Source organism: Allomuricauda sp. NFXS6, assembly GCF_040148835.1.
In the GTDB taxonomy this organism is placed as follows: domain Bacteria; phylum Bacteroidota; class Bacteroidia; order Flavobacteriales; family Flavobacteriaceae; genus Flagellimonas.
In genome coordinates this window covers 1-57,671 of sequence record NZ_JAGEMG010000017.1, presented here as the reverse complement: position 1 = coordinate 57,671, position 57,671 = coordinate 1, and the positions used below count along the sequence as shown (strand labels likewise).

The 57,671-nt window shown below is 40.4% G+C and carries 49 protein-coding genes and 1 tRNA gene; 23 read left to right on the top strand and 27 right to left on the bottom strand.

Features of this window, described 5'->3' with window-relative positions:
• The first annotated feature begins 9 nt into the window (after positions 1 to 9).
• Positions 10 to 897, top strand: coding sequence for a dienelactone hydrolase family protein (locus J4E06_RS17990; protein WP_349525376.1), 888 nt, complete (start codon positions 10 to 12; stop codon positions 895 to 897).
• Here the strand turns inward: J4E06_RS17990 and J4E06_RS17985 are convergent.
• The 5 genes from J4E06_RS17985 to tgt all read right to left on the bottom strand — a co-directional run bounded on the left by J4E06_RS17985 (position 894) and on the right by tgt (position 7,177).
• A complete protein-coding gene (locus tag J4E06_RS17985; protein WP_349525375.1) occupies positions 894 to 2,168 on the bottom strand; it encodes an asparagine synthetase B in 1,275 nt (424 codons plus the stop codon). The two genes, J4E06_RS17990 and J4E06_RS17985, sit on opposite strands and share 4 nt — an antisense overlap.
• A gap of 13 nt (positions 2,169 to 2,181) precedes the next feature.
• Entirely contained in the window at positions 2,182 to 3,729 is a 1,548-nt protein-coding gene (gene dnaB / locus J4E06_RS17980) for a replicative DNA helicase (RefSeq protein ID WP_349525374.1), read from the bottom strand.
• A 167-nt stretch (positions 3,730 to 3,896) separates the two neighbouring features.
• Entirely contained in the window at positions 3,897 to 4,850 is a 954-nt protein-coding gene (locus tag J4E06_RS17975) for an acetyl-CoA carboxylase carboxyltransferase subunit alpha (protein WP_349525373.1), read from the bottom strand.
• Between the two features lie 114 nt (positions 4,851 to 4,964).
• Positions 4,965 to 6,047, bottom strand: coding sequence for an LptF/LptG family permease (locus J4E06_RS17970; protein WP_349525371.1), 1,083 nt, complete (start codon positions 6,045 to 6,047; stop codon positions 4,965 to 4,967).
• The gene (gene tgt, locus J4E06_RS17965) at positions 6,047 to 7,177 is read right to left on the bottom strand and encodes a tRNA guanosine(34) transglycosylase Tgt (protein WP_349525370.1); all 1,131 of its coding nucleotides are present in this window, start codon (positions 7,175 to 7,177) and stop codon (positions 6,047 to 6,049) included. The genes J4E06_RS17970 and tgt overlap by 1 nt, the downstream gene beginning before the upstream one ends.
• A gap of 156 nt (positions 7,178 to 7,333) precedes the next feature.
• Here tgt and J4E06_RS17960 point away from each other — a divergent pair, with 156 nt between their 5' ends.
• From J4E06_RS17960 to J4E06_RS17950, 3 genes are read left to right on the top strand one after another with little or no spacing between them, the layout of a single operon-like run.
• Positions 7,334 to 8,179 carry a transketolase gene (locus tag J4E06_RS17960; RefSeq protein ID WP_349525369.1) on the top strand — a complete coding sequence of 282 codons (846 nt, stop codon included), beginning with the start codon at positions 7,334 to 7,336 and terminating at the stop codon, positions 8,177 to 8,179.
• Positions 8,180 to 8,196: 17 nt separating this feature from the next.
• Complete coding sequence (locus J4E06_RS17955; protein ID WP_349525368.1) at positions 8,197 to 9,150, top strand: transketolase family protein; 954 nt, start codon at positions 8,197 to 8,199, stop codon at positions 9,148 to 9,150.
• Between the two features lie 52 nt (positions 9,151 to 9,202).
• Positions 9,203 to 9,814, top strand: coding sequence for an outer membrane beta-barrel protein (locus J4E06_RS17950; protein ID WP_349525367.1), 612 nt, complete (start codon positions 9,203 to 9,205; stop codon positions 9,812 to 9,814).
• Positions 9,815 to 9,988: 174 nt separating this feature from the next.
• On the opposite strand, the gene J4E06_RS17945 is transcribed toward J4E06_RS17950, so the two are convergent.
• Positions 9,989 to 10,939, bottom strand: coding sequence for an FKBP-type peptidyl-prolyl cis-trans isomerase (locus tag J4E06_RS17945; RefSeq protein ID WP_349525366.1), 951 nt, complete (start codon positions 10,937 to 10,939; stop codon positions 9,989 to 9,991).
• A gap of 78 nt (positions 10,940 to 11,017) precedes the next feature.
• On the opposite strand from J4E06_RS17945, the gene J4E06_RS17940 reads away from it, so the two are divergent.
• Both J4E06_RS17940 and J4E06_RS17935 read left to right on the top strand, forming a co-directional pair.
• Entirely contained in the window at positions 11,018 to 11,389 is a 372-nt protein-coding gene (locus J4E06_RS17940; protein ID WP_349525365.1) for an RNA-binding S4 domain-containing protein, read from the top strand.
• A 35-nt stretch (positions 11,390 to 11,424) separates the two neighbouring features.
• Positions 11,425 to 11,922 (top strand): phosphoribosyltransferase family protein, encoded by a 498-nt coding sequence (locus J4E06_RS17935; RefSeq protein WP_349525383.1) that lies wholly within the window; start codon positions 11,425 to 11,427, stop codon positions 11,920 to 11,922.
• On the opposite strand, the gene J4E06_RS17930 is transcribed toward J4E06_RS17935, so the two are convergent.
• A complete protein-coding gene (locus J4E06_RS17930; protein WP_349525364.1) occupies positions 11,914 to 12,426 on the bottom strand; it encodes a shikimate kinase in 513 nt (170 codons plus the stop codon). The genes J4E06_RS17935 and J4E06_RS17930 overlap by 9 nt on opposite strands.
• Positions 12,427 to 12,544: 118 nt before the next feature.
• Between J4E06_RS17930 and J4E06_RS17925 the strand changes: the two genes are divergently transcribed.
• A tRNA-Lys gene (locus tag J4E06_RS17925) sits at positions 12,545 to 12,617 on the top strand.
• Positions 12,618 to 12,849: 232 nt separating this feature from the next.
• Positions 12,850 to 14,115: a site-specific integrase gene (locus J4E06_RS17920; RefSeq protein ID WP_349525363.1), complete on the top strand. Its 1,266-nt coding sequence runs from the start codon at positions 12,850 to 12,852 to the stop codon at positions 14,113 to 14,115.
• Between the two features lie 1,315 nt (positions 14,116 to 15,430).
• On the opposite strand, the gene J4E06_RS17915 is transcribed toward J4E06_RS17920, so the two are convergent.
• The 5 genes from J4E06_RS17915 to J4E06_RS17895 form a co-directional block, all read right to left on the bottom strand.
• Positions 15,431 to 16,369: an L-histidine N(alpha)-methyltransferase gene (locus tag J4E06_RS17915; RefSeq protein WP_349525362.1), complete on the bottom strand. Its 939-nt coding sequence runs from the start codon at positions 16,367 to 16,369 to the stop codon at positions 15,431 to 15,433.
• A gap of 6 nt (positions 16,370 to 16,375) precedes the next feature.
• Positions 16,376 to 17,524, bottom strand: coding sequence for an ergothioneine biosynthesis protein EgtB (gene egtB, locus J4E06_RS17910; protein WP_349525361.1), 1,149 nt, complete (start codon positions 17,522 to 17,524; stop codon positions 16,376 to 16,378).
• Positions 17,524 to 17,805, bottom strand: coding sequence for a DUF427 domain-containing protein (locus J4E06_RS17905; RefSeq protein WP_349525360.1), 282 nt, complete (start codon positions 17,803 to 17,805; stop codon positions 17,524 to 17,526). Before J4E06_RS17905 ends, egtB begins: the two co-directional genes overlap by 1 nt.
• Positions 17,806 to 17,813: 8 nt before the next feature.
• Positions 17,814 to 19,202, bottom strand: coding sequence for an FAD-containing oxidoreductase (locus tag J4E06_RS17900; RefSeq protein WP_349525359.1), 1,389 nt, complete (start codon positions 19,200 to 19,202; stop codon positions 17,814 to 17,816).
• Between the two features lie 635 nt (positions 19,203 to 19,837).
• Positions 19,838 to 20,710, bottom strand: coding sequence for an AraC family transcriptional regulator (locus J4E06_RS17895; protein ID WP_349525358.1), 873 nt, complete (start codon positions 20,708 to 20,710; stop codon positions 19,838 to 19,840).
• Between the two features lie 194 nt (positions 20,711 to 20,904).
• Between J4E06_RS17895 and J4E06_RS17890 the strand changes: the two genes are divergently transcribed.
• The 3 genes from J4E06_RS17890 (at position 20,905) to gap (ending at position 22,851) form a co-directional block, all read left to right on the top strand.
• The gene (locus tag J4E06_RS17890) at positions 20,905 to 21,153 is read left to right on the top strand and encodes a DUF983 domain-containing protein (protein WP_349525357.1); all 249 of its coding nucleotides are present in this window, start codon (positions 20,905 to 20,907) and stop codon (positions 21,151 to 21,153) included.
• 100 nt (positions 21,154 to 21,253) lie between these two features.
• Positions 21,254 to 21,862 carry a pyridoxamine 5'-phosphate oxidase family protein gene (locus J4E06_RS17885; protein WP_349525356.1) on the top strand — a complete coding sequence of 203 codons (609 nt, stop codon included), beginning with the start codon at positions 21,254 to 21,256 and terminating at the stop codon, positions 21,860 to 21,862.
• Positions 21,862 to 22,851 carry a type I glyceraldehyde-3-phosphate dehydrogenase gene (gap, locus tag J4E06_RS17880; RefSeq protein WP_349525355.1) on the top strand — a complete coding sequence of 330 codons (990 nt, stop codon included), beginning with the start codon at positions 21,862 to 21,864 and terminating at the stop codon, positions 22,849 to 22,851. The genes J4E06_RS17885 and gap overlap by 1 nt, the downstream gene beginning before the upstream one ends.
• 732 nt (positions 22,852 to 23,583) lie before the next feature.
• Here the strand turns inward: gap and J4E06_RS17875 are convergent.
• The 6 genes from J4E06_RS17875 to J4E06_RS17850 all read right to left on the bottom strand — a co-directional run bounded on the left by J4E06_RS17875 (position 23,584) and on the right by J4E06_RS17850 (position 27,765).
• On the bottom strand, positions 23,584 to 24,081 hold the full coding sequence (locus tag J4E06_RS17875; RefSeq protein WP_349525354.1) for a YHS domain-containing (seleno)protein: 498 nt from the start codon (positions 24,079 to 24,081) through the stop codon (positions 23,584 to 23,586).
• 136 nt (positions 24,082 to 24,217) lie between these two features.
• A complete protein-coding gene (locus J4E06_RS17870) occupies positions 24,218 to 24,631 on the bottom strand; it encodes a DUF1348 family protein (RefSeq protein ID WP_349525382.1) in 414 nt (137 codons plus the stop codon).
• A gap of 128 nt (positions 24,632 to 24,759) precedes the next feature.
• Positions 24,760 to 25,323 (bottom strand): RNA polymerase sigma factor, encoded by a 564-nt coding sequence (locus tag J4E06_RS17865; protein ID WP_349525353.1) that lies wholly within the window; start codon positions 25,321 to 25,323, stop codon positions 24,760 to 24,762.
• A 42-nt stretch (positions 25,324 to 25,365) separates the two neighbouring features.
• On the bottom strand, positions 25,366 to 25,704 hold the full coding sequence (locus J4E06_RS17860) for a GNAT family N-acetyltransferase (protein WP_119607992.1): 339 nt from the start codon (positions 25,702 to 25,704) through the stop codon (positions 25,366 to 25,368).
• 143 nt (positions 25,705 to 25,847) lie between these two features.
• Complete coding sequence (locus tag J4E06_RS17855; RefSeq protein ID WP_349525352.1) at positions 25,848 to 26,585, bottom strand: cysteine hydrolase family protein; 738 nt, start codon at positions 26,583 to 26,585, stop codon at positions 25,848 to 25,850.
• 538 nt (positions 26,586 to 27,123) lie between these two features.
• Positions 27,124 to 27,765, bottom strand: a complete 642-nt coding sequence (locus J4E06_RS17850; protein ID WP_349525351.1) for a peroxiredoxin — start codon at positions 27,763 to 27,765, stop codon at positions 27,124 to 27,126.
• An 86-nt stretch (positions 27,766 to 27,851) separates the two neighbouring features.
• Here J4E06_RS17850 and J4E06_RS17845 point away from each other — a divergent pair, with 86 nt between their 5' ends.
• The gene (locus tag J4E06_RS17845) at positions 27,852 to 28,610 is read left to right on the top strand and encodes a LytR/AlgR family response regulator transcription factor (protein WP_349525350.1); all 759 of its coding nucleotides are present in this window, start codon (positions 27,852 to 27,854) and stop codon (positions 28,608 to 28,610) included.
• Here the strand turns inward: J4E06_RS17845 and J4E06_RS17840 are convergent.
• Together J4E06_RS17840 and J4E06_RS17835 are read right to left on the bottom strand one after the other, a co-directional pair.
• On the bottom strand, positions 28,602 to 29,648 hold the full coding sequence (locus J4E06_RS17840) for a response regulator (RefSeq protein ID WP_349525349.1): 1,047 nt from the start codon (positions 29,646 to 29,648) through the stop codon (positions 28,602 to 28,604). The two genes, J4E06_RS17845 and J4E06_RS17840, sit on opposite strands and share 9 nt — an antisense overlap.
• A complete protein-coding gene (locus J4E06_RS17835) occupies positions 29,641 to 35,406 on the bottom strand; it encodes an ATP-binding protein (RefSeq protein ID WP_349525348.1) in 5,766 nt (1,921 codons plus the stop codon). Before J4E06_RS17835 ends, J4E06_RS17840 begins: the two co-directional genes overlap by 8 nt.
• A 350-nt stretch (positions 35,407 to 35,756) precedes the next feature.
• On the opposite strand from J4E06_RS17835, the gene J4E06_RS17830 reads away from it, so the two are divergent.
• The 10 genes from J4E06_RS17830 (at position 35,757) to J4E06_RS17785 (ending at position 44,524) form a co-directional block, all read left to right on the top strand.
• On the top strand, positions 35,757 to 36,542 hold the full coding sequence (locus tag J4E06_RS17830) for a helix-turn-helix domain-containing protein (RefSeq protein WP_349525347.1): 786 nt from the start codon (positions 35,757 to 35,759) through the stop codon (positions 36,540 to 36,542).
• 22 nt (positions 36,543 to 36,564) lie between these two features.
• A complete protein-coding gene (locus J4E06_RS17825; RefSeq protein ID WP_349525346.1) occupies positions 36,565 to 36,729 on the top strand; it encodes a hypothetical protein in 165 nt (54 codons plus the stop codon).
• 115 nt (positions 36,730 to 36,844) lie between these two features.
• Complete coding sequence (locus tag J4E06_RS17820; RefSeq protein ID WP_349525345.1) at positions 36,845 to 37,576, top strand: isochorismatase family protein; 732 nt, start codon at positions 36,845 to 36,847, stop codon at positions 37,574 to 37,576.
• Between the two features lie 1,419 nt (positions 37,577 to 38,995).
• Positions 38,996 to 39,589 carry a Crp/Fnr family transcriptional regulator gene (locus J4E06_RS17815; RefSeq protein ID WP_349525344.1) on the top strand — a complete coding sequence of 198 codons (594 nt, stop codon included), beginning with the start codon at positions 38,996 to 38,998 and terminating at the stop codon, positions 39,587 to 39,589.
• A gap of 53 nt (positions 39,590 to 39,642) precedes the next feature.
• A complete protein-coding gene (locus J4E06_RS17810) occupies positions 39,643 to 40,287 on the top strand; it encodes a hypothetical protein (RefSeq protein ID WP_349525343.1) in 645 nt (214 codons plus the stop codon).
• A 22-nt stretch (positions 40,288 to 40,309) separates the two neighbouring features.
• Entirely contained in the window at positions 40,310 to 40,765 is a 456-nt protein-coding gene (locus tag J4E06_RS17805; protein WP_349525342.1) for a DoxX family protein, read from the top strand.
• A gap of 2 nt (positions 40,766 to 40,767) precedes the next feature.
• Entirely contained in the window at positions 40,768 to 41,304 is a 537-nt protein-coding gene (locus tag J4E06_RS17800; protein WP_349525341.1) for an NADPH-dependent FMN reductase, read from the top strand.
• 99 nt (positions 41,305 to 41,403) lie between these two features.
• Positions 41,404 to 42,522, top strand: a complete 1,119-nt coding sequence (locus J4E06_RS17795) for a type 1 glutamine amidotransferase domain-containing protein (RefSeq protein WP_349525340.1) — start codon at positions 41,404 to 41,406, stop codon at positions 42,520 to 42,522.
• Between the two features lie 151 nt (positions 42,523 to 42,673).
• Positions 42,674 to 43,432 carry a type 1 glutamine amidotransferase domain-containing protein gene (locus J4E06_RS17790; RefSeq protein WP_349525339.1) on the top strand — a complete coding sequence of 253 codons (759 nt, stop codon included), beginning with the start codon at positions 42,674 to 42,676 and terminating at the stop codon, positions 43,430 to 43,432.
• A 504-nt stretch (positions 43,433 to 43,936) separates the two neighbouring features.
• Positions 43,937 to 44,524 carry a DUF3575 domain-containing protein gene (locus tag J4E06_RS17785; RefSeq protein ID WP_349525338.1) on the top strand — a complete coding sequence of 196 codons (588 nt, stop codon included), beginning with the start codon at positions 43,937 to 43,939 and terminating at the stop codon, positions 44,522 to 44,524.
• A gap of 489 nt (positions 44,525 to 45,013) precedes the next feature.
• On the opposite strand, the gene J4E06_RS17780 is transcribed toward J4E06_RS17785, so the two are convergent.
• A complete protein-coding gene (locus J4E06_RS17780; protein ID WP_349525337.1) occupies positions 45,014 to 46,465 on the bottom strand; it encodes a vanadium-dependent haloperoxidase in 1,452 nt (483 codons plus the stop codon).
• Positions 46,466 to 46,817: 352 nt separating this feature from the next.
• Here J4E06_RS17780 and J4E06_RS17775 point away from each other — a divergent pair, with 352 nt between their 5' ends.
• A complete protein-coding gene (locus tag J4E06_RS17775) occupies positions 46,818 to 47,774 on the top strand; it encodes a nitrilase family protein (RefSeq protein WP_349525336.1) in 957 nt (318 codons plus the stop codon).
• Positions 47,775 to 48,015: 241 nt separating this feature from the next.
• Here the strand turns inward: J4E06_RS17775 and J4E06_RS17770 are convergent, their stop codons facing one another.
• The 6 genes from J4E06_RS17770 to J4E06_RS17745 form a co-directional block, all read right to left on the bottom strand.
• Positions 48,016 to 48,924, bottom strand: a complete 909-nt coding sequence (locus J4E06_RS17770; RefSeq protein ID WP_349525335.1) for a glycoside hydrolase family 17 protein — start codon at positions 48,922 to 48,924, stop codon at positions 48,016 to 48,018.
• Positions 48,925 to 48,938: 14 nt separating this feature from the next.
• Positions 48,939 to 50,501: an MFS transporter gene (locus J4E06_RS17765; protein WP_349525334.1), complete on the bottom strand. Its 1,563-nt coding sequence runs from the start codon at positions 50,499 to 50,501 to the stop codon at positions 48,939 to 48,941.
• 10 nt (positions 50,502 to 50,511) lie between these two features.
• Positions 50,512 to 52,026: a glycoside hydrolase family 30 protein gene (locus J4E06_RS17760; RefSeq protein WP_349525333.1), complete on the bottom strand. Its 1,515-nt coding sequence runs from the start codon at positions 52,024 to 52,026 to the stop codon at positions 50,512 to 50,514.
• 9 nt (positions 52,027 to 52,035) lie between these two features.
• The gene (locus J4E06_RS17755) at positions 52,036 to 53,328 is read right to left on the bottom strand and encodes a glycosyl hydrolase family 17 protein (RefSeq protein WP_349525332.1); all 1,293 of its coding nucleotides are present in this window, start codon (positions 53,326 to 53,328) and stop codon (positions 52,036 to 52,038) included.
• A 37-nt stretch (positions 53,329 to 53,365) separates the two neighbouring features.
• Complete coding sequence (locus tag J4E06_RS17750) at positions 53,366 to 56,833, bottom strand: 1,3-beta-D-glucan phosphorylase, GH149 family (protein ID WP_349525331.1); 3,468 nt, start codon at positions 56,831 to 56,833, stop codon at positions 53,366 to 53,368.
• 78 nt (positions 56,834 to 56,911) lie between these two features.
• On the bottom strand, positions 56,912 to 57,671 hold a 760-nt coding region (locus J4E06_RS17745; RefSeq protein ID WP_349525330.1), incomplete at its 5' end, for a hypothetical protein.

Here is a 57,671-nt window from a genome sequence, read left to right as displayed (position 1 = left end):
AACACTACTATGGTACCCGTAAAAAAAGAACAGATCAAACAAGAAGTCTTTGACCTTTACGACAAATACGCCCACAACCAATTGGACCGAAGGGAGTTTATGGAAAAACTCTCGGTGTATGCCGTTGGGGGTATTACCATGGCTTCCTTGATGAGCTTTATTATGCCCAATTATAAGGACACTCTGCTGGTATCACCCAACGATCCCGATTTGGATTCCAATTTTATCACCTACAATTCGCCGAAAGGTGGTGGTGAAATCAAAGGATTGTTATCCAAACCAAAAGATAGTAAAGGCAAAATGGGCGGTGTCGTGGTCGTGCACGAAAACCGAGGCCTCAACCCTTATATTGAAGATGTGGGAAGACGAGCTGCCAAAGCAGGATTTATTTCATTGGCGCCAGATGCTTTGACACCACTAGGTGGTTATCCCGGTAATGATGATGAGGGCAGAACACTGCAAAGGCAAAGGGACCGCAATGAAATGCTGGAAGATTTCATCGCCGCCTATGATTATCTTAAAAATCATGAGGATTGCAATGGCAAGGTAGGTGTGGTCGGATTTTGTTTTGGTGGATGGATTTCCAATATGATGGCCGTAAAAGTTCCCGATTTGGCCGCAGCCGTTCCGTTTTATGGCAGTCAACCCGCAGATGAAGAAGTGGTACAGATCAATACGCCTTTATTGATTCATTATGCGGGATTGGATGAAAGAGTAAATGCCGGATGGGAAGATTATGAAGCCAAACTGAAAGAACTCGACAAAGAATACGAGGTTCATTTTTACCCTGATGTCAACCACGGGTTCCACAACAATACCACACCACGTTTTGATAAAGCTTCAGCCGATTTGGCTTGGAAAAGAACCATCGATTTCTTTAAAGAACACTTGACTTAGGTCTTCTGTTTCTTTTTGCGAGCAGCGGGAAACAAGACGTTGTTCAAAATTAATCGGTACCCCGGTGAGGTTGGATGAAGGTCCAGTTCCGTTTTGGGGTCCCCCACCCTATGCTGATAATCTTCAGGGTCGTGACCTCCATAAAAGGTAAAGAAGCCCTTTCCTTTGATACCATGGATGTATCTGGCCTCCCCATTGATTTTGTTTTCGCCCAACACCATTACCGTAGGTTTTATTTGATTACGTGTATAGGCCGTGGTCTGCCCCATAAATCCTTTGACCAGACTGGTATGGTTTTGCGTCAACATTGTGGGTACTGGGTCCCATTTGGCCGAAAATTCCATCAAAGAAAAATAATCCGACTCCTTGGGAACATTTGCTCTTTTGTTCGTCATATCGATGGATGAGAACTCATACCGGATGGGATTGCGTTCCAAGGTAAAATTGGTAAAGGCAAACGTATTGCTAAAATCCAGTTTGGCCTGATAGTTCGCATCCGAAGGGTCACCATCGAACATAGGCTCACAAATATCCACCTTCTCAGCGGCCAAGGCAATATCAAAACTATCGGTTGCGGAACACATGGCGAACATAAAACCACCTCCAATCACATAATTCCTGATTTTTAGTGCTACGGCCAATTTCTCCTCGGACACTTTGGAATAGCCCAAGCTTTGAGCAAGTGCTTCTGCATTGGCTTTGTCTTCAATATACCAAGGAGCAGCTCGGTAATGCCCATAAAAACGCCCGTACTGCCCAGTAAAATCTTCGTGGTGCAAGTGCAACCAATCATATAGCGCCAATTTGTCGCCCAATACTTCGGTGTCGTAAATAGTGGTATAAGGGATTTCCGCATAGGTTAGCACCATGGTCACGGCATCGTCCCAAGGTTGGTTCCCCTTTGGGGAATACACGGCAATCTTGGGGGCTTTTTCCAGAATAATGGCATCTTGATTTTGGGACGGACTGCTGATATCCTCCAAAATTTGAGCTGCTTGGCCATCCGAAAGCACTTCAAAAGAAACGCCCCGGATTTGACATTCTTTGCGAATTGCATCGCCATCGGGCAGCATAAATGAACCGCCTCGATAGTTGAGCAGCCATTGTACTTTTTGCTGTTTGGCAAGTACCCAATAGGTAATCCCGTAAGCTTTTAAATGATTTTTTTGTCCCTCATCATCCATAGGTATCAAGATTACGGAAGCAAAAGATTGTAAGGAAAATAAGAGTGTAATAAAAAAGAGACCTCTCGACTTCGCTCGAGGTGACATTACTTGGAATAATTTAAAAAGGTACATCATTATCATCTGGGTCATCATCACTGTTCATTGCGCTACCAAATGCATCATCCGTACTCGGAAGGTTTGGTGTTGCAAAGGGATTTTCTTCGTCCGCATTCATCTTCGATTGGAATTCGAATGGGGAATCAAAGTCATCCAAGTTATCAAATTTACCCAGAGCACCCACAAATTTTAACCTAATATTTTCTAAACCTCCGTTACGGTGCTTAGCTACTATAAACTCTGCTTGACCTTGTGTGGGTGTGCGCTCCTCATCGTCCCACTCGTCAATTTTATAATATTCCGGCCTGTAAATAAAGGAAACAATATCTGCATCCTGTTCAATCGCTCCAGATTCCCTCAAATCCGAAAGGATAGGTCGCTTGCTACCTCCACGGGTCTCAACGGCCCTCGAAAGCTGAGAAAGTGCGATTACAGGAACATTGAGCTCCTTGGCCAATGCTTTTAAGTTCCTTGAAATGGTAGAGATTTCCTGTTCACGGTTCCCTCCTTTTTGGCTTCCCCCTGCGGTCATCAATTGCAAATAATCAATTACGATAAGCCTGATGTTGTGCTGTGAGGCCAATCGTCTTGCTTTGGCCCGCAAGTCAAAAATGGAAAGTGATGGGGTATCGTCAATAAACAATGGCGCTTTTTCCAAGGTCTTCACCTTAACATTTAATTGCTCCCATTCGTGTTTTTCGAGTTTTCCGGTCCTTAGTTTTTCCGAAGACAGCCCGGTTTCTGAAGAAATCAAACGGGTAATCAACTGTACAGATGACATCTCCAAAGAGAAGAATGCCACAGGAATTTCCGAGTTTACCGCGATATTACGTGCCATGGAAAGTGTTAGCGCGGTTTTACCCATACCTGGACGTGCCGCCACAATGATCAAGTCACTCGGCTGCCAACCGGAAGTAAGTCTGTCCAACTTATCAAAACCAGATGGTATCCCGCTCAATCCTTCCTTATTGGAAATTTCCTCAATTCGTTTTTTCGCCTGAATCACTAAATTCTGGGCAGTTTCGGCAGAACGTTTTAGATTTCCTTGGGTAACCTCGTACAATTTTGCCTCCGCATTGTCCAAAAGGTCAAAAACGTCGGTTGCATCGCTGTAAGCCTCCTCAATAATATCGTTGGATATTTTTATCAGGCTTCGTTGAATGTATTTTTGAAGAATAATTCTAGCGTGAAACTCAATATGTGCCGATGAAGCTACTTTTTGGGTGAGTTTTATCAAATAAAAATCACCTCCGACCGCTTCTAGCTTGCCATCCTTCTTCAATTGTGCAGAAACAGTTAATAAATCCACCGGTTCAGAAGTTTCGAACAAATTGAAAATGGCTTCGTAAATATATTTATGGGAATCCTTGTAGAAAACATCGGGATGAAGAATATCGATAACCTCATCTACACCCTTTTTGTCAATCATCATAGCTCCCAGCACAACTTCCTCTAAATCAACTGCTTGAGGTGGTATTTTACCTTTTTCAAGATTGATGAGGGCGGATTTGTCCACACGATGTCCTGCGATGGGGCTAGGTTTTTCCATGAATGCGAAAGTAGCTAATTAACCTTTAGTTAACTTTAATTTAGACGGATACGATTTCCACAGGTACTCAACAATTTGGATGTTGATAACTTCAAATACCTGTTAATAACATAAAAAAAATCAAGGATATAACCTAATGAAAAAGATGAACCCCTGAAAAACAAGATTTATTCGCTGAAAACACCCATATCCGCATATTTTTCCATACGGGTTTTCACCAATTCTTTTGGTGATAACTTTTTGAGTTCTTCAAAATGAGAAGAAATTTTGTTCGCGACCGTTTCAAACGTTTTTGCCCTATTGGTATGTGCACCACCCAAAGGTTCTTTCACAATCTCATCGACCAATCCCTGTTTTTTCATATCGGTAGCGGTCAATTTTAGTGATTCGGCAGCCTGTTCTTTGTATTCCCAGCTCCTCCAAAGTATAGAAGAACAAGATTCCGGAGATATTACGGAGTACCACGTGTTTTCCAACATTAGTACCTTATCTCCCACTCCAATGCCCAAAGCACCTCCTGAGGCTCCTTCTCCGATAATTATTACAATAATCGGTACTTTAAGCCGCGTCATTTCCAAAATATTACGTGCAATGGCCTCTCCTTGACCGCGTTCCTCTGCTTCAATACCTGGGTAAGCGCCTGGAGTATCCACAAAACAGACAACGGGTATCTTGAATTTTTCCGCGGACTTCATCAAACGAAGTGCTTTTCTGTAACCTTCAGGGTTTGCCATGCCAAAATTACGGTACTGGCGGGTTTTGGTGTTGTATCCTTTTTGCTGACCAATAAACATATAGCTTTGGTCTCCAATTTTCCCAAGTCCACCCACCATAGCCTTGTCATCCTTTACATTTCTGTCTCCATGGAGCTCCAAGAAGGTATCTCCACAAATGGCATTGATGTAATCCATGGTATAGGGACGGCTGGGATGTCTTGACAATTGTACTTTTTGCCAAGCGGTAAGGTTTTTATAGATATCCTTGCGTGTCTGTGCAAGTTTTTTTTCGATTTGTGCACACGTTTCTGTAACGTCCACATCACTTTCTTCCCCAATTACCATACATTTTTGAAGTTGCTCTTCAAGTTCTTTGATGGGGAGTTCAAATTCTAGATATTCCATGGGAAGTCTTTTATTTTCACGAAAAACAATGGGGACAAATATATAACATTATGGGATACTCCCATGAAATATACAAGTCTTTTATGGTCAACAATATACATGATTATTGATGAATTATCGCTTGGCTTTCATGAGCATATAAACGGCAAAAACACCAAAAATAAGGTTGGGTATTACTACGGCCAATAAGGGCGAAAAGCCGGATTGCTCCGCCAAGGTACCAAACACTTTATCAAAAAATATATACACAAAGGCAACACCGATACCGAAGGCCAAATTAAGGCCCATTCCACCTCTACGCTTCATAGAGGATACGGCAACCGCGATTACGGTAAGTATGAATGCCGCAATGGGCAAGGCCCATCGTTTATATTTTACCAAGACGTAGGCATTGATGTTGGATGCGCCCTTTCTACGTTGATCCTCGATAAAATCGTTGAGTTCAAAAAGGTTTTTGGTCTCCGCCACATAGGAAACTGGGGTAAGGTCATCAATTTGGAAGGAGAAAACTGTATCCAGCCTGCGCTTTGCATTGATATATTCGGTTTCGTTCCTGATCTTTCGTTTTTCATAGTTGGTCAACCGATAAATACTATCATCCGCTACCCATCGAATATTACTGGCTGAAATTTTATAATCCAACTTGCCTATAGAATCAAAATGTTCGTAGGTAAAATTGTAACCTATTTGGCGGTTGGGGTCAAAACTACTCACGTAGATATAGTCGCTCTCATTCAATTGGTTAAAGATATTCTCCGTAACCCTGGTCTGTTTACCTTTTTTAAAGTATTTGTACTCAAACTCGTTAAACCCGATACTGGCATGGGGCACAATGAACATACCCATCATAAAGATTAGGATGGCAACCATGGTCGCTCCCACAAAATAGGGTCGTAAAAACCGCCCAAAAGACACGCCAGAACTCAAAATAGCGACAATCTCTGTATTACTGGCCAGTTTGGATGTAAAAAATATAATGGATAGGAAAAGAAAAATGGGCAGTAACAAATTCCCGATAACCAAAGTAAAGTTACCATAGAATGCGATTACTTCGGCCAATGGAGCTTCATTGTCGATAATCTTGCCGATTTTCTCTGCCAAGTTGGCCATGATCCCGATAGGAACAAACAACAAGAGCATTCCCATAAAGGTGATCAGGTACCGTTTTAAAATGTATCTATCGAGTATGGTAAACATTATAGTCTTTTATCCATTTGGTTGACCATTTTGGTCTTCCACTCCAAAAAGTCTCCGGCTAAAATACGTTCTCTAGCTGTACGCACCAACCATAAATAAAAACCAAGGTTGTGGATAGTGGCAATTTGCTTGCCCAAATATTCGTTAGCGGCAAACAAATGACGTAAATACGCCTTGGAATATTCGGTATCCACAAAGGTTATTCCCATTTCATCAATTGGGGAAAAATCGTTCTCCCATTTTTTGTTTTTGATGTTGATGGTCCCGTGTGCCGTGAACAGCATTCCGTTTCGTGCATTACGGGTGGGCATCACACAATCGAACATATCCACTCCCAACGCAATATTCTCCAAAATATTGATCGGGGTGCCTACGCCCATCAAATATCTTGGTTTGTCCTCTGGCAAAATATCACATACAATCTCGGCCATTTCGTACATTTCCTCGGCAGGCTCCCCTACGGAAAGTCCACCAATGGCATTCCCCTCCGCACCTGATGATGCAATATATTCTGCGGATTGCCTCCTCAAATCTTTATAAGTGGATCCTTGTACAATCGGGAAAAAAGTTTGAGAATAATCGTAGGTATAGGGAAGCTTCTCCAAATGGTTGATGCATCTGTCCAACCACCTATGCGTCATGTGCATGGAGCGCTTGGCATACTGGTAATCGCAGGGATACGGAGTACACTCATCAAAGGCCATAATAATGTCCGCGCCGATGGTGCGTTGTATTTCCATCACGTTCTCCGGAGTAAAAAAGTGACGAGATCCATCAATATGGGATTTAAACTTTACGCCTTCTTCCTTAATCTTTCTGTTATCAGACAATGAGTAGACTTGATACCCGCCACTATCCGTCAAAATGGGGCGGTCCCAACCCATAAATTTATGGAGTCCCCCGGCTTCTTGTAGAATTCCAGTTCCAGGCCTTAAAAAAAGATGATAGGTGTTTCCTAAAATAATATCGGGATTTATTTCATCCTTCAACTCTCTTTGGTGAACCCCTTTTACCGAGGCCACCGTGCCCACGGGCATAAATATCGGAGTTTCGATAGAGCCATGGTCAGTGGTCAATTTCCCCGCCCTGGCTTTGCTTTTGTTGTCCTTTTGTACTAAGGTAAAATCCAATTGTTCGTTTTAGAACCGCAAATATAACCAACTCTGTTTCGTTGTTCCTTAACAAAAAAATAAAGTTTCCGAAACCAAGACGGTTAATAAATGTATTTTAAACACTTGTTTTCTACGAATAATGCAATTACATTTGGTATCAAAATTATTGACACGATGCCGAACACGCAAGAATTACAGGACCTGGTAGTACAGGTAAGAAGGGACATTTTACGAATGGTCCACAAGGTAAATTCGGGTCACCCAGGAGGTTCTTTGGGCTGTACCGAGTTTTTTGTAGCACTCTACAACGAAGTAATGGATTTAAAGGATGGGTTTGATATGGATGGAATCGGAGAAGATCTCTTCTTCTTGTCCAACGGACACATTTCTCCGGTTTTTTACAGTGTTTTAGCCCGAAGAGGTTATTTCCCAATTGAGGAATTGAACACTTTTAGATTGATAGATTCCAGATTACAGGGACACCCCACGACCCACGAGGGATTGCCCGGAGTACGTGTGGCATCAGGCTCATTGGGACAGGGAATGTCGGTAGCCATCGGTGCAGCACTTGCCAAAAAATTGAACGGTGACGATCATTTGGTGTTCAGTCTTCATGGGGATGGTGAATTGCAAGAAGGCCAAAACTGGGAGGCAATAATGTACGCTGCTGGTAACAAGGTGGATAATTTGATTTCCACAGTGGACCGCAATGGCCAACAGATTGACGGCGCCACCGAAGATGTGCTTCCTATTGGTGATGTTGCCGAGAAATTCCGAGTATTTGGATGGGATGTCCTGGAAATTGAAAACGGAAACGACCTAAAGCAAGTTATCGCTGGCTTGAACGAAGCAAAAAGCAGAACGGGCAAAGGAAAACCTGTTTGTATTGTAATGACCACCGAAATGGGGAATGGCGTAGACTTTATGATGCACACGCATGCATGGCACGGGAAAGCTCCGAGCGATGAACAATTGGCCACCGCATTGGAACAGAACCCGGAGACTTTAGGCGATTACTAATCTTAGAATAAAAGACAATGACTAAATATACAGATCAAGGAAAACAAGACACCCGCAGCGGATATGGAGCGGGAATGACAGAACTGGGAAGAACCAATCCCAATGTGGTATCGTTATGTGCCGACCTTGTTGGATCATTAAAGATTGACACGTTTATCGAGGAAAATCCAGAGCGGTTCTTCCAAGTAGGTATTGCAGAAGCCAATATGATGGGCATAGCCGCAGGTTTGACCATTGGGGGAAAAATCCCATTTGCTTCAACCTTTGCAAATTTTGCCACGGGCCGTGTGTACGATCAAATCCGTCAATCCATTGCATATTCGGGTAAAAACGTAAAAATATGTGCTTCGCACGCTGGATTGACCTTGGGTGAAGATGGTGCCACCCACCAAATTTTGGAAGATATCGGTTTGATGAAGATGTTGCCTGGTATGACGGTCATCAATCCATGTGATTTTAACCAGACCAAAGCAGCTACCATTGCCATTGCAGAGCACCACGGACCGGTTTACCTACGTTTTGGACGCCCTAAGGTAGCCAACTTTACACCAGTGGACCAAAAATTTGAAATTGGCAAAGCTCTAATGCTCAATGAGGGGACCGATGTGACCATTATTGCCACAGGACATTTGGTGTGGCAATCGCTACTTGCGGCAGAAACGTTGGAGAGCCAAGGAATTTCTGCAGAGGTAATCAATATACACACCATAAAGCCTTTGGATGACAAAGCTATTTTGGACTCCGTAAAGAAAACGGGGTGTGTAGTTACCGCCGAAGAACACAATTATTTAGGAGGACTTGGAGAAAGTGTTGCCCGTGTATTGGCAAGCCACCACCCTACCCCTCAAGAGTTTGTGGCAACCCAGGACACCTTTGGTGAAAGTGGAACGCCCGAACAGTTAATGGAGAAGTACGGTTTGAACAATAAAGCCATAGAAAAGGCCGTTTTAAAAGTGTTGAAACGTAAATAGTTTCAGGTACCTCTTTTGGGAGGTATTTCAACCTTTTAAAAAGAACACTTTTATGAAAAAAACTTTTCTAGTAGTAGCATTTGCCCTAATCGGTTCTTCTGCCATGGCACAAAGCGGCTCAGGTTTTGGAGTCAAAGCTGGTTTATCTTACAATAAAAATGGAGATTTGATCAGTTCTGTTGGTGATGGCGGTCAAGATATCGTCGAAGGTGCCAGCGGTAAAGCAGGTTATCATTTTGGTTTCTGGGGTAAATTGGATTTCCCTAAGATTTATCTAAGACCCGAACTGGTGTATTCCAAAACAAAGAGTTCCTACGATATTGATGGTGATTCACAAGATTACGATGTGTCCAAATTGGACATGCCCGTACTTTTGGGGTATAAATTGATTGGACCCCTGCATATTTTTGCAGGTCCTGCATTCCAATATACCCTTAAGAACGATTTGGAAGGTTTGACGGTCGAAGATGTAGAAAACGACTTTACCGTGGGATTGAATGCGGGCGTAGGTGTAAATCTCGGAAGACTGGGATTGGACGTAAGGTACGAAAGAGGATTCTCTGAGAACGAAGCAGAAATTATTGGCGACAATATCACCGATGTATCTGGTCGAGTAGATTCCAGACCTTCGCAGATTATTTTTGCACTTTCGCTTAAATTGTAGCTTATAATTTATTTAATAAATACAAGAGGTCTAAAAAGTCTTCATAACTTGATTTGTCAGGTTGAGCCCGTCGAAACCGATATTGATTATCAGTAAGTTGAAAATATTTCGACAAGCTCAATATGACATCGCCTTACTTTTTAGACCTTTTTAGTTTTATATACTTTTTTTCAATTAGTTGTCTGGGTCCAAATAATCAGGAACGCCATCACCGTCAGCATCGGGAAAAGTTATTTCTCCATTCTCTACTATAATTTCTTCCCGTGTCAAAATACCATCACCATCATCGTCTGGATCTTGATAATTTGGCCTTGGAGGCGTGTTAAATGGTTCGTCATCGCCATCTGTATTATCATCACCTAAAAATCCATTACCATTCAAATCTTCTTGAGCGGAAGGAATACCATCATTATCATGGTCGGTACCTTCTACATACAATCCAAGTTCAATTTGAAACATTAAAACTGAATATGTTGGAATTAAGCCCGAGGGAGACCTATTGAAATATGCCATACCAGATGGCATGATTACTAGGCCAATACCACTGTTATTAATATTGTAAGTTCCATCCCCATTTTCAACGATTTGATCCGATGTTCCTGCACTCAATTGAGCATAACCATCCGCAAAACCTCTTGCGGCTATTCTTGATATATCAGTCCAAGAAAAATCTTTACTCTCATCAAATTGGGTCCCATCCAATAAAAACCCTTGGTACCTAACCAAAGTGGAATCTGCATAGGTTGGACTTCCGCCTCCACCTTTCTTTGCTTCGATATAATATAATGTATGTTCAATATTTTCTTCTTCCGCACTAAGTCCAAAATGACTGGAAGAAACATTAAACTTCATTGTCTTGGCATCCTCCATCATAGGCCTTTTGTCGGCATTCTCCCCGGCAATAGTATCTATTACAATTTTGTAATCAAAACCTTCAGGCTGGGTCTCAAAATCTTCATAGTTGTAAAAGTGCGTGTTCAAAAATTCCCTGATCTTCTCATCATCCTCTGGTGCCACCTCGCTCAGCAAGCTTGGTGGTATGGGCTCAGGACCGCCATCGTCATCATTTCTACAAGACAGTAATGTAACTGCAAAACATATGAAAACTAAAACTCCGTACTTCATCAAGTCTCTTATTTAGGCGCGCAAGATACAATTTTCCATTATTTTTGTTCCGCCCATTAACAAAGATTTGCGAAGACCATGCGAATAGACAAGTACCTTTGGTGCACCAGATACTTTAAAACAAGAAGTATTGCATCCAACGTGGTAAAAAAAGGACATGTAAAAGTAAACGGTAGTGCTGTAAAGCCCTCCCGAGATGTTTACCCTATGGACAAAATTGTGGTACGAAAAAACCAAATTGATTACCAGCTCACCGTTTTGGACGTTCCGGAAAGCCGTGTCGGGGCCAAATTGGTTGACATCTACCGAAAGGATACCACGCCCAAAGAAGCGTTTGAACACAACGAACTGCTCCAATATGCAAAAAAACATTATCGAAAAAAAGGGTTGGGGCGTCCAACAAAAAAAGACCGTCGGGATTTGGACGATTTTTTGGACGAATCGGAATAAACCATTTTATATCTTTGAAAGAACTATCAAACACTATGATAAACCGTATTCTTACCCACGAACAAATACAGCACATAATAAAACGCATTGCATACCAGATATATGAGACCAATGTGGACGAAAAGGAGATAGTGGTTGCCGGCATCAATGGCGGGGGTGAAAGCTTTGCCAAGAAAATCATCGCTGTCCTTAAAAAGATAACCGATGCCCAAATTATTTTGTGCAAGGTGGATATGGACAAAAAGAATCCTTTGGAAAGCGGAGTGAGCACATCGCTTTCGGAGGAAGAATATAAAAACAAATCCATTGTATTGGTGGATGATGTATTGAACTCGGGCACCACATTGATCTATGGCACCCACCACTTTCTTAAAACACCTATCAAACAGTTAAAAACAGCTGTGCTGGTCAATAGAAACCATAAAAAGTATCCCATAAAGGCAGATTTTAAGGGTATATCGCTCTCCACATCGCTGAACGAACACATTAAGGTAGACTTTGAACCAAAGAACAATGCAGTTTACTTAGAGTAGTTCTTTTATGTTTTCCACTACTGTTTCCGCATCTGCCACGTTACAATCCAAAATGTGTTTTGCCTGCAAATAGTAAGGTCTTCGTTCAAAAAGATGTTTTCCAATAAATTCAGGAAGTTCCTCACCCGGAATATTTTTTACCAACGGACGGTTTTCCTTTTCTTTTGAAACTCTCTGGACCAAGTTGGGAATATTCACATCAAGATAAATGGAATGGTCCGATTGATTCAATATCGTTTCCATATTGGTCCCGTAACATGGAGTTCCCCCTCCTGTTGAAAGAATAATGGATTCTTCTTTTTCCAAAACCTCAGCTAGCATTTGATACTCCAACTTTCTAAAAAAAACTTCTCCTTTTTCAGAAAAAATACTTTTGATGGTTTTTTTTTGATTCGCCTCAATATAATTATCCAAATCGATGAACTGCACCCCTAAATGTCTGGCCAACAATCGTCCAACAGTTGACTTTCCACTTGCCATATATCCCACTAAAACAATTTTCATATTCAAGAATTTTACCCGATTTCAAAAAAACACAAATTTATCATTAATTCACCTTGGAAAATAGATTATTGATGTTATATTTGCACCCGCTTAGCCAAACAGCTAGGCGCAACTTGAAGACCTGATAGCTCAGTTGGTAGAGCATCTCCCTTTTAAGGAGAGGGTCCTGGGTTCGAGCCCCAGTCAGGTCACTTTTTAACAAATCATAAGACATCAAAATCCTGTAATCTAACTGATTTACAGGATTTTGCATTTTTTGGCATATCATTTAATTTGATATAATATGGTTTAAAAGAGTTCACAAATCGTCAACATAGGTTTTTCAATTCGTCAACATGAAATTTTGGCATTGAAAATCGGACGATTTGACTGTATGGTTGATTTGACTTTCGTAGCAGATTGTTTAATTAAAAACTCCTCTCTATGAGATCGACCAACACATTTTCCATCCTAATTTGGCAATACGCCCAACGAGCAAATGCCAATAATGAAGCAAATCTTTACGCCCGAATCAGTCTTAACGGCAAAAAGGCCAACATCAGCCTGAAGAAAAAACTGAATGTCAACAGTTGGGACTCAAAAAAACAACGTGCCAAGGGCACCAAAGCATCCGTCAGATACTTGAACGAATACCTGGAGGAGGTCAGAATGGATATTTTCCAACTGTACCGGGAACTGAAGGCAGCCCATGGTCTCGTTACCGTGGAAAAGATAAAATCCCATTATCTCGGTGAGAACCAAAAGGTACGTTATTTGAGCGAGGTCTTTGAATTCCACAATGAGACCAACAAGGAAAAATTGGCTCCCAAAACCCTTTGCCATTACAGAACCAATCAAAAGTATGTCCTTGAGTTCATCAAAGAACAATACAATAAAAATGATTATCCGTTACACGAGCTTGATTACCCTTTCCTTTTGAGATTGGAGAGCTTCCTGCGCGCTTATGACCCAAAGAAACATTACAGAAAGTCTATTGCCAACAATGCTGTAATGAAACATATCCAACGTTTTAGAAAACAAATAAAGTTGGCAGTTGAACTGGATTGGTTGAAAGACGACCCATTTAAAAAATTTACCCCTAAAATGGAAAAAAGGCAGAGGGAATTTCTGACCGAGGAAGAACTTAAGAGCATTGTTCATTTAGAAATTGCATGCGAGCGTCTTGAAATTGTAAAAGACCTTTTTCTTTTTAGTTGTTATACCGGAATTCCCTATGGAGACATAATACAACTGACCCATAAAAATCTTGTCATCGGGATTGATGGGAATAAATGGATAACCGCAAAACGAAACAAAAACGGAGTTCCCTATGAACTCCCCTTATTGGATGTCCCGCTTTCTCTTGTAAATAAATACTTTGGACATGCAAGAACAAAAGCAACGGGTACTTTATTACCTAAAATATCCAACCAAAAATTAAACAGCTACCTAAAGGAGATTGCTGACCTGTGCAAGATCAAAAAGAATCTTACCTTCCATATGGCTCGCCACACCTTTGCAACGACCGTGACATTGTCAAATGGTGTTCCCATTGAGACAGTGTCAAAAATGCTTGGCCATACCAAATTGGCAACGACTCAGATTTATGCACGCGTTATTGAAAAGAAGGTCAGCAATGATATGCAACTGCTTAGATCCAAGCTAAAAAAATCAAAGTACCCAACTAAAAAAGAAGCACGTCCAAAATAAAAAATAATTTAGGTCCTAAGTCTCACCTTCGACTTTTCCACTTGGTTCCCATCATTTTTTATAGTGTTCGGAAAGATAAGTTCAATTAACAGCTCCAAGGAAACAACTACCACTTAGTTAATTGATACTCTATACTCTAAAGAAAGGTATTTGGGTTTTCACGCTCGCGTGAAAAAACGAATAGCAAGAGGGTGATGCGCAAAATGCGCCATCACGGTTGTTTTCGGGTCTTCAACAAATTGAAAACCAGTTAATTAAAATGATTTTGGAATACTTTGCAAAATCTGGGGCTACAGTAGACTTTTCCGAAATCTACAGTAAACCCTTTGGCAGGCCCAGTAAACACTGGGAATTTTTGACGAAAAAATTGACGCAATTTCACTAAAAAACAAAATCGCACCTATGGAAAAGCAATCTAAAGCTTATAATAACGGAATGGAGATTGGAACGATATAAAATTGAGGCCAACAGACCATTGGATCACTTCGAATGTTGAGAAGAGTATACCGGATTAATAGATATAATTGCCTCGCTCAGTGAGGTTAGTTTGGCAAGATTTGGGGCTTGCAGCACTCCACTTCGTTGCGTTCGCCATTATATCGATTCTACTTCAATACCTTTGTTTTTAAGGCACTGTTTTATTGAACTTTTATAGTGAAATGAATCCACTGGTTTGTTAAAGTTCATTCCCCCTTACTAAAAAATAGTTTACATTCTAACATTTATTTAAACTTTCAGAAAATGGTTTTACATTAGTATAAATTAGAACAAACAGGAGATCAAAAAAGTTTTAATCCTGTAGATATACGTTCTGTAAATCATGATATTCCGTTATACGGACAACAAATCAATTTTCTTGATTTTGTTCCATCTTGGTTAACATTTTAAGGGCACCTTTCTCCGAAGGTGTTTTTAATACGTTATTTCACACAAAACTTTCCGTATGCGGATGTAACCTTATTCTCATTAAGGTTTTCTCTAATAAATAAAAACTCTTCTGAATTACTTTCTGTTTTAAATATGAATTTAAACCCATTCTGTTTTCCATCAAAATGTTGAACTGATCCTTTAGGGCCTAATTCGTTTGAAGACATACAGGTGGGTGTTTAAATTCATTGCTTTGATCATTGAGAATTTTAAAAAACGAAAGAAAGGCGTTGGGAAAAGATGGTGAGATTATAAAATCAAAAAGCCATATTATCGAAAAATCGATAGCTGTAGATGATAAAACAGTATTTGTACAAAACCATTTGTTATGAAGTTTATTGGAGATAGATAAGAGGTTTTTACAACTATCAAAAATGATAATTGAGCACTATTTGCCCCGAAACAATACAAAAGTGTATCCTTTGTTTGGGGTAAAGTAAGTCTGTTCGATATACATTTTCGACTCCTTGGCGATTTCCTCTATATCACTCCAAAAAAACTTTTTGGAAATTTCAGTATGTATCGCTTCAAAAAGGTCAAAAGTAACAGAAAAACCATCAGAAAACTCCACGGTCTGCTTTTTCATACTTATAATTTGACTGGAGGCAATACCTGTTAACGGATCATAAAATGGAAAATGATCAAAATTTTGGATGTCAAAATTTGCACCCAACTCTCGGTTCATCCTTTCCAATAAATTAAGGTTAAACTGTTTGGTAATGCCTTTGCTGTCATCGTAAGCGGCTTGAATTTTTCTTGGATCCTTAACAAGGTCAAAGGCTACTAAAAAATAATCATCCCCGTTGAGTTTGGACTGGACGAACTTGAAAAAGTCGATTACTTCTTCAGTGCTATAATTACCGATATTCGCTCCCAAAAACAAGACCAACCTTCCACTGGATGTTGCGGACAGGGATTGGTAAGTTTCAAAATAATCACCGGCGACACCGTTGTACCCTATTTGTCCAATTTCACTTCTGATTTCCGCTTCATTGATATCCAAAACATTCTCCGAGATATCCATGGCAATATATTCCAAAGAACTGAAATAGGGTTGGAACTGCTTGAGCATATACTTGGTTTTTGAACCATCACCTGCCCCTAGTTCCACGATTTGCAAACACGAATGTCGCGCGGAGATGTCTTGGGCAATCTGATTACTTTTGTTTTCTATAATCTGCATTTCGCAACCGGGAAGATAATATTCCTGCAACTGCATTATGTCTTGGTACAATGCATCTCCCTTGGCATCATAAAAATAGCGAGAGGAGATTTCTTTCGGTGTTTTGCTGAGCCCCTCCTTTACATGTTCAAAAAATTCCCCCATTTCAAATTATTGTTTCACCAGTCGTATTCCAGAAAAAATCCATCGGCTAGATGCGTGGAAAAAATTACGGTATGTGCCCCTTTCGTGACCTTCGGGCGTGGCCACCGAAGCACCTCGCAAGACCATTTGGTTGAGCATAAACTTACCATTGTACTCGCCAAGTGCACCTTCGGCACGGGTGAATCCCGGATAGGGCAAATAGGCCGAATTTGTCCATTCCCACAGTTGTCCCCAAGGCAGCTTTTGAGCCGAAACCTCCCATTCAAACTCGGTGGGCAATCGCATTCCTTTCCAATTGGCGAAGGCATAGGCTTCATACATAGAAATATGTGAAACGGGCAGGTCTGGGTTCAACTTTTCCAAACCGTTGAAATGGTACTGTTGCCATGCTCCATCATTGAAATGCCAATAGAGTGGGTGTTCAATCGCATTGTCCCTTATAAAATGCCAGCCTTCATCATGCCAAAGATCAAAGTTCCCATATCCGCCATCTTCCATGAATTCCAAAAATTCCCCATTGGTGACCAAGCTGTTGCTAATGTCAAAATCTTGCACATAAACCTTGTGCACGGGCAATTCATTGTCAAAACAAAAACCGTTTCCTTGATGGCCAATTTCATAAAGGCCTTCTGAAAAAGAGAGCCACTGCTGGCTCTGTTGTTCTTCTTGCAACATAAAACAATCACCGATACTTGGAAAGGTGGGCTGTGTTCCCAAAATGTATTTGATATCATACGCCAATAACTCTTGATGCTGTTGTTCGTGGTTGATACCGACATCCACCAATTCCAACACCTCATCACTGGGATTGTTTTCCAAGACCTTCGTGATGGCAGCGGTGACATAGTTTCGGTATTCATAAACCTTTGCAACACTTGGTCGGGTCATAAAGCCTCGATCTTGTCGAAGCGTCCTTTCGCCCATATGGTTGTAGTAGCTGTTGAACAAATAGGCAAAATCCGGATGAAACACCTTATAGTCCGGATCATACTTTACCAAGACAAACTGTTCAAAAAACCAGGTGGTATGTGCCAAATGCCATTTTGGTGGGGATACATCCACCATGGGCTGTACCACATAATCCTCTGTTTGAAGTGGGTTACATATAGTTTCCGTGTTCTTTCTGGTCTTTATAAACTGTACTTTAAGCTCCATTAGTCCTCAATCTTTACTCCTTTCCAAAAAGCATAATAACCTGCTATCCCTTTTGCCAACGCCGAGGGTTCCGGGTAGTACCACGCAGCATCCTCGTTGACCGCCCCTTCCACCACAAGTGTTTTGTAATGGGCCGTACCTTTCCAATGGCAAGAGCTACTGGTGCCGCTATCCTTAAAATATGTTGAATTGATACTTTCCGGTGGAAAATAATGATTGTTTTCGATAATGATTGTGTCGGCACTTTCGGCCACAATCTGATTGTTCCAAATGGCTTTCATATTATTCTTTACAATTTAGTCAACGATTCCAATACTGTGGGGATGAGTTCTGAAACGGTAGGATGTGGTTGTACGGAATCTCGTATGACTTCGTAACTTGTATCCGCATACATTATATTGATGATGCTACTTATGATTTCATCGCCGCCCACACCGAGTATCGTTGCACCCAATATTTTCTTGGTGCTTGCATCCACCACCACGCTCATATAACCTTTGGTTTCACCCTTTTCCTTTGCTCGGGCGATTTTGCTGAACGGGCGATGCCCTATGAGCACATCCATCCCTTTTTGCCGGGCCTCCCTTTTGGTGATGCCGACCCTGCCAAGTGGTGGGTCAACATAAAGCCCGTAGGTTGTGATCCTGTCAGAGACCTTTCTATTTTTCCCATCAAATTTATTTTCCGCGATAATCTCATAATCATTATATGCAGTGTGGGTAAATGCTCCTTTCCCATTGCAATCGCCCAAGGCGAAAATACCTTTCACATTGGTTTCCAAGTAATCGTCCACATGAATGAATCCTTTACCATCTGTCTTTACTGCGGTCTTTTCAAGCTGCAAGTTTGCTGTATTTGGGCGTCTACCTACTGCCAACAAGAGATGACTTCCTTCAATTTCCACCATTCCCTCCTTGGAACAATTGATTTGTGCAGAGATACCACCATGCTCATTTTTTTTTGCGGTAAGACATGTTGCCCCCAATCTGAAAGCCACGCCCTCCTCTTCCATAATCTGTTGGATCGTTTGGCTGGTTTCCTCATCTTCCCGCCCGATGATGGTGTCTCCTTGTTCTATGATAGTAACTTTTGAGCCCAAGCGCGAAAACATTTGGCCAAATTCCAGACCTATATAACTTCCACCAATAATCAGCAAATGCTCGGGCAATTCTTCCAATTCCAATATACTTTGATTGGTAAGATAGGGGATGGCCTTATACCCATCAGGAATAAATGGACTCCCTCCAACATTGATGTATATTTCTTCAGCAGTTAACAATGTGTTGTTCACTGCTACGACCTTTTTACCTTCAAAACGTGCCTCACCTTTAAAGAAAATGATGTTTTCATTTTGCTCCACCCCTTTGATAATACCATCTATAGAATTTTGAATCAAGGTGTCCTTTCTAGCTTTTATTTTACGAAGATTGGCCTTGGCACCCAACGGAATGTCAATCCCCAAATCTTCTCCATGCTGTGCTTCCCAAATACGTCTGGCACTGGCGACATAGGCTTTGGTCGGGGTACAACCATTGTTGAGACAGGTGCCCCCAAAATGCTCTTTTTCGATAAACGCTACTTTTTGACCTTCTGATGCCAATTTAAAAACCAAAGGGGTTCCTGCTTGCCCAGAGCCAATGACAATGGCATCAAAGGTTATAATTTCTTTAGGATCCATAATTCACTCTTTAAATGTTTACTTTCCGTAAGCGTTGTCGTTCTTTACAGGACATTGTATACTGATCTCTCTTTATATTGGTCGTTGATTATTGTCCAAATTATCCTTTGGTTTTATTTTTTTTATAGACTGCTATAACTGCCAAAGATCATACTGGTTCTTTTTCGGTCGGTATTAGTTTGGCTACCTATTCTTATATAATAAGATTACGATCAGAATAAATCCCAAACCAGTAAGGCCTGGGGCAAGAATATGTGAGTTTATAGAAATGAAAATCATAGTAATGGCTATAAGGAGTAAAATTACAAGTAGTATCTTTTTCATGTTTTGAATTTAAAGTGGTGCTCTAACCAAGCATGGGAAAGGTTAAACCTTGAACATGGAAACCTAAGGTTTCGGTAAAGGATAGGACCATAAAAAATTGATTATCCATTGAAATACAAGTTACAGGTTTAAAATTGAATACTGGCTGCCGTAGTCGAATACCCCTTGAAATAAATGAACCTCCTTGACCTTGCCCAAGATAGATTCAACATTTTCCTTATCACCAACTTCTGCAAGAAAATTGAAGGTAGTGGCTTCCGAAGTTTAGAAATATATTATTGGAGATTTATCACTGAAGAGTCCTAATGGACTTACCGATATAACCTTTGAAACGCACTTGGGGTGCTACCCGTTTTTGCCTTAAAGAATTTTGAAAAGTATGCATAATCGGAGAATTCAAGTGCATAAGCCACCTCAGATAAATCAACGGGGGAGTGAACCATCATGCGTTTTGCCTCCAGCACTACCCTTTCGGAAATCAGTTCACTTGTTGTCTTATTAATAGTTGTTTTTACAACTCTATTGAGGTGCTTGGTAGTGATATTCAATCGATTTGCATAAAATTGTGGCAATTTTTCTTCCCTAAAATGCTTTTCTATCAAAGCCTCCAAGCGAGTCAACAAAGCCGAGTAACCGGGGGAAAACGACTTATCCAAATCGGTATGGGAAGTATAGCATCTAGTGAGTTCGATATAGATTCCATTGATCAGGTTAAGAATTTTCATTTCCCGCAGCATCCCATTTCCCGTGAATTCCAAGGCAGTCTCTTCGAACTTTTTCGCCAATGAATTGATTATCTCTGGCGGTGCCTTCAGTAATGGCGGGTTTTGAAGCGAACAGTAAAACGGAAAAAAAGAAAGACCGTGACCCAAAAAATATAACTCATAAAAGGATTGGGAGTGAAAAAATATAAATCCTTCCGGTCGAGTCTCAAAGTTCCAGAAATGGGTTTGGCCCGGTTTTAAAAAGAAGATACTTCCTGGGGAAATGGGATAGGTCTTAAAGTCAATTTCATGAACTCCGTAGCCTGCTAAAAAAAGGACACAGAGGTAAAAATCATGGCTGTGGGGTTTATCAATAAGATCCCTATTCAATTCCAAATGTTGTGATAGATCATTAACATAAACCTCGTTTAGATGTTTTTCTTGATGGAACTGCCTAATATTTAAAACTGGGATTCTCATACTTATGTCTCAATAATACAAATATATGTGAATATCTTACATAAAAATATTGAGCTATAAATCAGAATTTTGAAGCCCTAATTATGACGGTGATGAAAAAAGTGGAAAGCATACTACAGTGTAAATGTCCAAAATGTGAAAATGGAAAAATATTTAAGGACGCAAAATCGAGAGTCCCCTTCATGATTCCCAAAATGAACAATAGGTGCCCCGAATGTGATTATAAATTTGAAAGAGAAACGGGTTTCTTTTTCGGAGCCATGTTCGTGAGTTATGCCTTGGCTGCAGGTCAAATGATAGTTAGTCTGGCCCTGTTTTGGTATCTGATCGGTCTAACACCGCTTATCGTTTTTATCATAATAGCCATCTTAGCAGCACTACTGAGCTCCCTCAATTTTAGGCTATCCAGGGCTATTTGGATATACCTTTTTTATAGAGACTGAACTCTCTTAAAAATATTAAAGAAGTAGTATCCCTGTCAGGTTTTTACAAAAATCAATACTAAGGGTAAAGGATACAAGTAATATGCATAATATACCCCGTATGAAAAAGCAATCTATACTTTACACCTCCGATATTGCCTTCACCCCTGCCGTCAAAGCACTTCAAGAAGTATATGGGTCTAGAAAGGCATATGCCCGAATGGAAAGTAAAAGAGGGTGGGCAAACGAGCTTACGCCTCCCATAATCGATTTTGTAGAAAAGCGGGATTCCTTTTATATGGGTACCTCAAATCAAGATGGGCAACCATATATCCAGCATAGGGGAGGCGCACCAGGTTTTTTAAAAGTCTTGGATCCAAAAACGATTGCCTTTGCCGATTTTTCCGGAAACCAACAATTCATAAGCGTCGGCAATCTTTCTGAAAACCCAAAAGTATTCCTGTTTTTGATGGATTACCCTTCAAGGACCAGAGTAAAGATATGGGGCGAGGCCCAGGTGGATTCTACGGATAGCAATCTAATGGAATCCTTGGCGGTAGAAGGCTATTCTGCCAACTTGGAGCGAGCCGTACTAATTAAAATCAAAGCCGTTGACGTGAATTGCCCACAACACATTGTACAGCGCTACACCGCCGATGAAGTCGAAAAGATTGTAACCCCTTTAAAAGAAAAAATAAAAGAATTGGAACAAAAATTAAATCAATTATAATGAAAAGAATTGCAATAAACGGAATGGGGCGAATCGGTCGTGCCTCGTTAAAAGTGATACTTGAGACAGAAGGATTATCTATAGTCGCCATCAATGATATTTTACCCATCGACAATCTGGCCTATCTACTCAAATACGATAGTACCTACGGCCCATACAAGGGCCAAGTCTCCGTTTCTGGAGACACCTTGTTGGTGGATGGCACTGAGATACCCTATTTCCAACAAAGAAACCCCGAAGACCTCCCATGGAAAGACCTTAATGTGGACGTAGTAATCGAAAGTACTGGCATATTTACACAAAGTGAGGATGCAGCTAAGCATCTCAATGCAGGAGCCAAAACTGTTGTGATTTCGGCCCCTACGAAAAGTCAGGACGTACCTACTGTGGTCCATGGTGTTAGTTCTTCCGTTGGGGAAACCTCAATTTTTTCATGTGCCAGTTGCACTACGAACAACATCAGCCCTATTGTAGAAATCCTTGGTCGTACGGTGGGAATCCAAAAGGCAATCATGACCACCATCCATTCCTATACGGCTTCCCAAAGTTTAATGGACGGTGCTTCCCCTAAAAATTATAGAATGGGTAGAGCTGCTGCGGACAACCTAGTGCCCACCAGTACGGGCGCTGCCATTGCCACAACCAAAACACTTCCGGAATTTGTGGGCAAGTTCGATGGCGTGGCCATACGCGTTCCTGCGAAGGTCGGCTCCATATCGGACATGACCTTCGTAACCAAGCGTAAGGTGACCCCTGAAGAGATAAATGAAATTTTGGAAGCCGAAGCCTCCACAGAACGATACTGCGATGTACTTGCAACTACTCGGGAACCCTTGGTTTCCTCTGATATTATAGGAAGTCCCTATGCGTCCATAGCAGACCTGGGTATGACCAGGGTTGTTGATGGCGACCTCTTAAAGGTCATGGCCTGGTATGATAATGAATGGGGGTTCACCCATCAAATGATTCGTCTTATCAAAGACTTATAACCCAAACATCAAGGTTTTTTGCTCGTTCTTTCGATTAGAGAGGATGCCCGGACCATTTGACAAAAGAGAACAAACCTGTGGATGCCCAATTGGTATTCGCAGGTTATCCATTTCCAAAAATCCCAAATATCATGGCATTAGCACAATCCAACATGATGGGATTAGGAACCAAAGCTCCCGATTTCATGCTCTTTGATGCCATATCACAAAAACCATTACCCCTATCATAACTAAAGTCAAACGTGGTTACTGTGGTTGTTTTTATATGCAACCACTGTCCTTTTCCACCATATCAACCATAAATTAGTGGAAGTAACCTGTGATTATCAAGCCGAGGGCATGCAGTTTATTGCCACTGGTAGCAACGATGTGGAGTACTTTCCAGAAGAGAACTAACGAATGCATTGGTTGCACTGTTGGAGAACAACGAGGTTGCCAAAGTTCAATATCCAACTGTTTGGCTGCAGTATTAAATGGAAGTAAACACCAGGTTCCTTAATTTATATGATTTAGGTTGACGAGTAAATGCTCTTTAAAGAGTTTGTCTTAAGTAGGTAGGTGTCGGTATTTCCCCAATCCTAAGTTCTTTCAAGGTCAAAACAATGTTGGTCTTTTTGGCTATAATGAAAACGAGGAATCATAAATAAAAACCGCTATTACCGACTTATGGTAGAGGAGTTTGGAATGTCGGTATAGCGGTTTTCTTGGTAAATCAAACTTAAATGAGAATCATTAAGGGGTAAAGGTCTTGAACTTTTTCATAGTTTGCCAGTTGTTGTTGGCCTGGGCAATATGCTTACTCTTGCCCTCTTTTTCCCATACTTTAACAAAATCACCCTCGGGGTTTATTGTAAACAGATAAAGCTTTCCATCAACAATACGGAAACTTTCGGGATTCGGACGATATTTACCTCCCAACGAAACAGCGAAGGCGCACCACCCACCATATTGCGGTTGGTACTTCTTGGGATTGTTTTGGAACAGTTTCAACTGTTTTTGATTTACAAAATAATAGGTCAACCCATCATAACTTGCTTTATAAGCCTTTTTCCCCGGTTCAGCTTTTCCTTTTTCAACATAGGACACGGCACTATAGCCCTCCAGGGCAATCATACTATCGTCCGTACTGTAACTGTGCGACTGCGCCCGAATTGTACCCATCCCAAATAATAGGACACAGATGGAAGCTAATAGACATTTTCGAACTTTGATTGAAATCGTTGTTTTCATAATAAATAGTTTTAATGTTTTTATTTTTCGGTCAAATTAAAAACTCCGTAGGAGGCAAACTTTGGCACGTTTGTGGTACTATCTAAAAGTTGCTCTTCATTGAAAGTCAAATTACCTGTTTCATATTTTGCGGAGCTTATAAATAGCGTTCGTGTTCGTTAATTGTATAATCATTGATACTAGCATATCTTTTTTGCATAAGCCCGTGTTCGTTAAATTCCCAATTCTCGTTTCCATAGGCTCTATACCACTGCCCCGATCTATTGCGATACTCATACTCGAACCTAACGGCGATTCTGTTCTCCGTGTGGGCCCAATATTCTTTCTTAAGTTTATAATCCAGTTCGTTTTCCCATTTGTTTTTAAGGAACTGTTGGATTTCTTCTCGTCCATTGATAAAAGTGGAACGATTGCGCCATTCGCTATCCATGGAATATGCCATGGAAATTTTTTGTGGATCTTGGCTGTTCCAAGCATCCTCTGCTAGTTGTATTTTTTCTTTTGCGGTCTTCTCGGTAAAAGGAGGCAACGGTAGTTTCTTTTCAGTCATCATATTAAGATTTATGTTCCTTGTGTTTAGGATATCTGTATTTATAGTACAAGGTTAAGCACGCTATACCAAAGCGGCATAGAACCAATTGTAGATTGAACCAAAAGTTTTGCATCATACAGCATTGTTTAATTCAACCAGTGCTCGTTCAAATAGTGTTTTATCTTTTTGCGTGCCCGGCTCAATGCTACCCATGTGTTCACTTCGTTAATTTCCAGCGTGTCACAGATAGCTTCGGTACTATATCCCTTAATTTTTAGGCGTAACACCTGCTTTTCTCTATGACCCAATAGTTCAAGGCCCGAGTTCAATACCTTGTATAGGTCATCAACATTCTGAAATTCTGTTATTTCGGCATTGTCTGGCTTGTTGTTTGAGTTTTCCCAATCATGCCAAGTTGGATAATCGGAGACGCGTAATGCATTGTGCATCACCTTGCCTTGACGAGAATAGGCCTTGCGATAATAATCCATGATTTTATGGTTCAAAATCGAAGTAAGCCAAGAACGTTCGGTGGAATCACCACGGAATCTGGGTGCCGAACGCAAAGCGGCCAAATAGGTCTCTTGTAAGATATCTTCAACCATATCTACTGGAAGTTTTTTACTGGCTATTGCTAAAAGGTAGCTCTTATAGCGGGCAGACCATAATTCTGGATGGAGTTGCACTTTATTTTTTATTGTAGTTTTCATAGTATCAGTTATTGGTTTAATTATGATTTTTTGATATGTGTATTAGACTTTATGACCTTTAATCGATTCAATTTCTGAGGCAATCAATTTTTGGTACTCAGGTCGTTTTTTAAGAAACTTTATTATCTGCGGGTTAGCTGGGATGATTTTAAAATCTCCTCGAAGAGAATATTCCATCACTCGCTCTATCAGCGCATTTCCAACCTCTATCCGGTTAAGGTATTTGCTTATCTCCAGACGCTTTAGGTTTATACAGTGGTCCTTAACCATATCATACTCCAGAGATGCCAATTGGCCATTGATATGGAATTGGAAATAGTTTTTGCCCTCATTGCTTTTAAAGACCAATGGCAATCGATTTATATTGGTATTGTAAAACATAATATTGTTGGTATTTAACTTAAAATCAATTGGTTTAAGGATAGGAAATACGAGATGTACCTCCTATCCATTTCAACTAAACAAACACTAACCAGAACTTATCTTAAAGTTTATATGTCCTTTTCAATTGCAATGACAGCACACTATTCCTCCGCAAGAGTCTTTCTCGATTCCAGCACTTCTTCCAATTGGCTTGTAGTGTAGACTACACTTGCCATCATTACATAATTTGTTTGCGCTGCCTGATCCCCGTCAAGATTGGGTAGTTTGGCCGAAGCTGTTGCATCTCCTATCACGGCGATCTCGAAGCCACATTCCAACAGCTCCCTCATATGTGACTCTACGCATAGATTACCGGACATCCCACCGAGGATGACTTTATCAATTTTTTGTTTCCTAAGCTGGAGTACTAAATCATTGTTCTCCGGACCAAATACCTTATGTGGGCCACAAATGGTTACTTTTTCCTCATCCATGATATATGGCTTATAAGCGGGTAGCCAATCGGCACCAGATCCTTCAAAACCATCAACATTCAGTTGATCACCTCTATCGAACATATTTATGTTGTGCATCAATTTTTCCAAGGTCCCCTCAAACTGCCATCCATGATCATGTTTGTAATAGTAGTGAGGTGAAATAAAGACATGAATACCATTTTCGGCCCCAAGACGAAATAGCGATTCTATATTGTCTACAGTATTATTTTCCATAACACTTTGCCCCACTGCTCCCCAAGCTACTCCTTCCGGACTCAGAAAATCATTTTGGGGATCTACGATAACAATTGCTGTGTGTCGATCTATTTCAAAACCGGATATGGGGAGTTGCGCCTCTTTTTTACCTTGATTGGCTTTTTCGGTAGAATTCATAGTTTCCATGTTACTTTTGTTTAAATGTTGATTACTGCTTAATAACATTGTAAAACTCACAATAAGCACGGACCCATTTTATCTGAAATTTGCCAAAATGTTTTCATTTTGCGGTTTTCTGCCATGACCAAAAGAAAAGATTGCAGATTATCCTTAAATCAATTATTGGATGTCCGAAATGGGTCGTAATATCACTAACGTCACCCTGAACTTGATTCAGGGTCACATAAAGATGCTCATATTTAGCAGGATGAGATGTTGAAACAATTTCAACATGACGCCAAAAACTCCCATTATGACATTAAACGGATAATCAGGAATCAATTTGGTCAACTAAAAACAATTTATGGGAAGTGTGTAGAAAACTTGGTGAGATTTATTCAAATAACCCAATCAAATGTGACAGCATAGATATTGGAGTCAAGGGAGCAGGATATACTAAATAGGTATACCGTTTACATTGTTGAATACCAATTGACAATTATGTTGGGGATTTTACTATTGACCGGTGTACCTAAGAATAATTCTAAAGACCTATTAATTTGTTCTATTTTTCCTTGGTTGGGTCACTTGAAAATTGAAGATATGGCACACCTTGCACCTTTCGATTTGGAAAACGAGCTTGAACTTCATCTTTTGGCATATTTGGATCTACAATAATATCGTCTTTTGGTTTCCAGTTTGCCGGTGTGAGTACTTGGTGATCTGCATGCATTTGAAGTGCATCAATTGCCCTTAATATTTCATCAAAATTACGTCCTATGGACATGGGATAGGTAAGATGTAGTTGTATGTATTTATCGGGATCGATTATAAATACCGAACGAACCGTTTTTTTGTTGGAAGCTCCCTTTTGGATCATACCGTATTGCTGAGCTATCGCACCTGTCTCATCTGCGATAATCGGGAAGCGTACGGTCACATTCATGGATTTTTCAATATCTGATTTCCAATCCATATGGGACTCCAAACTATCTATGCTCAACGCAATGGCTTTCATGTTGCGTTCTATAAATTCCTTTTCCAATTGGGCTACCATGCCCAGTTCGGTAGTACAAACTGGAGTGTAATCCTCTGGGTGGGAAAAAAGTAGGCCCCATGAGTCTCCGAGCCATTCATGAAATCCGATTTTGCCCTCCGTTGTGGCGGCCTTAAAATCGGGAGCCAAACTGCCAATCCCTAAAGTCATTTGCAAATACTTGATTATGAATACAAAATAGAAATAATTATTCAAATTACTCTATATTTAAAGGGTTAATTCTAACATTGCCCATCATGACCCGCCAGATCCGTTCGATAATTGTGGATGACGAACAGCGACATCACGATATTCTTGGAAAAATGCTTGAAACATTTTGCCCCAATATTGAGCTTGTCGGGGATGCTTTCTCCGTGGATGAAGCCGTTGCCCTGATTCAATCCGAGCAACCAGAACTGGTTTTTTTGGATATTGAAATGCCAGAGGGTAATGGGTTTACACTCTTTGATCATTTTGAGGAACCTACTTTTGAAGTGATTTTCACTACAGCACATGACCTTTATGCAATCAATGCCATTAAATATGCTGCTTTGGATTATCTATTAAAACCCATCAACATTCAAGAACTTAAAAATGCCGTAGCGCGTGCGGAAAAGATATTGGCAAAGCAAGCACCCTCAAGAGAAGAAGAATATCAAGTTTTGCGAGAGAACACCAAATTACAAGATCGAAATTATACCAAAATTGCGTTGAGGTCTTCGGAAGGCATCGATTTTGTGGAAGCAAACCGTCTGCTCCGCGTGGAAGCCAATCATGTGTATTCCAACTTTTACCTTGATAATGGCAAAATGATAATGGTATCAAAACCTTTGGGCGACTTTGAACCCTTATTGGAATCGTTTAATTTTTTCCGGGTACACAAATCACACATGGTGAACCTCGATCATGTTGAAAAATATGTCAAGGGCAAAGGAGGATATCTCGTACTTAAGGATGGGTCGCATGTGGATGTATCCGTCAGAAAAAAAGAAGCGCTATTAAAAAAGTTAGTGTAAATCGTTGGGAAAGCAAAGAGTTACCTGAGTGCCAGCAGGTTCATTTTCTTCCTCCAAATCCTCAATGGCAACACTGAACACATCCACCCCGAACTCCATGTTCAATAACTCAAGTCGTGCTTCAATATTTGACATAGCGATAGAATGGTGGTGATTCTCAGAAATAGCCGATGCAAGTGCCCTTCCAATACCATTGTCCTTTATGGAACAATAGATGGATTCCTCTGTTTCCCATACCTTTAAAACAAGTCGCCCCGGCCTAGTAGACTTTCGAAGCCCGTGAATAATGGCGTTTTCCAAATATGGCTGCATGAGCATCGGCGGAATCATTATATTTTCGGGAGTATCTATATTATTGCGAATTTCATACTCGAACACATTGTTAAAACGAGTTCTTTCAAGTTTTAAATAGGTATCCAAAAACTGGAGTTCTTTGGATAGCGTAATATGGGGAAGCATTGAATTCTCTAAATTCTGTCTCATGAGTCCGGCAAACTCAGAAAGGTAATTCAGTACCTTTTCTGTTTCGTTTGCCAAAACAAATTCCTGTATGGATGAAAGAGAGTTGAAAATAAAATGAGGGTTCATTTGTGAGGACAACATTTTCATCCGTGCTCTAAGGGCTTCCTGTTTTTGCTGATGTATTTCATTTTGGTGAAATCGAGAAGCGGATATCACAGACTGGACCCTAGCCTTTAAGATTTCGTGATGTATCGGTTTTTTAATATAATCGCTCGCACCAAGATCAAAACATTTCGCTAGGGTTTCATCCTCTTCCTCTGCACTAATGATAATCACTGGAAGAGCTTTATAGGTAGGGTCGGATTTTAACTGTTTGAGTAATTCAAGGCCACTTATTCCGGGAAGGTTGATATCCAATAGGACTAAATCAAATTTTTGACTTGACAATCGTCGGAACAGAAACTGACCTTTTGGAATAAATGAAATATGATAACCGACTTGGGCCAAAACATGGTTGACCAGTTCCAGGACCTGTCGATTGTCATCTACGACGAGGATAGAAGTGTCCTTATACATTCAATGTGTCCGTTAAAAATTCTTGCAAAGCCACTTCATCCCCTGTATAAATAGCATCCTCTAATTTATTTAAAGCGGTAGCAGGTAATATTTCACTCAGCGTTGCTGCAACCTCTGCCAATTTCTCCGTTTCAAAAATTGGTAGTTTTCGAATGGCCTCAAGGGCACGTGCTCTTTGATGTAATTGCTGATCATCAAGAGCATTTCCTGTTTTTATAATTTGTACGGATGTATCGGGAAGGAATTGTTTCAATAGCCCAACTAGCCTCGGTACATGGACCGGCTTGGTGAGATATGCCGAAAACCCCGCTTTTATGGCGGCTTCTTGATGTTCCTTGAAGGCATCTGCCGATAACCCTATAACCGGTACTTCAAGATTAAACTTTCGAATCAATTTAAGTGTTTCGAAACCGTCTATCTCTGGCATATGAATGTCCATAAAGATGATATCGGGTTTGTAACGTTCAGCTAAAGAAACACCTTCCCTACCATTACCTGCCAATAGAATTTCGGAACCCAATTCTGAAAACAAGGCCCTAATCATTTCTTGGTTCATGGGATGATCTTCAACCACCAAGATTTTACTGTTCTTAGGTATTCGATAGTTGGCCAACAAAGCTTCTGGATTGTCCGATTGCAAAGGAGCGGCCGATTCGTAGGGTATTTGTATGGTAAAGCATGTTCCTTTACCCTCCTCGCTTTCAACCATTAGCTTTCCTTTTAAGATATCCACAAGGCTTTTGGTAATTGCCAATCCAAGACCAGTTCCTCCATATTTTCTATCCATTCCTGCATCGGACTGTGTAAAGGGTTCAAAAATTCGTTCGAGATCATTGGCCGGGATACCGATTCCCTCATCCGAAACTTTAAAAATCAAATACCCATCGTCCGCGCATAGGTCTAAGCGAACACTATGTGATTGGGGTGTAAATTTCACGGCATTCCCAACAATATTCATTAGAATTTGTTTGATTTTGCCGCGGTCTGAACGGACATATCGTGGTGTACCCGGCGACAGACTATATATTACTTTGACTTCTTTGGCCTTTGCAAGACTATTCTGAATCCTATAAACTGAAAAGAACAATTGTCTCAAATCCATATCTTCGACCACAAGTGCCGTTTTTCCGGCTTCTATCTTTGACAAGTCCAAAATATCCCTGATAATTTCAGAAAGGGATTCCGCACTTTGATAGATGTTGTTCAAATATCTACGGAAGGAGTTTGTAAGATTCAGCGCTTTACTTTGGTTGGTAAGAATCTGTGAAAAACCAACTATCGCATTTAGAGGGGTGCGAATCTCATGACTCATGTTTGCCAAAAATTGGGATTTTGCCCTATTGGCGTTGTCCGCATCATTTTTGGCAAAAATCAGGTCTCTTTCCGCCTCTTTTCTCATTTCAATTTCATGTCGCAGGTGTTGTGTTCGGTTCTTGATTTTTTCTTCCAGCGCTTGGTTAAGTTTTGCAAGTTCTTTTTGAGAGGTCGCCAGCTCATTGTTCAAGGTAATAGCTTGTTCGTAAAGCTCCGAATTTGCTATGGAAATGGCTGCTTGGGAAGCAATTATACGAAACACCTCCAATCCACCTTCTGTGAACATTCCTGTCATTTGGCTGTTGGCAACATATAAAACTCCAACAAGATCGCGCTGTTTGATAAGAGGAAGTAACAGTAATGAACCTGAAGTATCGGATAATGAATCTTCTACATTGGCGAAATATTCCGTTAAATTATCGATGCATAACTCCTTTTTACTTACGGCCACATGTTCAATAAGACTTATAGGCAATATGGAGCATTCATCCAACTTACACTCTGTAAATTGCTCTTTAGAAGGATTGGTCAAATCAATTAATGCCGTCACGTTCAATTCCGAATCATTCAATAAAATAAGTGCCCCTTTATCAGCTCCAGCATTCTCCATTACAATCTGCAACAAGTTTTCGACGAGACGGTCCCGATTAACTTCGGCAGATATGGTTTGTGTTGCCTTTATCAGGCTTTGGAAGTCAAAACCTTTAAACTTGTTGGCATAGCTTCCAGAGGCATCTTCAAATTTCACATTCGAGACTTTACCATCGCTATTCACGCCCCATGTTGCGTAGGTTTTGTTAGCTTCATGTTGAAGTGCCTGTTTTAAAAATCCAAAACTCTCTTTGGGCAAAGTTTTTTGCAGCACATCAGCAACCATAGCCCTAACGGCTACTAGCTTTCCTTTTTCTGTCCATCCAAGAATTTTTTCAACCTTATCCGCAACATTTTCAAAATTTTGCGATTTAAAAGCCAGTAATAATTCCACCATTTCATATTCTGCCCTGAAATTTTCGGGTGAGGTAACGGTCCAATCCTTCAAATGTTCTTGTCTGGCGATTACCCGTTCAAAAACCTCATTTTGAGGATTCTCCTGAACCATGAGGTCACAAACGGACTGTATGATTTGATACCTAAAATATTGCGGTTCTGAATTTGAATATTGCAGGTCATTCTTATGTTGTTTAAAGTACCTCAATGCCTTTGCATAATTTCCTTGGATACAATAGACCCACCCTGAAAATATATGATAGCTTGCTTTCGAAGCTTTACAATTATTTTCCTCCAATAGCTGCAAAGCCAATTGATCATTCTGATTTATCTCTTCAGCATTGTCACCGGACAATCTGTGGGCAATAGATTTCATTAAATTCAATTGAGCTTCAAATACGCTATTATTTTGGAAATTGCCCGAATCCAGGGTTTCATTGCAAAATCTAAGAAGGCCCAACAATTCCCCTCCTGAGAGTAATTGATTTCTAATCTTGGCATATAATAAATTACTGGCCCCCGTGGCATCACCTCTGTCGATACAATATTCAATTCCTTGCTCCAATTGGTTTTCCAGTGTTTTGTAGCTTTCCTTGAATGGTCCCATTAAAATGTGGTAAACGGACAATGTCTTGGAGTAATATTTGTCCGATTCATTGGACTCCAACAAATCCAATCCCAAAGAAGCCAATTCTACCCCTGTTCCAAAGGCATTAAATCTATTGCATAAAACTGAACCCAAATGGACAAGGACAAATGGAGATGATTCGGTAAAGCCAAATTGAAACATTAAACGACCCAATCTTAGAAGTATATAGGTGTATAGGTTCTGATTTGTGCGATGGGCAGAGGTACACATGTTCACCATAACGTCCATCGTATACTCGTTTGTTTCCGAAGGAGCAGTTTTCTTTTTTGTAACTTTTTCTAAACTAGCAGGCAAGGATTTACGGAATTTCTCATATTTCCGGTCGATTTTCTCCGCTGTCGATGAAAATTCCCAAGGGACCCCCAATTCGGCCAGAGCCTTCATCCCTTCATTGGTGTTTTCTTCGTAAAGCGAATATGCCTCAAAGAATTTCAGATTCAGAAGATAAACTTCACAACGTTCCTTTAGGTTGGAGGCGTTTTTCAAAGCCTTTTCAGCAAACGATTTACCCTCATCTATGTTTCTCAAAAGGTAAGCGGCCTTGGCCAAATCAAAAAGTACTTCGTATTTAAAGGTTTTCAAATTAAACCTTTCCTGTAATTCCATTGCGAAACTCAAGTACTGATGAGCTGTGGAGGGGGAGTTTGAATTGTTTGCCAGTCGACCTGCTTGCAAGACATGAACAAGGGCTTTGGCGACCGTTTTCCCATCAATCAGTTTACGAGAACTAATCAAGTGTTCAACAAATTGATTTAACTCTATAGAACTATGGATCTTGCCGCTTTTCAAATGAAACTGTGCTATTTTATAATGTAGTGTTTCAGGAGAGACCTCAAACCCTGGAATGTTAAGCTTTAAAGCGGCCTGTTTTATTTGATTGTGATTAAATACATAGGAAGCAAGGGTTGAATCTAATTTGGATATTTGACCAGCTTCGCTCAATAATTCCAAAAGAAGAACTACAATTTTTTCTGGAAACCCACAGACAGTGGCCAATAGGGGTATATTGAAATTGCCATTATCATAGGCCGCTACTTTAAGCAGGACTTGTGCTTGATAGGATTGCAGCAATAGTTTTCTTTCGTAAATGGCCAACACATTTTCGGCCACTTCCTGTCGTTTTACCCGCTCAAGGCTAAATTGCCACTTGTGGGCACTACTATCATAGGTAAGCACCTTATCTTCTTGCATAGCATGAAGAAAATGCCCAATATAATAAGGGTTGCCATTTGTTTTTTTGTGGACCAGACCAGCTAAATCACGAATTTTATTTCTTTCTTCGGACAAGGCATCTGACACCATCTGTTCTGTGGCACCTTCGCTCAAGGGTTGTAGACGTATAATCGGAGTGTTCTTTTTGGCTTTCCGCAAGGAGCGTTGGAACTGACGTAGGGGATGTTCTTCCGACATACCATCTGGATTATAGGACAAAACAAACATCACTCTTGATATGGGCGCATGAACCAAATGTTCAATTACTTTCAAGGACGAAATATCGCACCATTGCACATCGTCAATAAACAAAACCCTTTTCAATCCAATACTATCAAGCGTACGACAGTATCGGGCAAAAAGGTTTACAAAACGATCTCCTGTCTCCAAAGGATCCAAAGTCTCAGGTTCGGGAAGATTTCCAGTGAGTTCCTTTAAATCCGGAACTACCTTAAAAAGTGCTGAGAAATCAGCCCCTAACCCAGATTCGAAAATATTCCTGATTTCTGCATGACTTTTACCTGATTTTAGTAAAATCCGCTGAGCTATGTTTTTAAAGGCTTTTTGGAACGCTCTGTAGGGAGTAGGTTGCGATTTCTCAAAAGCCCCTGTGGAGAAAAGCACATCCGGTTCAGAAATAACAGACTCAAAGGTCTTGCCCAAGGAGGTTTTGCCAATGCCACCTGTCCCTTCTACAAATGCAACGACAAATGCTCCTTCACGTATGTCGTGATAAATATCCATTAATTTTTGAAGGGCTTCCTCCCGTTCAAGTAGGGCATCGGGTATATTAATTACGCCAGGAGTATAATCAACGCTTTTTAAAGAAGACCCACTAAAATTTCCAATACTGAACTGTGATTTCAAATCCTTCAAATCTTTCAAAACACCATGTATGGATTGGTATCGATTTTCTGGTTTTTTCTCGAGAAGGGCATTGATTATTTGGTGAATCCCTGTATGTTTCCAAAGGGTGTTTGAGGTGTCTTCATTATACGGCTCTGTTAAATGTTTATGGAGCACTTCTTGTTTGTCTGTTGCTTTTATAAAATGTTCTCCGGTGAGCCAATAGTGCAATAACGCTCCAAGACCGTAAATATCTGCGCGTTGATTGGGTTTTTGGTTACTTCGCTTACTAAATTCGGGTGCAATAAAATAGAAATCGTTGTCCTGGTAATGAGCCAAGTCGCTTTTAGCATACTCTTTTTGAAATAAACCAAGCCCCGTAATAATCAGACGTCCATCGGCATCCACCATGAAACGTTTGCTTTGCAACAGACCAAAACAATGACCGGCTTCGTGTACCTCCAAAATAGCTTTGGTCAATACAATGGAACGGTTCAAAAAATCAATGAATTCGTTTTCTGTCTTTGGTGATACTGGAAAACTTTTGCTTGGAACAGGTATTTGGTATACGACTCCCTTTGTATTTAAAGATTGTATTTCCTTAATGGAAATATTCTTATAAAAGTTGGTCTTGGACAGCCTCTGTAACAATGAGACTTTTACTTCCGTGGAGTTGCTCTCGTCAATGATGCCCATATCTGAGTGTAAACTCAACTCAATATCCACATCTTTAATTCTTATCCGATTCATTGGGTACGTATTGGACTACAATTTACTCATTTCTACGTGATTAACTGAAACGATAAGAAGGCGAAACGTCACGTTAAGAAGAATAACCCTCTTGGAGGAAGTGATAACAGGCACTTATATCCATAAAAATGGCCAAAACGGGTGCACTGGTAAGAAAACTGTCACCACTTAGAAACTCTCACTAGCAATGTGAAAAGTCCGTCACTACTTTTGGCTTGTAACTGATTAACGATCCTGCAGGTCTTTAAATCATCAAAATTGAATCCAGTAATTCAAATTAGAGGTTTATCCAAGCGTTTTGCACAATTGCCTTGAAAAAAACCTGACAACAAACCCTTTAAAAAAAAGCCATGAGATATATAAACCAGATTAACCAATCCCATTTGGATAGAGAACATGTTAAAGAAGCCGAACGGAAATCCCAAATCATTCTATTTCTGATAAGAGATGAGGATAATTTAATGGAAAAAACAACATCGGAAGATGAGTATGAATTTATTTATTCGCTTAACCCGACTCCCGACTTTAATCCTTCAACGCCTTTGGTAATAGGTATGTACAATGGGGCTTTTGGCACCATGGGTTTGAGTATGCAGACCGATGGCTTTGTTCAAAAATCCATCCTCGAAACACCACTTAGCAATCAACTAGCACTTTATCTTATTCAAGAACTGTTGATCAGCCAAAGGGGAGAGCAGTATCATTTGGAAAATATGATCATCACCTTGGGGGACTATTTAGTGAAGCGGGAAAACATGCAATCGGAATTGAACTGTAAATTGAAAATGGGCTTGACCCCCTTTCAAATCCATAAAATACATCGTTATGTAAAAAAACATATCGATCGTCCAGTCCTCACCTCCGAACTGGCCAAAGTGGTTGAATTGAGCATACATTACTTTATCAGGGTATTTAAAAGAACCACGGGGGAGACACCCCACCAATTTGTAACTAGGCTAAAGTTGGAAGAAGCTAAAAAGCTTTTGATAAGTACCGATGAAAGTGTTATTCAGGTTGGTTTGGGCGTCGGGTGTGAAAACCCCAGTCATTTTTCCCAACTTTTCAAATCCAATTTTGGAATTCCTCCCTTAAAATTTCGAAAAACATTTCAGAATAGCATGGTCAGCATCAATTAATAGTCGATCAACCAACCATCCTATGAAAAGCGCAATAAGAGTACCCGAAGTCTTAAAACTGATTGCTATCGCACCGCGAAAAGCCAGTAAAGAAGCTAAACCAGGTTTTGTCAAAAAGAAAGTCAATTCTGATAAAGTACCTGAACATTTGGATTTTAGCAGCGATGATAGGGGCCTGTTTATTTAGTAAAGACTAAAACCTTTTCTGGACAACCATTTACTAAAAGGTCATTGATACCAATCAAATTAATTCTAAAAACTCACAATTCAACAGTATTCTAATCACTTAATTTTTTAACATTATGAAATCAATTTTATTCAATTCAACCATCTTAATGGTATTGCTTACTGCATGTTCACCTAGTTTATATGCTCAAATACCGGACCCCGGTTTTACGGTTGATAATTCAACTGCAATAGTCATTACAGATCCACAAAACGATTTTTTAAGTCCCGATGGTGTCACCTGGGGAGTTATTGGCGAAAGTGTCATCAAGAACAAAACCGTCGAAAACCTTGAAACATTATTTAAATTAGCTGAAGCCAAAGGAATCAAAGTATTTATTTCTCCTCACTACTATTATGAGCACGATCATAAATGGAAGTTTGAGGGTGCCTTGGAAAAACTAATGCATGATATCGGTATGTTTGACAGAGGAGACCAATTGAACAAAAAAGGGTTCGAAGGGTCAGGAGCCGATTGGTTGCCCCGGTACAAAAAATACATTGAAAAAGATTTTGTTACCGTGGTCGGCCCCCACAAGGTTTATGGTCCAGAACAAAACGACCTTAGCCTACAGTTGCGTAAACAAAAAATAGATAAGATTGTTTTGGCCGGGATGTCCGGAAATCTATGCGTGGAATCCCACCTCAGGGAACTTCTTGAGGACGGTTTCGAAGTCGCGGTAGTGGTCGATGCCACCGCTTCGGCAGTAGCACCAGGATACGATGGTAATGTGGCCGCAGAGATCAACTATCGTTTTGTAGCAAGCCATGTCTACACCACCAAGGAGTTTGAGCAATCCTTGAGATAACAAATCACGTGCAAGCAATCACCATATAATCTATCTGATCAATAGCAGAGTTTAATACTCTGCTATTGGTTTTTAGATATACAAATTCAAAAAAGGTTTATTGAGCATAGCTTTTTGTAGAAAGTGAACCTTTTTGGAATTTGATGGTTCCGTGGCAATATAGTAATGGTAATGGCAATCTACTAAAGATGCAAAAACATAGCTTTTGATCATAATCAATGATGAAGTAATAATTCGTGTTTGTCAAAAAAGAAAAGGTTAAAAACCAAGTAGTAAATTCATTATGAAACCTTCTTAGCATTACTATACCTAATGCAGATAGAGCTACAAAAATAGTTGCTTTTTTTAATACAAGAACCTTAATTCTCCATCGTAGACTCCTGAATTTAGACTAATAATCATGTTTAGGGCGAAGACTTCCCTGATTTATAGTTAGCGATAATTCCAATCAAACATCCTAAATTGAATTATTAGCCATTGACAATACTTTAAAATGATGTGATAAACATATCAAGCATACCAATAAAAGGAAAAAATTTTTAAATACCTCCAACTCGTATAGTTTCGATATATTTGATATGACGAAAGAAATTCAACCATAAAAGTTCACAAATCGTCAACAATAATTGTGAACTCTTTCAGGATATTGATATACACTGGGCTGATGAACACAGGTTCTGAACCCAGTCAGGTCACTTTTTAAGATACCATAAGATATCAAACCCTGTAATTTAAATTACAGGGTTTTCTTTTTTTGGGCAAAAACGGAATGAAAGATTTGAGACTTGCAGCATTTTACGTGGTTCCATTCGCCTAACATCCTTTTCCATTTTAATCATAGGGATTATAACACACCGTTTTACTGAACTTTCGGGGTAAAGCAAGTTCACTGACCCCAGTGAGTTTACTTTTTCTCTACACTTAATCGATTTACCGTTCAGGATCTTAATTACCCTCTATCAGAAAGTTCGGTTATGCAAGGGTTACCACAAAATCACAAAAACACGATTTGCAGGTGGATGCCTTTCTAAATTGGAAACGCCAGACATCCTATGCCGCACTTGCCGGATTAAATTGAGTAATTTCCAACATAACACAAAAACTGACTTTCAAGTCAATACAGTCAAATATTGAATGGCTCAAATTTTCCGTTTTTAGTAGTCGCTTCTATCCGACCCAACCTGCCCTAGAATCAGATATCGCATAATTGAAAAACAGCAAGATTTGTTGGAAGAAACCGATACAGTTTTAAAACAATTGATAAATCGGTTTTAATGCGCTGCAAAAGGTAGTTATAACAGGTGAAACCATCCAACAACCGCTCTTTGCCAATAGTATCTTTCCGTAAACATTGAGATTCAAAGCGCTTTTCAACTCAGATTATTTCCTTAAATTCATCATATTCGAACATGGAAGTCGTTGATTTATAAAGAATCACATCATCAAATTCTTAAGAATATATCTAGGTATATTGAATTGACCGAGCTTGAAAAACAGAAATACATTTCTTTACTTACTGAAATCAAGGTACGAAGGAAGGATTTCTTAATGCAAGCGGGTGACATCACCAAATACGAGTATTATATCACCAAAGGTTGTTTAAAGGTCTATACGTTGGATGAGGATGGTGCGCCGCACATTTCCATGTTCGCCGTGGAAGATTATTGGACTGGGGACATGGCCAGTTTTATGACCAGGGAACCCTCTCGGTATTTCATCAAAGCTACTGAGGATTCTAAGTTGTTGGGTATTTCAAGGACCAATTACGACCTGCTTTTTCAAGAGATACCAAAATTTGAACGGTTTTATCGCATACTCTATCAAAAATCACTTATAAGTTATATAAGGCGGTCCAATCATGGCATATCCTTATCCGCAGAAGAACGATACATCGAGTTCAAACGAAAATATCCTAACATTGTCAATAGAATCACCCAGAAAGACCTAGCAGGCTACATTGGTATTACACCAGAATTTATGAGCAAAATCATCTCCAAGGTCAACCGGATGTAAAAGTCTTAAACTAGTTCATTTTTTTTCGTGCCTTCCTCTCGGAATTTTGAAGCATGAAAAAAATAGTCACACTCACTTCGCTGATAATCATTGCATTTGCAGGGCACTTGAATGCACAATTCACACAAGTGGAACTGTTTTCAGGTTTGGACAAAACAGATTTTACGTTCTATTCAAGTTATCCTATCAATGAAAAAAATACACTCAGTATTGCAACCCTTGCCTTCTTTCAAAAATTCAAAAAAAACGAGAATTCAAGTTTTGATGAAGTAGGTGTTCAACCCACTTTATTTTGGAATATCAACCAGCATATTGCTGTTGGTCCATCCGTATATTACAACAGTTTTGCCGGTTATGCGGAACGCCTTTCCGCAAGGCTCATTCTAAAAAATTCACGGACACTATTTGTACTTATCCCTACGGTTGCCCATTCCGAACAAAAGGACGCTGGCTATGCCGAGGTCTTTTCACAGTTTCAGTTCAACTCACCCATAAACGACAAAGTTTCCCTTTGGTTAAACGGCCAGTTTTTAACGGTCTGGGACAATTTTAAAACGCACTCCCGAAGCTTTCAGCAATTACGCGCTGGAGTATCGTTCCATGGGCACCAATTCGGTATTGGCTTTGACTTTGACCAGTATGGGCACGACCCTATTGAAAAATCATCTTTCGGTCTGTATTACCGAAAAACTTTATAAATAATTTTTAATCCAAAACAGTATGAAAAATTTAGTAAAAACACTTTTAACGACACATCCGAATATCGGATCTAGCATTGCACGACTAACACTTGGTTTGGTCATATTTCCCCATGGAGCCCAAAAACTACTCGGTTTATTCGGTGGCAACGGCTTTTCGGCAACCATGGATTTTTTCACCACACAAGTGGGATTGCCCAGTTTTGTGGCCTTTTCGATCATCATAATCGAATTTTTTGGGTCCATTTCACTGATTCTAGGGTTCCTCAGTAAGTTCTGGGCCTTATCACTTGCAGGCATGTTTATGGGCATCATTTATACCACGCAGTTGGAACATGGCTTTTTTATGAACTGGTTCGGAAATCAAGCGGGTGAAGGTTACGAATATTCCCTATTGGTAATTGGTCTTGCCTTGACCATAATGGTAAATGGCAGTGGAAAATGGTCAATAGATAAATTAATCTCTAAAAAACAATAATCATGAAAAGAATCATCACAATAGCAGGAAGTAATAGTCAAAAATCCATCAACAAAAGGTTACTAAACTATACATCTGGTTTGTTGGAAAATGTGGAAATTATTTCCATTGACTTCAACGATTATGTGCTGCCCATTTATGGCGTTGATTTTGAAACTGAGAATGGTATACCTCCTGCGGTAAAGAGATTGGACAGGTTATTTGATACTGCGGATGGCTTTATGATATCCCTTGCTGAACATAACGGCTCTTATGCGGCAGTGTTCAAAAATACCATAGACTGGCTTTCCCGAGTAAATATGAAGATATGGAGAGAAAAACCCATGCTCTTGATGGCCACCTCACCTGGCGCTCGAGGTGGAGCGACCGTATTAGAATCTGCAAGGGGCTACTTTCCGTATATGGGGGCCAACATCACGGATACTTTTTCGTTGCCTTCTTTTTATGATCATTTCATTGAGGATGAAATCAATGATGACAATTTGAAGGAGTACATTTATTTCAAGGTAAGTTCATTTCAAAGATCAATCAAATCATAAAGAACTCACCATCTGTTCATTCCAGAATGTAACGCTTTTGATGTAACAAAAGAGTCATCCATTCGTGTTCTTTCTTTATCTCTAATCAAAAATCAAAAAATGAAAAAAACTATTTTAAGCATCGTATTTATTTTACCCGTAATCCTTTTTTCCCAAACCAAAGACGTCAATAAAAAAGTGTTGATGGTGGTCAGTAGCTATGGAAAGGATATGGGAGCAGCAAGACCAGGTTACGAGTTTGATGAATTCTCCCAAGCCTATTTAATTTTTAAAAATAATGGTCTATCCGTAGATGTTGCCAGTCCCAAGGGAGGGAAGGTAGAAGCGGACGAGTTCAACCAGGAAAAACCTTATAACAAGATACTTTTAGAGGACAAATCCGCTCTCAGTTTGTTGGACCATACCATAGCTACTGCTGATATTAATGCAGCGGATTATGATGCCATCTATATTGTTGGCGGCAAAGGAGCCATGTTTGATTTGCCCTATGACCCTGCTCTTCAGGATATCATTTCAAGTTTGTACACTAAGGAAGGAGCTATCATTTCTTCGGTTTGTCATGGACCGGCCGCCTTCGTTAATATCAAAAACGGTGATGATTACATTATTAACGGTATTGAGCTAACAAGTTTTTGCAATATAGAAGAAGAGCTTTTTGGAAAAAAATGGGTAAAAGAGTTCCCGTTTAGCCTGGAAACCAAATTAGAGTCGAGGGGAGCCATTTTTAGGCAGACCGATTTCATGCTGTCCAAAGTTGTTGTGTCAGGAAAGTTTGTTACGGGCCAGAACCCCTTTTCAACAACAGGGTCGGCTGAAGCTGTTGTAGCATCTCTGGGCCTAACTCCTGTTAAAAGAGAATTGTACAATGATGAGAGAAGTGCCTATTTAATGCAAGAGGTGCTGGATGAAACAAAAACCATTGCATGGGCCGAAGGGGAACTGGCCGAAAATAAAGCCAAATACGACATGCCATTGATAGCAGCTTATGGCTACTATAAGATTCTGGCTTCATCCGAAGACAATGAGGGATTATTAAAAGGGGTTGCACTGGTAGAGTTGACCTCACCATACTTTTTTAATGAAAATTTGCAGTTGTTATTGGCCAAAACCTATGCTTCATTGGATAATAAGGCTAAAGCAAGGGACATAGCAAACGATTTGATCGCTAAAAATTTATTGGAAGAAGAATCGGAAAAGTTGCTTGAAGAATTGAACTAACATCAACTTACGGGGAGTATTCTAATGCGATTCAAGCTACAGCATGCTATAAATAATGTTTTAAGAAGTACCTTTCTGAGAGTTAACATAATTACGCGAAGAATACCAATCACAATAACAGGGAAAAGGTTTAAACCCTAATTCAATAAAAATGAAAGAAGCATTCTTAGCATTGATGGTATTATTTTTTGTCTCCTGTAACTATGACAAAAATGAAAAGGGGAGCATACTGATTATTGTTTCCAATACAGAGCACATGGGAGACCCAGAAAAACACTTTGCAGGGAACAACCTTTGGGAAGTAGCACCCCCCTACCATATTTTTGTTTCGCATGGCTATACAGTGGATTTTGTTTCGCCAACAGGAGGTAAAGTGCCTTTCTCCATGGATCCTATCGGAATAAGCAGTTATACCATAAAATATGAACGTTTCAATGAAAAGGTTGAAAATTCATTAACACCTGATTCGGTGGATTATAAAAAGTATGAAGCCGTTTTTATTGGTGGCGGATATGGACCATTGTTTGATGTTGCCGACAATGAAGATATGTTGTCAATAATAGCAAGTATTTATGAAAATGGTGGAATCGTTGGAGGATGCGGACATGGCCCTGGTGCTTTTGCCAATGTCAAACTGAGCAATGGGGAATATATGGTTAAAGATAAAAAAGTGACCAGATTTCCAAATTCTACGGAGATTACCAAAAGTTGGGCTAAAGAAGGGACTTTATTGCCTATAATACTGGAGAATCAATTAAGAGCAAATGGAGCCCTGTTTCAAACTAAAAGCGACCTCAACGATAAACACGATGTGGTAAATGACAAGAGCATTGTAACGACGATGTTTCTCCCCTCTTCCGCCATTGTGGCTAAAGAAATGATACATGAAATTGAAAAAACGAATAAGTAGACCTTTCACCTTAGTAGTTATATTTTTAAAATTACGCAAAGCCGTAAGTCAGAAACAATTCAGAATGGTGCTGTATTCGAGGGAGGCCATACCATTGTTGAACTACTAGGATTGATACATGAGATTAACGTTCCCAAAAGTCTACTTTTGAAAACTGGAAATTTGGGAACAAAAACGCTTTGGACATGAAAGAGTTGTAATTCAATAAATCAAGGAACGTCTACAAAATGACAAAAGAAATTCAACCATAAGAGTTCACAAATCGTCAACATTGATATGTGAACACTTTTTGAATCCGCAAAAAACTCTACAAATAGATATGCGTATCCTTTTAAGCAATATTGCCAACTAATACTTATAATTTACCATCCCTAACTGTAAAAGGAAAACAAAATGGGATAAACGGGCGTTATCACCCAATGTAATCTTAAGATTAATTCTATCGTCTATTCGGTTAAGTTATGTTGGGAATACGTATATTTCATCCAAATAAAAGGGTAAACTATGAGAATCCTACTTTCCATTTGCTTTAGCTGTTTGCTTTCTCTTGGGCTTGTTGCACAAGAAGATGAAACGTCAGATTCACAACAAAGAATACAACAATTTTCAACCGCCAAACGGAACGAGGTCAGTATCGATGTAATATCGGCCATAGCCATTCCTGCGCTTAATCCAAGGTATGAGTATATCTTGGGTAGATATTCGGGAGTGGGGGTAGATTTATTTGTCGCAATTGACGGTGACGATGAATTTGATAATTACTCGGAATATGAAAGTTTTTCGATTACGCCCTATTACCGTCAATATTTTTTTTCCAAACAGGATTATGGCGCTAAAGGTTTTTATGCCGAAGGGTTTGTTAAGTTCTTCTCTTTTGATGATTTTACCTATAGTGGCATCAATGATTCATACACTAAAGAAAGTTATTTTGAAACTTCCATTGGAGCTGGAATAGGTTGGAAATGGATCAGTGAGAGTGGTTTTCTAGTGGATTTAGGTTTCGGGATTGGAAGAAATCTTGGATTACCTAGTGATGGCGTAGGTCAGGAGGTTCAGGCAAGGGGAGGCTTAAATTTTGGGTGGAGGTTTTAACTTTATAATCCATGGATTTATAATTTTTCAATGCTCTAAAAGATTTCACCCAAAACGTATAAAAAATTTGAATATCCGTTATAGATAATAATTTCCTTTTACATGTCATTTCGAATGTATTTCGGAATCTCACCATTCTAATAATCAGAAATCTAATGAGGACCTGACACCTCCCTTTGCCGGCAGGCAGGCAAGTTCAGGTTGACGAAAGTTTAGTTTATGATAAAATCCGGATAATCAAAAAAATGACATCTCATTTTTCCATAATCAATCTTTTATAAAACCTGATTGTTTTTTGAATGCCGAAAGCATTAAGATTTCAAAAAGCACAGGACCAAAAGGCAACGAAATTTCCATTACCCTTTTTGGAACCCTTTATAAAATGAAAAAAGGCCTTTGACCACCTAGGCATTTCAAAACCAAATTAGGAATGGTTCTCGTCCTTTGGAGAGTTACAAGCTTATTCATGATAAGCTATTTAGGGGAAGTTCACTCCTCCCCAATATGTTTTTTATAAAACGTCCATGCCTCCCTGGCCACATCCCTTCCAAGTTCCAAACCTGCTATATTTTCTGATTGGATATGATACCCTCCCAAAACCCTGGAAATTCCGGCCATCTCCGCCGTTTCCGTAAAAGTCGGGAATTTAAGTGTAATCGTATCACCAAGATTGTCAGGTTCGGTGAGTGCACCGGCAACAAGCTCTTTTTCATAGCCAAAGTCATCGCTTCCCGTCCACAACTTCAGCGCCTCGGCACAACCGCCGCTAATGGTACTGTGGCCGGAGGTATAACTCGGGAAAGGGGGGCACAAAAATGTATCGGGAGAGTAGGGCCGCCATTGCGACCCGTCCATTTCTACCATACCTTTTCCGACACCGCCCCAAGCTTTTATTTTTTCACCGGAATAATATTCGTGCACAAGCGCAAAGGGTCTGGCAAAGTCGTAGTACATTTTACTGTCCCATGATGCTATAAAAGCATCCATGGCCACGACTTGGTTATAAAAAAACATTTTTACATCCTGGTCCAACGTATGATCATCCCTCTTGGAGACTTCCTGTGCAAAATTCAGCCAATGCCCGGCTTGTTGCACGGATTGGGGGCCGTCCCTCATAAACTCCACCAACGCTTTTTGATAATCGGTGATGTTGGCCTGAAGTTCCACCACCTCCTGTACTTCCCTCTTCAATTGGTCAGATCCTATTTGTGGTGGTGGTCCGGGCCGAAACTGGTCCCCAGATGCCAGGGCCACGGGAACCACCTTGTCCCAAAAAGGGGTCAGGCAGGCCGGGGCAAACTTACCGCCCTCACCATCCGAGAAGTACTTGGGCTGCCAACGATTGGGGTCGACATTTTCATCCGGGGAGTTCACTGGCTCATATCCGGTATAATCGAAATAAGGCACTCCATTGGAGCCTTCCTCTTCCCCATACTGGTTGGCACCATCTCCCTTGCGGGCCTCGATGACCGCTTTTGCCGCCAAATTACCGATTCCTGCCGGAGTACTGGGGTCCAAAGATGCATTGTTGGGGTCCAGGCCCAATTCCAACATATAATCGGCAAAAAGCTCTTTATCGGAGTAATAATATTCGCTCAATGCGCCAAAGGCAGCATAGCTGACGGCTATTTCCTTGTTCTTCAAAGTCCTTTCCCGCTTTTGCCTTCTCGCTATCCCCGTCATGTAGACGGGTATCGCTTTTTCGTCATACCTGCTCCATGCATCGAACATGGCCACGAACGTCAGCCCCAAAAATCGGGAAGTGATCGTCGGTCTTGGATTGAACCTTTCGGTATCGAGGGCCGTGGCCTTGATGGCCATTTCACTCCATTTGTGCGCCACATTATCCGCACCCAAAGGCTCGGATATTCCAGGTTGGACGGCATGGTCATTTTTTGATTCTTTTTCCTTACAGCCAAAAAAAGTAAGGGAACTTAACATAAATATGACAAGTATTTTTGAGTTCTGTCTATTCATGTTATACCATTTCACTTTCTCCAATTTTGATTTTTTTGCTTGTTTCTTTCTCAGATTTATTATTCCGACACAAATTAAAGATGTTATGCCAAATTAATGAATATGTCGCAATATTTGACAAATTGATCAGCATATACATCACCATGGCCTCCAAATTGAATGACGGTTTCCAGTCCCAATACATCTTTGCCCTGGTATCATCAATGGTTCTTGGCCTGCTCAAAGGCAATTACAACATTAGCTCCGCAATAACTATCCAAATTATACAATTTCAGCTAAAAATTAATTGATAGTTTTACGTAGAACTTGAACTTATATGAATCCAATAACTATTTCAGTAGCACAATTTCAACCTAGAAACGGTGACAAGGCATATAACTTGTCTGTAATAAGAAAGCTTGCCAAAAAAGCAAAGTCTCTCGGAGCAGATGTAATCAGTTTCCATGAAATGTCCATTACCGCCTACACATTTACAAAAGACTTGAATCTTGAACAGATTACCGATTTGGCAGAGGAAATACCGAACGGAAACAGCACACAGGAACTGATTGGCATATCCAAAGAACTGGATATTGCGATATTGGCCGGGCTGGTCGAGAAGTCCAACAATGAAATATTCAATACTTATATCTGTGCAACACCAGATGGAATGGTAGCCAAGTATAGAAAATTACATCCTTTCATCAACAAGCATATGTCCGCAGGAAAAGAATATTGTGTTTTTGATCTATACGGTTGGAAATGTGGCATATTGATTTGTTATGACAACAATATCATTGAAAATGTAAGGGCCACAAGTCTTCTGGGAGCCGAACTGATTTTTGCCCCCCACGTTACCGGTTGCACACCTTCGGCTATGCCTCATCGAGGCTTTGTAGATAACCAATATTGGCTAAATCGAGAAAATGACCCTGTTTCCCTGAGAATGGAATTTGATGGTCCCAAAGGTCGTCGTTGGCTAATGCGTTGGTTACCGGCCAGAGCATATGATAATGGAGTATACTATGCATTTACAAACCCTATTGGATATGATGGCGAGCATCTTAAGAACGGAAACTCGATGATAATTGACCCTTATGGGGAGGTTTTGTCTGAAATAAAATCCTTTGAAGATGAAATTACGCTTTCAAAAATCACCAAAGAAAAGATTGAACTCTCCGGTGGATGGAGGTATAAAAATGCAAGAAGGCCAGAACTTTACAAGGATATCATAGGAAGAGACCACAAATCGGATACTACGCCAATTTGGCTGAAGAACTCAAAAGGTGAGTAAAAAATACGGGGCATACCTCCCATGTGCATCTAATGCAGACGGATTTGTTTATAAAATTTCTGCTGTCGATTATTTTTAGCTTAACCAATTATTGGAATAGTTCAATTTTTATTAACGAATGTGAGAGTGTGTTATCAAACAATAAAGCAATACACCCATAAACCTTAACAAAATCGTAAATAAGAGATGTGACCCGGGGCACCGAATAGATACTTCTTCCATAAAAATGCAATGAAATACTTTAAAATTTAAGCACTCCATCTTTGTCCCAAAGCCCCCAATAAGCGCCAACATCGCCTTCATCACCAATTTTCCAGACTTCGTCGAAAGAAGAAAAATAGAAGACTTCAATACTATTTTTCTGGCACCATGCCTGGGTATCTATAAAGTATTTCATTGCATTTTCAGCAGAAGGTCGAGCTCCTTTGAGTCCTTCCCCTTGACTGGGCCATCCTGTTTCGGTGATGATGACTTTTTTTCCTTGGGCGGCATCTTGTGCCTGACCATACATTTGTTGCATATGGTTCAGGGAATACTCGATAGGGCACCCCTCCCAATAAGGATAACAATTGGATAGAATTACATCACATGCGTTAGCGATATTAGGTCTTTGGGAAAATTCATAGTAGGCATCAACATATCCAACAGTAATTTCCGGTATGGCTTCCTTTACGGTATGGATATATTCCAATAGCTGTTCCTCGGTCAAATCACCTCGGTACATGACTTCGTTTCCTACAGCAGCAATGTCCACATAACCTTCCTTGGCCAATTTGATGAGGCCATCTATTTCTTTTTTGTTCAAATCCATGTCAGAGCCCAGCCATGCCCCCACCAAGGTTTTAATGCCAAGTTCCTTGGCCACCACGGGAACGTGCTCATTGCCTTCAATACAAGAAAAGGAACGCACCCATTGGGTGTATGGCCTGATGATCTGCATTCTCCTTTTTACCTGCTCTTTGGATATGACGTCGCCGGGACTTTGCCCATCTTCATAAATACTGAAGCAAAGGCCGTGCATGCCATTCTGAACGGTTTCCAACCAGAGTTGGTTCAATTCATCTTTAGATATTTTATCAAGATCTATCCCTAAGTGCTCCGTATATCCAGCTTTGGACAATGAGAATTGGTGGTCTTTTCTGTAAGACATATTTTTATTTTGTTTTATAGTTCACCCCTACGTGCTACAAGTTTTTCCTTAATTTCTTTTGCTCTTTCCTCCGATAGACTGTATTTCCACATCACCCAAATGGCGAGGGCCGCCGTGGATGATGGTATTATGATATCGGCAATCCTCAGCCTGTTCATGGTATCCAAGGTCTGTTCGGTTACATTGGGGTCGAAGCCTACAATTTTTAGAATTACTCCGCCCAAAACAAGGGCAATGGCCTGCCCCAATTTGACCATCCACCAATAAATGGCGCCAAAAGTTCCTTCTTTTCTGGGCATTCCATTTTCCAGCTCATCCAAATCGCAAACATCAGCGGTCATTGACATCATTAAAGTAAACAACCCTCCCATTCCGAAGGCAAAAAGGGGTATAGGCACAAAGATGAGCCATGGGATGTCGTTATTTGGGTCAATGGAAAACCAAGACATACCCGCATCGTTTAAAATGGGGTTTAAATATTCAAAAAGGGAACCCACGGCGGAATTTAAGCCCTTACCAAAACCGGTCTCACTGAACCTGCTGTTCAATTCCTTGTCGAATCCCCACCATTTTAAAAGGTAGCCAACAACAGACAGGGCCGTAGAAATTATGAACGCTCTCTTTTTTCCCCATCTGTCCGACATTTTTGAGATGATCGGTATTACCAAAAATGCCGTTATCATGGCATTTATGGTATTAAACCAAGCGGGCCAAGTACCTGCCATTTCATAACTGCCACTATACATGTAAAAAACGATTATAAAAACACCGAAAGCCGCCACCAATTGAAATCCATTAAATACCAAAAAAGTGGCCCCGCACAATTTCATAAATGGCTTGTTTTTGGAAACTTGTTTAATTCCAATGAACAAATCTTTCAAGTTTGACCATAGTGTTTTCCATGTGATTTTCTTTCGATTTCCCATATTTGCCGAGTCAATACCCTTACAAAACAAGGCAGGTAGTATTCCAAAGATCACACACATAGCTCCGACAATCAGCGCCATGGTTCGGACACCCTCTGTTTGCGTATTAAAAGTGTTTGAGTCTGGAATGATTACATAAAGCCACGGAACTATCATCCAGGCTATCTGCCCCATACTGTTGGCAAAACTCATGAGCCTTGTTCTTTCGTTGTAGTCCGAGGTCATTTCATACCCCAGCCCTACAAGAGGTGTTGCAAACATGGTGTTTCCGACCAAGAATAGAACTTGAAGGACCATCACGTGCCAAATAATATAGGTTTGGGAGGCATTGTCGTCCAGTTGCCACATTAGAAAGAAAAGCACCCCACTAATTATGGCTCCTAAAAATATATAAGGCCTCCTTCTTCCAAATCTGGATTTTGTGTTGTCCGAAATAAAACCCATGATGGGGTCGGTGACAGCATCAAAAATCCGTGGTAGACCTCCCAAAAGCCCTGCCCACAAAGGGTCTACCCCCCATGCGGTCAACAGGAAAAACTGTATGAACACCCCTAGTGTTCCCGGCAAGATATTCAGTATAAAATGGCCTGCACCAAAAGCTGCCTTTTGCCCTACGGGGACTTTATCTTTTAAAAGTTTGGCGTTACTCATAGTTTTGTGTTTAGTTGGCGTTAGTGACTATCTGTGTTGGGTTGGTGATGACCATAGTTTGCAATGCATGGGGGGCAATTTGCATGTTATTGGATGCCTTACCCAAGGACAATGTTATATTTTTCTCTTCCAGATTTTGGTTTAAAACCACGACCACGATAGATCCATCAGGATTTTGGGCTGCAGTCACCAATAGGGATTCATCGGTATTATTGAAACCTATGCGAAACGCACCTGGTCTTATAAACTTGCTAAAGTGTTTTAATGTGTAATACAATGGGGTGAAGTATACCTCATCTTTATCTGGGTCAACAATAACTGGAGCTACACACCAGTTTTTGAACCAGTTCGGGCCTCCTTGCCTATCCAACACCATATTCCAATCTACCCAACCATCGACCCAATTATTTAGGCAACCGATAATATCCCTCGCATATCGAAACACTGGGACATATTTAGGGTGCAAATGCTTATCACTTTCAGGTGCCCAATCCCAACCCCAATCAGTTGCTTCCTTGCTCCAGTACCATTGGTCATCTTTCCATTTTGGTACCTCGGCATCAACACAGGCCTCAGTTTGAATCAAATATTTATTAGGCGCTTTTTGATGGGCATATTGTAGGGCATCGGGAAATACTTCGTAGGTGCTCGCATACCAATGTATTGCAGTACCGTCAAAGTATTTGGAAGTGGACTCATTTTTAAACATGCAATCCACCCATTCATCCAAATGTTCCCTGTTTTGATCATAACCCAATATTTTCACCTGATGTCCATCATTTTCCAACTGCGGACCTAGATAATTCTGTACAAAATCTGTCATCTCCTCAGGACTAAAGTGCATACTTTCCCAATTGTTGTCATTTCCCAAAGGCTCATTCTCTACGGTAATGCCCCAAATTGGGATGCCTTCCATAGAGTAAGCTTCCACATATTTTGAAAAAAACAGAGCCCAAGTATTTCGAAACTCTGGGCGTAATTTTCCACCGCGCCAATCATTGTTGTCTTTCATCCATGGTGGTGCCGTCCAAGGGGAAGCAATAATCTTAAATCCATCTTTGGAGATGGCCATCGCCTCCTTGATCATTGGAATAAGATCATCCTTATCCTCTGCGATGGAAAAATGCTCTAGGTTTACATCGTTCGCAACATTGGCGTAGGAGTAATTTCCAAGTGAAAAATCGCATGAGTTGATGTGTGTACGGGTCAAGGAATATTGCGCTCCATTTTCACCGAAATAAGCTTCTAAAATTTTCTTTCTGTTCTCCTTTCCCATCTGGTTCAGCAAATGAGCCGAGGCCTCTGTAAAAGACCCCCCGAAACCTGTAATAGTTTGGTATTTTTCTTCAGGCAGTATCCTTATTTCACTACTTGTTTCGTTAGAATTGACCAAAGCAATGGGTTTTACCTTATTACCATTGGCTGCGGTTTCAAAAACTTCGACCTTCAATGGCAATTTTTCCTCTCCGCAACTTATCATCAGTAATACCATAACTGTCCATAAATAGTGTTCTGTTAATTTCATGACATCGGTTTAATGAGGTTTCATTTCTTCATGGGTCGGCGGAACAAAAACCTTATCCATCAATGCACTCAAGTCTCCATTGTACGTTTTGATAATTGTGTTACCATTTCTGGTCAATCCCTTAAAAACTCCTTGATCTACCATCTCCCAAAGGGCATATTTTGCTTTTCCGTCAACCGTAAAAAGTCCAAAATGGTTTTCCGAACCTTTAGGATTGTGGGCGTCTTTCCAAGGCTCGTTAAACGCCTCAAAGTAAAAACAGGAAATCCCTGCTTCTGCGGTCCAATCCCGGATCAATTTGTGATACATGGATTGTTTATACTCATCGGTGGCCCTAGAACCATCGGGGCCATAGAATCCATTGGATACACTTGCCCACCCAGTTTCCCCAATGTGTATAGGCTTGTTTACTCCTAAACTCTTCATGTAGTTGGCCACGCTGTCGTATTGTTTTTGGGCAAAAAGAAGTGCCCTCTGCATCGCTTTATCTACCTTTTCCTTGACTGAAAGGTCTACTTCCTGATCGGGCTGTGTCCAAAATTCTGGATTATAATGTGTGTTGTGGTAGGGATAGGTATGCATAGAAATATAATCGACCGCCTTGATCAATGCCTCCAAATCTGGTGTATGATATTCGGCATCACCACCTCCCCAGGATGCAAAATCGTCCGAACTGGTAATCCAAAGTTCTTTGGAAAGTTTGCCTTCTGCTTTTAAGTTTTGCAAGTGATTTACCCATTTTAAAATCACATCGGGTTGCACATAATAGCTAGCGGCCCATTTTACCATGGCCTCGTTGCCCACAGCGACAACCTTTACAATTTCGGGGTATTCATTGGCCAAATTCACAGCACGCTCAATTTCAGCTGCATTGGTCTCACTTTCCACATTATGATCAGGTTCCTGACCGGTCCAAGCATTTTTACAGTCTATCCAAGCTCCCAACATTACAAACATTTGAAAATTGGGATCTTCTTTTTTAAGTTCCCGAATAGCTTTTAGGACATTGGAGGCATGTGGAAGTTGCACGTTATAGGTGCGAAGAATTCTAACACCCATTGCGGATAGAATCCTCATATCCTCTTTAAGCTCTGCCAGCGTAGGTTGTTGTTCCCTTGTTTTTTTCCGGTATCCTCCGTAAGAAATGGCCAAATAGTCTGGATTCCCCAAAATATCCTTAGCAGTAATATTCAACTCTTGATTCACTGTGTTGATTTTGTCTTCTGGTTTGGTTTGGTTTTTACATGCGAAACACAAAAAAACCAACAAAAAAATACTGATTGTTTTCAATTGTCCTTTCATGTATTTACCAATTAATTTTTGATGTAATATGTAATTTTTACTTCAATCGTTTTTCATCTATCCACACCTTGATAGTCCCTATTTTCCCCGTTCTCCCGAATAACATAGCACTGATGGCTTTATCCAAATACAAGCCATCAAAATCTTTTTGAGAGCCATCTTTGAACAACACTTCTATATGTTCCTTTTGAGCTAAGAAATATTGAATGGGTACCTGACAATAGGTAAAGCCCAATGAATCTTTTTCGAGATTCATGTTTTTGGTCTCCCCATCCAAATCCACGTAGTTGAATGCTGTGGATTTCTTCAAGAACTCTCCCTTTCTTAGCATGCAGGGATTGAAAAATAGTTTTCCGTCGGACACAAAAACTCCAAGTTCACCAAAACGGCTTAAAATATCCTCTTTTACCTGACCGGTCATTCCGGGTTGTTGTGCACCTTTACCTGCCGGAGTATGCGAATAAGGGTCGGTTGGAAATGCTCCATAAAGTTTTGGAGGCTTGTGAACGCCTATTCCTTCATTGATTTCATAATAATGTTCCAGCAACTTCCCAATGACAACATCCTTTTCATTATTCCCTATTGCTGACAAACAGGTTTCCTCAACACTCAACAGCAATTTGGAGACCATATGCCAATAAATGGAACCTAAACCTTCATATCCATAAAATGTTCCCGATCTTCCTGTAAAGGATTTATGATCGAAGATCTCTTCGAAAATGTTCAATACTAATTTCTTGTCCCTTTCCACCAATTCGGAGTATTCTTCATCCTGCAGCTGTGACAAAGCAGTTTTAAGACTATCTGCATTGTTGAAAGAACCATTGAAGTGATAGGTGCCTTCCACACTTTTTTCAACTATTGAGGTATCACCTTGCTGCAACATTTTTTGAAGCAACTCGGATTCCTTCACCTTATTGGCAGGAATCGTATTCTTTTCACAAAAACGAGGAAGTTCCTTGTTAGGATAAAGTAAGTAGCTGTATTGATCTTCTCTAAATAATGCGCTGGACTTGAGAGCATCAAGCACTTTTAAGGACTCTTTACCGCCAAGATACCCAGAACTTAAAACGGCCACCTGTCCTTCCAACATTTCGGATAAGTAAGAAATGGAAACTTCCGTATCGCTCTCAACCGTCATGATATTATAGGCGTGGTACAATTTATCCTTGCGCTGATTGGCATCTATGCTGTGTTCCAGATAATCCAAAGACACAATAACAAACTGTTGAAGATCCTTTTTGCCAATGCTTTGAACCTTATTTTGAAATCCCTGGTCATAAACTTTATTCCGGAATTCGCTACCCGCCATGCCGAGCTCATCCATGATTGTTTTTCTGTCCGAATCCGAAATCCTACCGGAAAGCTTTCCTTGGTTTTCCTCTAAGGTTTGTAGTATGGCATTGAAAAATGTTGCCATTTCTTTAGAAATTGCAAATTCCTCTTGCTTCATATTTTTGGTCAAATCTTGGAAAAAACTCAAGAAACGTCTCAAATAACATAAGGTGACCATAGAAACACCGTTACCCACCAATGCATTATTGGCATCGTTCCATTCTGGACGTTGGGTGTTCATCCAAATACCGCCTTCTGGGATAAAATTTGACATTTTGGAAAGAACCGTAGCGAGTAACTTTTCCAATAAGGTAACATGATAGATGGAAGAATCACTTGCAGGGAGTAAAGCCGCATCCGCTCCTATTTTTTCTCGCTGGTTGTTGATGTTCCGGTCTAAATCTTCATCAAAGAGAATGGTATCCTTTGGATTTTCAAGAATCTCCTCGTAGGGCTTAATTTTATACGGGACATTGGCGTAGACAAAGATTTTTTCAAAGAACGATTTACCCAGTTTATTTGGATAATGGCTTTCCATCAACTCCAATAGTTTAAGGAGGTAAATAATCTGGTGATCGCCCCAGTAACCAATATAGGACCAAGGATCATCTGGCTCTATGATTTCCCAATCAAATCCATCCTTGGTGACCCGATAGGGATTATAGCCATCAAAAGTGGAGGCGTTGAGAAACTTATAAATCATACTTTCCAGAAATCCAGGATAAGAAAGAGATAAGGCCTCCCAATTTTGGAAAATATCCCTCCAGTTCCCTTCATAATCCAGCACTTTTCGACCATCATCCGTACGGGTATTTATCGAAAATTTGTTCCAGGGTCTGCTTGGGTCCCCGTGTCGTCTACTAAATTTAAGCGGCAGGTATTCCAAGGCCAATCGTTTAAAATCTGGATTATCATCTTCATTGATTTTTTCACGCAAAAATTCCAATGAAAATTTATCGGGAAGTTCATCCAGCAAGGCCTTTTTATTATTGAACAATGGTTTGTTCGCCTTTTTTATATATGACGAAAAGTCTTCACCTTCAATTTGGTAACCCTTATCGAAGATACCTCCCCTCATGATGTTAAACAAGGTATTGGAAAAGTGTCTGGCATCCCGCATGCTATCCGACGTGCATTGAATGGCATCCGAGGCTGCCGCCAACTGCAGCAGTTGTTTAGTTCCGGTATCAATATCCTCCCCAATCTTCTCGAACAGTTCTTTTTCTTCCCTTATTTTGTGTTTGATGGCGCTGATATCGATCCTGGATTGGTTGACCTCTGCAATCAACATCCATTGTTTTTCACCTTTTGGCTCCAACCGGATTTCCGCGTTTACGAAGTATGCTCCCTTTTCAGCTTTCACATCGGTTTCCTGTTCCAATGGAATGCCTTTTCTAAAAGCGTCAAGTTGAAGAGATGACACCAAGTATTTTGGGTTTTCCAGTCCATGAGACCATACTGTTGTGGCCTTTAAGGCTTCACTAGGTTCAGCCTTGTCGACAATAATGGCGCTCAATGCAAAAATTCCCAAACCAACATCGGACTCCAATTGATTTCGTTTGTAGGCATCTACCAAATTACTGCTACTATTTTGGGTGGCAGAGGGGACTCCGTAAGGCAAAATATTCTGGATACCATCCAGTAAAGTACATTCGACCATTTGGTCACCATGGTTGATCAACTCGGACTTCTTCACAAAACCATAGGTTTCACTAAAATTCCATTGATATCTAAAGGTGAGCCCTAAATCTTGGTTTATTTCTTCAAAAACAATTTTGTTCCCGTGATTGCTTTTATACAGATTTCGCTGAACATCGTATACCCCTAGGCAATTTGAAAAAGGTTCCCACAAATACGTTTTTGAACCAATATTGGCCCGTATGATTGTTTTACTTCCAGTGATATTTGCAGATTCCGTGATCTTATCATCGGTGTAATAGGGAAAAAGGGCAGATTCAGAATTTTTTCTTCCGGCTGTTAGTCCACCATTACTGGAAATAAACATCCAATGGTCCGAGTGGCTTACTATACTCATAAAAAAAGGCCTCATTCCATCACTGTTGGAAATCTTGTAGTACGATTCATTTTCGAATACCACTGATTCTCCCTTTACCTCCTTTGAATCCTGATTCAATTTTGATTCTGATAGATAAATCTCTTTTTGAGCCATATACCTATTATTGGTTTGATTGAAGGGGCGGGTAAGAACAAGGCCATTACCCGCCCCTTTTATTATAATATCAGCTTCCTATTCCAAGATCAAATCATCAATATAATAGGTTTCTGATGTAGCAGTTGGATTATTTCCTGGATCAAAATCCGGGATTATAACAATAGCGTTATAGATACTTGGATTAAAATCCCCAGGTACTATTGCCCCAAAATCAAAAGTCAATTCTACCCATTCGTTCGCATTTGTAACCGTTTGTTGAATGCTATAATTTGGAATACTACCATCATTAGGTCTAGACTGTAGTTCAAATTGAAATACAGCATTTGGTTTCGTTGAATACACTTTTACCTTAAATGTTCTGGTCGTAGTCAAATCCAATGGTGTGGCAAAAACATTTTCCATACCTCCATAAAATTCGGTTCCAGCGGGCTTGTTGAAAGTGTAAACATTAGCTGATGTATTTATTCCTCCCGAAACTGGGTTTGCCGTAATGGATCCATCAACACTTGCTGGCTCAAATACACCACCGAATTCTTCCCCACTTTCAAAATCTGCCGGTAGCGAAGATAATGCAGTTGGTCCGCTACCGCCACCGCCGCTGCCAGCGTTGTTGCTGCACAGCCTGATGTTGTCGAACTGGATGGTCCAGTCCGCACTGCCATCACCTTGTGTGCCATTGTCCATTATCAATGTGATCGCGGTTACCGATCCCACATTGCCTCCAACTGAGCTAAAGTCGTATGTAAGGGTTTCCCAACCCGTTCCAGAGGTCGGCACGACCACTTCAATGTTCAATCCTTCCAATTTGAAGAGGAGTTGCCTAACCGCCTCCGAA

Bases quoted from the DNA above. Each gene is read 5' to 3' on its own strand.
- J4E06_RS17865 (WP_349525353.1), bottom strand. From the start codon at position 25,323: ATGAAAACTACAATAAAAAATAAAGTGCAACTCCATCCAGAATTATGG.
- J4E06_RS17830 (WP_349525347.1), top strand. From the start codon at position 35,757: ATGAGATATATAAACCAGATTAACCAATCCCATTTGGATAGAGAACAT.
- J4E06_RS17905 (WP_349525360.1), bottom strand. From the start codon at position 17,805: ATGAAAGCCATTTGGAACAATCAGATTGTGGCCGAAAGTGCCGACACA.
- J4E06_RS17825 (WP_349525346.1), top strand. From the start codon at position 36,565: ATGAAAAGCGCAATAAGAGTACCCGAAGTCTTAAAACTGATTGCTATC.
- J4E06_RS17875 (WP_349525354.1), bottom strand. From the start codon at position 24,081: ATGAAAACAACGATTTCAATCAAAGTTCGAAAATGTCTATTAGCTTCC.
- J4E06_RS17775 (WP_349525336.1), top strand. From the start codon at position 46,818: ATGAATCCAATAACTATTTCAGTAGCACAATTTCAACCTAGAAACGGT.
- J4E06_RS17975 (WP_349525373.1), bottom strand. From the start codon at position 4,850: ATGGAATATCTAGAATTTGAACTCCCCATCAAAGAACTTGAAGAGCAA.
- J4E06_RS17785 (WP_349525338.1), top strand. From the start codon at position 43,937: ATGAGAATCCTACTTTCCATTTGCTTTAGCTGTTTGCTTTCTCTTGGG.
- J4E06_RS17795 (WP_349525340.1), top strand. From the start codon at position 41,404: ATGAAAAAAACTATTTTAAGCATCGTATTTATTTTACCCGTAATCCTT.
- J4E06_RS17855 (WP_349525352.1), bottom strand. From the start codon at position 26,585: ATGGAAACTATGAATTCTACCGAAAAAGCCAATCAAGGTAAAAAAGAG.
- J4E06_RS17920 (WP_349525363.1), top strand. From the start codon at position 12,850: ATGAGATCGACCAACACATTTTCCATCCTAATTTGGCAATACGCCCAA.
- J4E06_RS17930 (WP_349525364.1), bottom strand. From the start codon at position 12,426: ATGAAAATTGTTTTAGTGGGATATATGGCAAGTGGAAAGTCAACTGTT.
- J4E06_RS17820 (WP_349525345.1), top strand. From the start codon at position 36,845: ATGAAATCAATTTTATTCAATTCAACCATCTTAATGGTATTGCTTACT.
- J4E06_RS17770 (WP_349525335.1), bottom strand. From the start codon at position 48,924: ATGTCTTACAGAAAAGACCACCAATTCTCATTGTCCAAAGCTGGATAT.
- J4E06_RS17765 (WP_349525334.1), bottom strand. From the start codon at position 50,501: ATGAGTAACGCCAAACTTTTAAAAGATAAAGTCCCCGTAGGGCAAAAG.
- J4E06_RS17840 (WP_349525349.1), bottom strand. From the start codon at position 29,648: ATGTATAAGGACACTTCTATCCTCGTCGTAGATGACAATCGACAGGTC.
- J4E06_RS17990 (WP_349525376.1), top strand. From the start codon at position 10: ATGGTACCCGTAAAAAAAGAACAGATCAAACAAGAAGTCTTTGACCTT.
- J4E06_RS17935 (WP_349525383.1), top strand. From the start codon at position 11,425: ATGATAAACCGTATTCTTACCCACGAACAAATACAGCACATAATAAAA.
- J4E06_RS17960 (WP_349525369.1), top strand. From the start codon at position 7,334: ATGCCGAACACGCAAGAATTACAGGACCTGGTAGTACAGGTAAGAAGG.
- J4E06_RS17970 (WP_349525371.1), bottom strand. From the start codon at position 6,047: ATGTTTACCATACTCGATAGATACATTTTAAAACGGTACCTGATCACC.
- J4E06_RS17755 (WP_349525332.1), bottom strand. From the start codon at position 53,328: ATGAAAGGACAATTGAAAACAATCAGTATTTTTTTGTTGGTTTTTTTG.
- J4E06_RS17805 (WP_349525342.1), top strand. From the start codon at position 40,310: ATGAAAAATTTAGTAAAAACACTTTTAACGACACATCCGAATATCGGA.
- J4E06_RS17915 (WP_349525362.1), bottom strand. From the start codon at position 16,369: ATGGGGGAATTTTTTGAACATGTAAAGGAGGGGCTCAGCAAAACACCG.
- J4E06_RS17835 (WP_349525348.1), bottom strand. From the start codon at position 35,406: ATGAATCGGATAAGAATTAAAGATGTGGATATTGAGTTGAGTTTACAC.
- J4E06_RS17780 (WP_349525337.1), bottom strand. From the start codon at position 46,465: ATGTTAAGTTCCCTTACTTTTTTTGGCTGTAAGGAAAAAGAATCAAAA.
- J4E06_RS17790 (WP_349525339.1), top strand. From the start codon at position 42,674: ATGAAAGAAGCATTCTTAGCATTGATGGTATTATTTTTTGTCTCCTGT.
- J4E06_RS17895 (WP_349525358.1), bottom strand. From the start codon at position 20,710: ATGAGAATCCCAGTTTTAAATATTAGGCAGTTCCATCAAGAAAAACAT.
- J4E06_RS17985 (WP_349525375.1), bottom strand. From the start codon at position 2,168: ATGTCACCTCGAGCGAAGTCGAGAGGTCTCTTTTTTATTACACTCTTA.
- J4E06_RS17850 (WP_349525351.1), bottom strand. From the start codon at position 27,765: ATGACTTTAGGGATTGGCAGTTTGGCTCCCGATTTTAAGGCCGCCACA.
- J4E06_RS17800 (WP_349525341.1), top strand. From the start codon at position 40,768: ATGAAAAGAATCATCACAATAGCAGGAAGTAATAGTCAAAAATCCATC.
- J4E06_RS17810 (WP_349525343.1), top strand. From the start codon at position 39,643: ATGAAAAAAATAGTCACACTCACTTCGCTGATAATCATTGCATTTGCA.
- J4E06_RS17945 (WP_349525366.1), bottom strand. From the start codon at position 10,939: ATGAAGTACGGAGTTTTAGTTTTCATATGTTTTGCAGTTACATTACTG.
- J4E06_RS17760 (WP_349525333.1), bottom strand. From the start codon at position 52,026: ATGAAATTAACAGAACACTATTTATGGACAGTTATGGTATTACTGATG.
- J4E06_RS17750 (WP_349525331.1), bottom strand. From the start codon at position 56,833: ATGGCTCAAAAAGAGATTTATCTATCAGAATCAAAATTGAATCAGGAT.
- J4E06_RS17890 (WP_349525357.1), top strand. From the start codon at position 20,905: ATGAACAATAGGTGCCCCGAATGTGATTATAAATTTGAAAGAGAAACG.
- J4E06_RS17940 (WP_349525365.1), top strand. From the start codon at position 11,018: ATGCGAATAGACAAGTACCTTTGGTGCACCAGATACTTTAAAACAAGA.
- gap (WP_349525355.1), top strand. From the start codon at position 21,862: ATGAAAAGAATTGCAATAAACGGAATGGGGCGAATCGGTCGTGCCTCG.
- J4E06_RS17845 (WP_349525350.1), top strand. From the start codon at position 27,852: ATGACCCGCCAGATCCGTTCGATAATTGTGGATGACGAACAGCGACAT.
- J4E06_RS17900 (WP_349525359.1), bottom strand. From the start codon at position 19,202: ATGGATCCTAAAGAAATTATAACCTTTGATGCCATTGTCATTGGCTCT.
- dnaB (WP_349525374.1), bottom strand. From the start codon at position 3,729: ATGGAAAAACCTAGCCCCATCGCAGGACATCGTGTGGACAAATCCGCC.
- J4E06_RS17955 (WP_349525368.1), top strand. From the start codon at position 8,197: ATGACTAAATATACAGATCAAGGAAAACAAGACACCCGCAGCGGATAT.
- J4E06_RS17885 (WP_349525356.1), top strand. From the start codon at position 21,254: ATGAAAAAGCAATCTATACTTTACACCTCCGATATTGCCTTCACCCCT.
- egtB (WP_349525361.1), bottom strand. From the start codon at position 17,524: ATGGAGCTTAAAGTACAGTTTATAAAGACCAGAAAGAACACGGAAACT.
- J4E06_RS17860 (WP_119607992.1), bottom strand. From the start codon at position 25,704: ATGTTTTACAATACCAATATAAATCGATTGCCATTGGTCTTTAAAAGC.
- J4E06_RS17950 (WP_349525367.1), top strand. From the start codon at position 9,203: ATGAAAAAAACTTTTCTAGTAGTAGCATTTGCCCTAATCGGTTCTTCT.
- J4E06_RS17870 (WP_349525382.1), bottom strand. From the start codon at position 24,631: ATGACTGAAAAGAAACTACCGTTGCCTCCTTTTACCGAGAAGACCGCA.